General features: G+C 65.5%; 51 protein-coding genes and 2 riboswitches (2 of these 53 running past the window's edge). Of the genes, 30 read left to right on the top strand and 21 right to left on the bottom strand.

Annotated elements, in window-relative coordinates; all coding sequences use genetic code 11:
* Both CURSPS6_RS08490 and CURSPS6_RS08485 read right to left on the bottom strand, forming a co-directional pair.
* Positions 1 to 1,579: the 5' portion of a BCCT family transporter gene (locus CURSPS6_RS08490; protein WP_082470380.1), read on the bottom strand. Its footprint begins 161 nt before the window's first position; 1,579 of the gene's 1,740 nt are visible here — the first part of the coding sequence; its start codon is at positions 1,577 to 1,579; the stop codon falls past the left edge of the window.
* A 229-nt stretch (positions 1,580 to 1,808) separates the two neighbouring features.
* Entirely contained in the window at positions 1,809 to 2,411 is a 603-nt protein-coding gene (locus CURSPS6_RS08485; protein ID WP_030015533.1) for a helix-turn-helix domain-containing protein, read from the bottom strand.
* Positions 2,412 to 2,510: 99 nt separating this feature from the next.
* On the opposite strand from CURSPS6_RS08485, the gene CURSPS6_RS08480 reads away from it, so the two are divergent.
* Together CURSPS6_RS08480 and CURSPS6_RS08475 are read left to right on the top strand one after the other, a co-directional pair.
* Positions 2,511 to 3,218 (top strand): AzlC family ABC transporter permease, encoded by a 708-nt coding sequence (locus tag CURSPS6_RS08480; protein WP_051687761.1) that lies wholly within the window; start codon positions 2,511 to 2,513, stop codon positions 3,216 to 3,218.
* Positions 3,215 to 3,556, top strand: a complete 342-nt coding sequence (locus tag CURSPS6_RS08475) for an AzlD domain-containing protein (RefSeq protein ID WP_030015531.1) — start codon at positions 3,215 to 3,217, stop codon at positions 3,554 to 3,556. The genes CURSPS6_RS08480 and CURSPS6_RS08475 overlap by 4 nt, the downstream gene beginning before the upstream one ends.
* A gap of 15 nt (positions 3,557 to 3,571) precedes the next feature.
* On the opposite strand, the gene CURSPS6_RS08470 is transcribed toward CURSPS6_RS08475, so the two are convergent.
* On the bottom strand, positions 3,572 to 5,722 hold the full coding sequence (locus CURSPS6_RS08470) for an AMP-binding protein (RefSeq protein ID WP_030015530.1): 2,151 nt from the start codon (positions 5,720 to 5,722) through the stop codon (positions 3,572 to 3,574).
* Positions 5,723 to 5,728: 6 nt separating this feature from the next.
* A riboswitch (SAM riboswitch) is annotated at positions 5,729 to 5,849 on the bottom strand.
* A gap of 285 nt (positions 5,850 to 6,134) precedes the next feature.
* Here CURSPS6_RS08470 and CURSPS6_RS08465 point away from each other — a divergent pair.
* From CURSPS6_RS08465 to CURSPS6_RS08445, 5 genes are all read left to right on the top strand, one after another.
* Positions 6,135 to 7,358, top strand: coding sequence for a thiolase family protein (locus CURSPS6_RS08465; RefSeq protein ID WP_030015529.1), 1,224 nt, complete (start codon positions 6,135 to 6,137; stop codon positions 7,356 to 7,358).
* A 4-nt stretch (positions 7,359 to 7,362) separates the two neighbouring features.
* Entirely contained in the window at positions 7,363 to 8,136 is a 774-nt protein-coding gene (locus CURSPS6_RS08460) for an enoyl-CoA hydratase/isomerase family protein (protein ID WP_030015527.1), read from the top strand.
* Entirely contained in the window at positions 8,133 to 9,005 is an 873-nt protein-coding gene (locus CURSPS6_RS08455) for a 3-hydroxyacyl-CoA dehydrogenase family protein (RefSeq protein WP_030015526.1), read from the top strand. The genes CURSPS6_RS08460 and CURSPS6_RS08455 overlap by 4 nt, the downstream gene beginning before the upstream one ends.
* Before the next feature lie 284 nt (positions 9,006 to 9,289).
* Positions 9,290 to 9,496 carry a type II toxin-antitoxin system HicA family toxin gene (locus tag CURSPS6_RS08450; protein WP_030015524.1) on the top strand — a complete coding sequence of 69 codons (207 nt, stop codon included), beginning with the start codon at positions 9,290 to 9,292 and terminating at the stop codon, positions 9,494 to 9,496.
* Positions 9,497 to 9,499: 3 nt separating this feature from the next.
* The gene (locus CURSPS6_RS08445) at positions 9,500 to 9,895 is read left to right on the top strand and encodes a sigma factor-like helix-turn-helix DNA-binding protein (protein WP_030015522.1); all 396 of its coding nucleotides are present in this window, start codon (positions 9,500 to 9,502) and stop codon (positions 9,893 to 9,895) included.
* 118 nt (positions 9,896 to 10,013) lie between these two features.
* Here the strand turns inward: CURSPS6_RS08445 and CURSPS6_RS08440 are convergent, their stop codons facing one another.
* Positions 10,014 to 10,976, bottom strand: a complete 963-nt coding sequence (locus CURSPS6_RS08440) for a hypothetical protein (RefSeq protein ID WP_235503703.1) — start codon at positions 10,974 to 10,976, stop codon at positions 10,014 to 10,016.
* A 241-nt stretch (positions 10,977 to 11,217) separates the two neighbouring features.
* Between CURSPS6_RS08440 and CURSPS6_RS08435 the strand changes: the two genes are divergently transcribed.
* On the top strand, positions 11,218 to 12,450 hold the full coding sequence (locus CURSPS6_RS08435; protein WP_030015520.1) for an NAD(P)/FAD-dependent oxidoreductase: 1,233 nt from the start codon (positions 11,218 to 11,220) through the stop codon (positions 12,448 to 12,450).
* On the opposite strand, the gene CURSPS6_RS08430 is transcribed toward CURSPS6_RS08435, so the two are convergent.
* The 4 genes from CURSPS6_RS08430 to CURSPS6_RS08415 all read right to left on the bottom strand — a co-directional run bounded on the left by CURSPS6_RS08430 (position 12,447) and on the right by CURSPS6_RS08415 (position 15,294).
* Positions 12,447 to 13,202, bottom strand: a complete 756-nt coding sequence (locus tag CURSPS6_RS08430) for a pyrimidine reductase family protein (protein ID WP_051687760.1) — start codon at positions 13,200 to 13,202, stop codon at positions 12,447 to 12,449. The two genes, CURSPS6_RS08435 and CURSPS6_RS08430, sit on opposite strands and share 4 nt — an antisense overlap.
* Positions 13,203 to 13,209: 7 nt before the next feature.
* The gene (gene folP / locus CURSPS6_RS08425) at positions 13,210 to 14,091 is read right to left on the bottom strand and encodes a dihydropteroate synthase (RefSeq protein WP_035810338.1); all 882 of its coding nucleotides are present in this window, start codon (positions 14,089 to 14,091) and stop codon (positions 13,210 to 13,212) included.
* Positions 14,092 to 14,179: 88 nt separating this feature from the next.
* Complete coding sequence (locus tag CURSPS6_RS08420) at positions 14,180 to 14,746, bottom strand: hypothetical protein (protein WP_030015514.1); 567 nt, start codon at positions 14,744 to 14,746, stop codon at positions 14,180 to 14,182.
* A gap of 86 nt (positions 14,747 to 14,832) precedes the next feature.
* Positions 14,833 to 15,294, bottom strand: coding sequence for a hotdog fold thioesterase (locus CURSPS6_RS08415; protein ID WP_030015513.1), 462 nt, complete (start codon positions 15,292 to 15,294; stop codon positions 14,833 to 14,835).
* Positions 15,295 to 15,414: 120 nt separating this feature from the next.
* Here CURSPS6_RS08415 and paaZ point away from each other — a divergent pair, with 120 nt between their 5' ends.
* Complete coding sequence (paaZ, locus tag CURSPS6_RS08410; protein ID WP_235503702.1) at positions 15,415 to 17,517, top strand: phenylacetic acid degradation bifunctional protein PaaZ; 2,103 nt, start codon at positions 15,415 to 15,417, stop codon at positions 17,515 to 17,517.
* A 62-nt stretch (positions 17,518 to 17,579) separates the two neighbouring features.
* Here paaZ and CURSPS6_RS08405 read toward each other — a convergent pair whose 3' ends face one another.
* The 3 genes from CURSPS6_RS08405 to paaI form a co-directional block, all read right to left on the bottom strand.
* Positions 17,580 to 18,239 (bottom strand): TetR/AcrR family transcriptional regulator, encoded by a 660-nt coding sequence (locus CURSPS6_RS08405; RefSeq protein ID WP_235503701.1) that lies wholly within the window; start codon positions 18,237 to 18,239, stop codon positions 17,580 to 17,582.
* 115 nt (positions 18,240 to 18,354) lie between these two features.
* On the bottom strand, positions 18,355 to 19,695 hold the full coding sequence (locus CURSPS6_RS08400; RefSeq protein WP_030015509.1) for a phenylacetate--CoA ligase family protein: 1,341 nt from the start codon (positions 19,693 to 19,695) through the stop codon (positions 18,355 to 18,357).
* Between the two features lie 5 nt (positions 19,696 to 19,700).
* Positions 19,701 to 20,111, bottom strand: coding sequence for a hydroxyphenylacetyl-CoA thioesterase PaaI (gene paaI, locus CURSPS6_RS08395; RefSeq protein ID WP_030015508.1), 411 nt, complete (start codon positions 20,109 to 20,111; stop codon positions 19,701 to 19,703).
* Positions 20,112 to 20,258: 147 nt separating this feature from the next.
* Between paaI and paaA the strand changes: the two genes are divergently transcribed.
* The 9 genes from paaA (at position 20,259) to CURSPS6_RS08350 (ending at position 29,531) form a co-directional block, all read left to right on the top strand.
* Positions 20,259 to 21,275 (top strand): 1,2-phenylacetyl-CoA epoxidase subunit PaaA, encoded by a 1,017-nt coding sequence (gene paaA / locus CURSPS6_RS08390; RefSeq protein ID WP_030015507.1) that lies wholly within the window; start codon positions 20,259 to 20,261, stop codon positions 21,273 to 21,275.
* A complete protein-coding gene (gene paaB / locus CURSPS6_RS08385; protein ID WP_030015506.1) occupies positions 21,272 to 21,580 on the top strand; it encodes a 1,2-phenylacetyl-CoA epoxidase subunit PaaB in 309 nt (102 codons plus the stop codon). Before paaA ends, paaB begins: the two co-directional genes overlap by 4 nt.
* The gene (gene paaC, locus CURSPS6_RS08380; RefSeq protein ID WP_030015505.1) at positions 21,577 to 22,413 is read left to right on the top strand and encodes a 1,2-phenylacetyl-CoA epoxidase subunit PaaC; all 837 of its coding nucleotides are present in this window, start codon (positions 21,577 to 21,579) and stop codon (positions 22,411 to 22,413) included. The genes paaB and paaC overlap by 4 nt, the downstream gene beginning before the upstream one ends.
* 62 nt (positions 22,414 to 22,475) lie before the next feature.
* Complete coding sequence (gene paaD, locus CURSPS6_RS08375) at positions 22,476 to 22,997, top strand: 1,2-phenylacetyl-CoA epoxidase subunit PaaD (protein WP_035810892.1); 522 nt, start codon at positions 22,476 to 22,478, stop codon at positions 22,995 to 22,997.
* A 1-nt stretch (position 22,998) separates the two neighbouring features.
* Positions 22,999 to 24,201: a 1,2-phenylacetyl-CoA epoxidase subunit PaaE gene (gene paaE, locus CURSPS6_RS08370; protein WP_030015502.1), complete on the top strand. Its 1,203-nt coding sequence runs from the start codon at positions 22,999 to 23,001 to the stop codon at positions 24,199 to 24,201.
* A gap of 27 nt (positions 24,202 to 24,228) precedes the next feature.
* Positions 24,229 to 24,999, top strand: coding sequence for an enoyl-CoA hydratase/isomerase family protein (locus CURSPS6_RS08365; protein ID WP_030015501.1), 771 nt, complete (start codon positions 24,229 to 24,231; stop codon positions 24,997 to 24,999).
* Positions 25,000 to 25,094: 95 nt separating this feature from the next.
* Positions 25,095 to 25,218, top strand: a riboswitch (SAM riboswitch).
* A gap of 118 nt (positions 25,219 to 25,336) precedes the next feature.
* On the top strand, positions 25,337 to 26,824 hold the full coding sequence (locus CURSPS6_RS08360; protein WP_082470376.1) for an LLM class flavin-dependent oxidoreductase: 1,488 nt from the start codon (positions 25,337 to 25,339) through the stop codon (positions 26,822 to 26,824).
* A 170-nt stretch (positions 26,825 to 26,994) separates the two neighbouring features.
* Positions 26,995 to 27,645 (top strand): TetR/AcrR family transcriptional regulator, encoded by a 651-nt coding sequence (locus CURSPS6_RS08355; protein WP_030015498.1) that lies wholly within the window; start codon positions 26,995 to 26,997, stop codon positions 27,643 to 27,645.
* Between the two features lie 152 nt (positions 27,646 to 27,797).
* Positions 27,798 to 29,531: a DHA2 family efflux MFS transporter permease subunit gene (locus tag CURSPS6_RS08350; RefSeq protein ID WP_235503740.1), complete on the top strand. Its 1,734-nt coding sequence runs from the start codon at positions 27,798 to 27,800 to the stop codon at positions 29,529 to 29,531.
* A 140-nt stretch (positions 29,532 to 29,671) separates the two neighbouring features.
* On the opposite strand, the gene CURSPS6_RS08345 is transcribed toward CURSPS6_RS08350, so the two are convergent.
* Positions 29,672 to 30,367: a heme oxygenase (biliverdin-producing) gene (locus CURSPS6_RS08345; protein WP_051687758.1), complete on the bottom strand. Its 696-nt coding sequence runs from the start codon at positions 30,365 to 30,367 to the stop codon at positions 29,672 to 29,674.
* Between the two features lie 207 nt (positions 30,368 to 30,574).
* Between CURSPS6_RS08345 and CURSPS6_RS12880 the strand changes: the two genes are divergently transcribed.
* The 7 genes from CURSPS6_RS12880 to CURSPS6_RS08310 all read left to right on the top strand — a co-directional run bounded on the left by CURSPS6_RS12880 (position 30,575) and on the right by CURSPS6_RS08310 (position 37,594).
* Positions 30,575 to 32,389, top strand: coding sequence for an HtaA domain-containing protein (locus CURSPS6_RS12880; protein WP_030015493.1), 1,815 nt, complete (start codon positions 30,575 to 30,577; stop codon positions 32,387 to 32,389).
* 82 nt (positions 32,390 to 32,471) lie between these two features.
* Positions 32,472 to 33,218, top strand: coding sequence for an HtaA domain-containing protein (locus CURSPS6_RS08335; RefSeq protein ID WP_030015492.1), 747 nt, complete (start codon positions 32,472 to 32,474; stop codon positions 33,216 to 33,218).
* 150 nt (positions 33,219 to 33,368) lie between these two features.
* Positions 33,369 to 34,568 (top strand): heme/hemin ABC transporter substrate-binding protein, encoded by a 1,200-nt coding sequence (locus CURSPS6_RS08330; RefSeq protein ID WP_082470247.1) that lies wholly within the window; start codon positions 33,369 to 33,371, stop codon positions 34,566 to 34,568.
* Between the two features lie 20 nt (positions 34,569 to 34,588).
* Entirely contained in the window at positions 34,589 to 35,653 is a 1,065-nt protein-coding gene (locus tag CURSPS6_RS08325) for a FecCD family ABC transporter permease (protein WP_030015489.1), read from the top strand.
* The gene (locus tag CURSPS6_RS08320) at positions 35,641 to 36,483 is read left to right on the top strand and encodes a heme ABC transporter ATP-binding protein (RefSeq protein WP_235503700.1); all 843 of its coding nucleotides are present in this window, start codon (positions 35,641 to 35,643) and stop codon (positions 36,481 to 36,483) included. Before CURSPS6_RS08325 ends, CURSPS6_RS08320 begins: the two co-directional genes overlap by 13 nt.
* Positions 36,480 to 36,839 (top strand): type II toxin-antitoxin system VapB family antitoxin, encoded by a 360-nt coding sequence (locus tag CURSPS6_RS08315; RefSeq protein ID WP_030015487.1) that lies wholly within the window; start codon positions 36,480 to 36,482, stop codon positions 36,837 to 36,839. The genes CURSPS6_RS08320 and CURSPS6_RS08315 overlap by 4 nt, the downstream gene beginning before the upstream one ends.
* 74 nt (positions 36,840 to 36,913) lie before the next feature.
* Positions 36,914 to 37,594 carry a TetR/AcrR family transcriptional regulator gene (locus CURSPS6_RS08310; protein WP_030015486.1) on the top strand — a complete coding sequence of 227 codons (681 nt, stop codon included), beginning with the start codon at positions 36,914 to 36,916 and terminating at the stop codon, positions 37,592 to 37,594.
* A gap of 96 nt (positions 37,595 to 37,690) precedes the next feature.
* On the opposite strand, the gene CURSPS6_RS08305 is transcribed toward CURSPS6_RS08310, so the two are convergent.
* Entirely contained in the window at positions 37,691 to 38,506 is an 816-nt protein-coding gene (locus CURSPS6_RS08305) for a hydroxymethylpyrimidine/phosphomethylpyrimidine kinase (RefSeq protein ID WP_030015485.1), read from the bottom strand.
* Positions 38,507 to 38,644: 138 nt separating this feature from the next.
* On the opposite strand from CURSPS6_RS08305, the gene CURSPS6_RS08300 reads away from it, so the two are divergent.
* Positions 38,645 to 39,409, top strand: coding sequence for a queuosine precursor transporter (locus CURSPS6_RS08300; protein WP_030015483.1), 765 nt, complete (start codon positions 38,645 to 38,647; stop codon positions 39,407 to 39,409).
* On the opposite strand, the gene CURSPS6_RS08295 is transcribed toward CURSPS6_RS08300, so the two are convergent.
* Complete coding sequence (locus tag CURSPS6_RS08295) at positions 39,406 to 40,272, bottom strand: MBL fold metallo-hydrolase (RefSeq protein ID WP_082470243.1); 867 nt, start codon at positions 40,270 to 40,272, stop codon at positions 39,406 to 39,408. The two genes, CURSPS6_RS08300 and CURSPS6_RS08295, sit on opposite strands and share 4 nt — an antisense overlap.
* A 157-nt stretch (positions 40,273 to 40,429) precedes the next feature.
* Between CURSPS6_RS08295 and CURSPS6_RS08290 the strand changes: the two genes are divergently transcribed.
* From CURSPS6_RS08290 to CURSPS6_RS08280, 3 genes are all read left to right on the top strand, one after another.
* Complete coding sequence (locus CURSPS6_RS08290) at positions 40,430 to 41,836, top strand: amino acid permease (protein ID WP_030015481.1); 1,407 nt, start codon at positions 40,430 to 40,432, stop codon at positions 41,834 to 41,836.
* Positions 41,837 to 41,999: 163 nt separating this feature from the next.
* Positions 42,000 to 44,426 (top strand): GH25 family lysozyme, encoded by a 2,427-nt coding sequence (locus CURSPS6_RS08285; protein WP_051687755.1) that lies wholly within the window; start codon positions 42,000 to 42,002, stop codon positions 44,424 to 44,426.
* A 91-nt stretch (positions 44,427 to 44,517) separates the two neighbouring features.
* Positions 44,518 to 44,985 carry an acyl-CoA thioesterase gene (locus CURSPS6_RS08280; protein WP_030015478.1) on the top strand — a complete coding sequence of 156 codons (468 nt, stop codon included), beginning with the start codon at positions 44,518 to 44,520 and terminating at the stop codon, positions 44,983 to 44,985.
* A 71-nt stretch (positions 44,986 to 45,056) separates the two neighbouring features.
* On the opposite strand, the gene CURSPS6_RS08275 is transcribed toward CURSPS6_RS08280, so the two are convergent.
* Both CURSPS6_RS08275 and CURSPS6_RS08270 read right to left on the bottom strand, forming a co-directional pair.
* Complete coding sequence (locus CURSPS6_RS08275) at positions 45,057 to 47,201, bottom strand: glucose PTS transporter subunit IIA (protein WP_030015477.1); 2,145 nt, start codon at positions 47,199 to 47,201, stop codon at positions 45,057 to 45,059.
* Positions 47,202 to 47,531: 330 nt separating this feature from the next.
* Positions 47,532 to 50,009 carry an HAD-IC family P-type ATPase gene (locus tag CURSPS6_RS08270; protein WP_035810330.1) on the bottom strand — a complete coding sequence of 826 codons (2,478 nt, stop codon included), beginning with the start codon at positions 50,007 to 50,009 and terminating at the stop codon, positions 47,532 to 47,534.
* 140 nt (positions 50,010 to 50,149) lie between these two features.
* Between CURSPS6_RS08270 and CURSPS6_RS12640 the strand changes: the two genes are divergently transcribed.
* Entirely contained in the window at positions 50,150 to 51,400 is a 1,251-nt protein-coding gene (locus tag CURSPS6_RS12640; RefSeq protein ID WP_051687754.1) for a hypothetical protein, read from the top strand.
* Between the two features lie 49 nt (positions 51,401 to 51,449).
* Here the strand turns inward: CURSPS6_RS12640 and purL are convergent, their stop codons facing one another.
* The 5 genes from purL to CURSPS6_RS08240 form a co-directional block, all read right to left on the bottom strand.
* Positions 51,450 to 53,753 (bottom strand): phosphoribosylformylglycinamidine synthase subunit PurL, encoded by a 2,304-nt coding sequence (gene purL / locus CURSPS6_RS08260; protein WP_030015474.1) that lies wholly within the window; start codon positions 53,751 to 53,753, stop codon positions 51,450 to 51,452.
* Positions 53,754 to 53,786: 33 nt separating this feature from the next.
* On the bottom strand, positions 53,787 to 54,596 hold the full coding sequence (gene purQ, locus CURSPS6_RS08255) for a phosphoribosylformylglycinamidine synthase subunit PurQ (RefSeq protein ID WP_030015473.1): 810 nt from the start codon (positions 54,594 to 54,596) through the stop codon (positions 53,787 to 53,789).
* 2 nt (positions 54,597 to 54,598) lie between these two features.
* On the bottom strand, positions 54,599 to 54,850 hold the full coding sequence (gene purS / locus CURSPS6_RS08250) for a phosphoribosylformylglycinamidine synthase subunit PurS (protein WP_030015472.1): 252 nt from the start codon (positions 54,848 to 54,850) through the stop codon (positions 54,599 to 54,601).
* Positions 54,851 to 55,037: 187 nt separating this feature from the next.
* Positions 55,038 to 56,219, bottom strand: a complete 1,182-nt coding sequence (locus CURSPS6_RS08245) for a polysaccharide deacetylase family protein (protein ID WP_030015469.1) — start codon at positions 56,217 to 56,219, stop codon at positions 55,038 to 55,040.
* Between the two features lie 194 nt (positions 56,220 to 56,413).
* Positions 56,414 to 56,484, bottom strand: the 3' portion of a protein-coding gene (locus CURSPS6_RS08240) for a hypothetical protein (protein WP_030015468.1). The gene runs 889 nt beyond the window's last position; 71 of the gene's 960 nt are visible here — the last part of the coding sequence; the start codon falls outside the window, past its right edge; it ends in the stop codon at positions 56,414 to 56,416.

Below are 56,484 nucleotides of genomic sequence, written 5' to 3'. Positions count from 1 at the left end.
TGCCCAACGCCGCGACGACGAGGGCGAAGGGAAGGGCGGAGATCATCGCGGCCTGTTGGAGGGCGTCGAGGCCACCCACCAGGAACAAGACGATCGCGCTCATGCCCGTCACGGCACCCCAGGTGGTGAGGATCGGCCGGCTCGGCTCCAAGGTGCCGCGCGAGGTCAACATGCTCAGCACAAAGGTGTTCGCGTCGGCCCCGGAGACGAAGAACAAGACGACCAGGATGATCGCGATGACCGAGGTGACGCCGACAAGGGGCATGTGGGCCAGGGTCTCGAAGAAGGCAGAGTTGAGGTCGCTCGAGGCGGCCTTGCCGATGCCCCCGTCGCCATCCATATCGAATTTGATCGCGGTGCCGCCGAAGATCGTGAACCAGGCGAAGAACACGAGGCTCGGGACCCCGAGGACCCCCAGCACAAACTGACGGATCGTGCGACCGCGGGAAATTTTCGCGAGGAAGACGCCCACGAAGGCGCCCCAACTGAGCCACCACGCCATCATGAAGTAGGTCCATGACTGGAACCACTGCACGTCGTCGTCGGAGACCGGCGTCGTGAGGCTGACCTTGAAGAAGTCATTGAGGTATTGGCCCACGGAGCGAACGAAGATGTTCCCGAGGAATCCCGTGGGCCCGATGATCAGGACATAGGCCGCCAGCAGGATGGATAGCACCGAGGTGATCTGGCTGATGTATTTGATGCCCCTGTTGACCCCGGAGAGGGCGGACAGCGTGAAGACCACCGTGATGCCGACGATGATCACGATCTGCACGAAGAGATCGTTGGGAATTCCGAACACGCGATTCAGGCCCTCTGAGATCTGCGAAGCGCCCAGACCGAGGGATGCCGTGGTGCCGAAGAGCGTCGCGATGACCGCCAGGATATCGACGACGTGGCCCGCCCAGCCGTCCATTGCCTGACCGAAGAGCGGCCGCAGCATGGGTGAGATCAAACCGTTGTTACCCCGCCGGTGCGTCGAGTAGGCGATCGCCAGGCCGAAGATGCCGAAGACCGCCCAGGCGTGGGGGCCCCAGTCGAAGTAGGAGAACTGGAGGGCGCGGACCGCGGCGTCGTAGGTGCCGGCCTCCGCCAGGCCGTGCGGTGGCGAGGTGAAGTGAATGATCGGCTCGGCCACGCCATAGCTGATCAGGCCGATGCCCATCACGGCCGAGAGGATCATGGCCAACCAGGCCCAGGTCGAGTATTCCGGCCGGTCCTCGTCCTTGCCCAGCCGGATCCCACCGAATCGGCTGAAGGCCAGGTAGACCAGGAGCAGGATGCAGCCGAGGGTCACCAGCAGGTAGGTCCAGCCGATGCTTCCTGCGGCCCAGTTCATCACGGAGGCCATCGAGTTGCCGAGTGATGTGGGGGAGATCCCGGCCCACAGGACGAATACCGCGACGAGGCTTAAAGAACCCCAAAAGACAACGCCGGGCTGATTGCGCAATGCGTGGGCGCGGCGCTGAGTGGGGGTCCCATCGGGGCCGGGAGCACTTCCGCCTCCCGAGGGAGAGTCCGTGTGATCGGCGCGTTTCGTCGCCGTCGGAGGCACGGTGGAGGTGGGAACGCTGTTCATGAGGGTCCATTTCCAGAGGCTCTCGAAGGCCGGACGAATGATCACTGGGGGTCGTGCGAATGTCCGTCGTCGCCGGCTAGGTCGGGACGCCATGCTCCGAGAAGGGGTGGACGTCCAAGATTAGCGGAAATGGGCCGTTCGATCCGTTAGATGACGAGGGCCCCCGGCCTTTGTGGGCCAACAGTTGGAGATTGCCCGCGGATCGGGTATCTCGCAACCATTCGGCGTTTTAACTATCGATCACTTCGATCACCATCGTGCCGGGTTCCAGCGCTTCGAAGCTGTGCTCGAGGTCGCCGGCGTGCGTGAGGAAGTCTCCGGCCTCCAGGACCACCGACTCGCCGTCGCAGACCACTCGTGCCTTACCGGAGGTCAGCAAGAGGTGTTCGACCGTTCCGGGCGGGTGAGGCCTGGACTCTCGGGCCGGGCCCGGTTCGGCCGTGATGACGTAGACGTCGCGACGCATCCCCGCGTTTCCCGGGGACAAGAGCGCCGCGGAGTACGAGGCCGAGGATGAGGGCAGCTGCGGCAAATCCTTGAAGCGCACTCGAGAAACCCGCGCCCGCGGAGGCTCGAGGAGCTGGGCGATTTGAACGCCGTAGGCCGTGGCGAGGGCCCACATGGTCTCGATGCTGGGGTTTCCGGTGCCTGTCTCCAATTGGGACAGCGTGGACTTGCTGACGCCCGCCCTCTTGGCCGCTTCGCTCAGGCTCAGCCCGAGGCGGGCGCGCTCGCGTTGCAGGGCCTTGGCCATGCGGAGTTTGTGGGTCTCGGGCTGGTGCTCTCCGTGGTCCTCGAGGGGGCCGTGGGTCGGAGCGTAATCGGCATCCATGCCGTTCATTATATTGGATGATTGTCCTGCTTGACGAACGATTCGCGAGGCGGCACCATAAAGTACATGCGTTCGATATATAGAACGGTCGCCAGTAGGGTGCCTGAATCCATCACCCCGGCTCAGCTCCGGGACGCGGTCGCGATCGCCCTGACCATCGCCGCCGTCGGCATCTCTTACGGAACCCTGTCGCAGGCATCGGGATTCGCGATGTGGCAGACCGTCACGCTCGCTGCCCTCGCCACCGGCGGCGCTGCGGAGCTGACGTTCATCGGCGTGATCGCGGCGGGCGGCGCTCCGATTTTCGCCGTGTTGGGCGGGCTGCTGGTCAATTCCCGCAATTTCGCCTTCGGGCTCAGCGCGGGCGAGTACGTGCCCCGGGGGTGGCGCCGGTTTCTGGCGTCGCACCTCGTCAACGACGAGACCATCGCTTTCGCGCGGGCGGTGCGAGGGCGCACGGCCCGGTGGCAGAACTTCGTGCTCATGGCTTTCATGCTCTGGCCCTGCTGGGTCGGAGGCGCGGCCCTCGGCCAGTTCCTGGGGTCGGTGATCGACGCCGACGCCCTCGGCTTGGACGTCGCCTTCCCGATCATCCTCTTCAGCCTGGTCGTGAGGGATCTGAAGAATCCGCTGATGGCCATCATGGCCGGCGGGGGCGCGCTGCTGGCGGTGGCCGCGACGCCCGTGCTGCCCATGGGGTTGGGATCGGTCGCCTCCCTGGCGATCCTGATTCCCGCGGCCGCATTTCTCTGGACGAAGTCCCGGTTGCGCCGGGACCGCACGACGACGGACGGTGACTCGGCATGAACGCGATCCCATTTCTCCTGGCCATGTCCGGTTTGGTGATCGGAACCTACCTTCTGCGCTACCTCGGGGTGCACCTGGGGAGCATGGCCGGGGGCACCTCCGGAGAGGTGGAGAGCCAAAGTGCCGCGCGGATGTGGATGGACCGGGCGACCGTGGTGCTGATCTGCGCGGTCGCCGCGACCACGCTCTTCTACGAGGGGCAGGACTTTGCCGGCCCCTCGCGGGTGATCGGGGCCGGCGTCGGAATCGTCGGGGCGATCTGCAAGGTCCCCATGCTCGTGTGCGTGATCCTCGGGATGGCCGTGTGCGCGATCCTCCGGTGGTACGGGGTCCGCTGAGGAGCAATCGACGACTCAGCGTCGGCCGGCCAGCACCTCGGCGATATCGTCCAACGCCTCCTCGTTCTGCAGAGAGGACCGATCCCCGAGCGAGCGGCCCTGATACAGCTCGCCGAGCAGGCGCCGGGTGATCTTCCCCGAGCGGGTCTTGGGGATATCGCGGACCACCACCACGTCCTTCGGCTTGGCGATCGGCCCGATCTGCTGCGTGACATGCGCGCGGAGCTCCTCGCGGAGCGATTCCTCGGCCACGTCGAGGCCCGCCGGAACCGTGACGAAGGCGATCGCGGCGTGGCCGGTGAGTGGGTCTTCGACCGGGCAGACGCCCGCTTCCACCACGCCCGCGTGGGTCACCAGCGCGGACTCGATCTCGATCGTGGACAGGCGATGCCCCGAGATGTTGATGACGTCGTCGATGCGTCCCAAGATCGAGACGTCGCCTTCCTCGTCGATGCGCGCGCCGTCGCCCGCGAGGAACCAGCCGCGCTCGCCGTAGTGCTTCCAGTACGAATCGAGGTATCGCTGGGGATCGCCCCAGACCGTGCGGGCCATCGACGGCCCGATCTTGTCGACCACGATGAATCCTTGGGTTCCGGGCGGCACGTCGTCGCCCTTCTCGTCCACCACGCGCGTCGAGATTCCCGGAACAGCGCGCGTCGCGCATCCGGGCTTCGAGCGAGCGTGCGGCGCATCCTCGGGAAAGGTTCCGGCCGGGGCGAACTGCGGGTCGTGAGGCCTCGGGGAGCAGACCGTCGCGCCGGTCTCGGACTGCCACCAGGTGTCCACGAAGGGCGCTTCGTCGCGGCCGACGTTACGCCGCAGCCAGTTCCAGGCTTCCGGATTAATGGATTCGCCCACCGAGCCGAGGAGCTTGATCGAGGCGAGGTTGTAGGTCGCGGGAAGCCCGTTCGGGAACGCCCCCATGAGGGAACGGATCAACGTGGGCGCGGTGTAGTAATTGGTCACGCCGTAGCGTTCGATGATCTCGAAGTGCCGGCCGAAATGCGGGGTATTCGGGGTGCCCTCGTAGATCACCTCGGAGACACCGTTCAGCAGCGGGCCGTAGATCTCATACGTGTGGGCGGTGACCCACGCGAGATCGGCGGTGCACCAGTGGACCGTGGAGTCGACCTTGGCGGGATCGTTGACGGCCGCCAGCTCATCGGGGCGAAGCTGGTTCTCCTCGTCCAGGGTCTCGGGGAGGAGATCGAAGAGGAGGGCGTGCGTGTAGGCCGTTTGGGTTAGGTACCCGCCGGTCGTGTGGACGAGCCCCTTGGGGCGGCCGGTGGTTCCCGAGGTGTAAATGATGAACAGCGGGGTCTCGGCGTCGAAGAACTCGGGTTCGTGGACCGGGGAGGCGTCCGCCAACAGATCGTGCCACCACACATCGCGGCCCGGGGTCCACGGGACGGCCTGTTCGTCTTTCGAGCGGTAGCCCTTGTCGCCGGGGGCCAGCGGGACGCCGGCCGGGGTCGTCCGCCCGGGGCGTGAGGTCCGGCGGACCACGACGACGTGTTCGATCGCGTTGTCCCCGGCGCACGCGGCGTCGGCATTTTGCTTGACGGGAACCACGGACCCGCGCCGATTCTGGCCGTCCGTGGTGACCAGGACCTTGGCGCCGGTGTCCTCGACGCGGAAGCGCAAAGCCTCGGCCGAAAATCCCCCGAAGACCAGGGAGTGCACGGCCCCGATGCGGGCGCAGGCCAGGGTCATGATCACGGTTTCGGGGATGACGGGGAGATAGATGACCACGCGGTCGCCCTTCACCACGCCCAGGTTCGCGAGCGCGTTGGCCGCCCGGGAGACCTCCGTCAGCAGCCGGTCGTAGGTGTAGACCTCGCGGTCGCCGGGCTCGCCTTCGAAATACAGGGCCACGTGCTGCCCTCGCCCGGCCTCGACGTGGCGGTCGACGCAGTTGTACGCGGCGTTGAGCCGGCCGCCTTCGAACCACGCGATGTCCGGCACGGAATATTCGGGCAGGCCGTCGGCATCGGTCCCCGTCCGGCGGGGCTTATCGAAGCGGTGGGCCGTGTGCCACGGCTCGGCCCAGGTGAGACGGCCGGCCTGCCGCTCCCAAAACGACACCCGCGCCTCGTCGGTCTCCAGGGCCGGGTTGGGCGTGGGGTGGAACGGGTCGGAATACGCGAAGTCGGCGGGAAGGGCCATGAGATCACTCCATCGATGCCTGGCGTTAGCACCACGTGCACCCACGAGCGCCGGGGAGGTAAACCGCGCGTGGGGAAGGTTGCTGCGACGTCGTCGAGCCAGATCTCTCGGTCGCTCTGGATGGTTTGCCCATCCAGTAAATCTCCTGCCTTCGTGGCCTTCCACTTCGCGGGATCGTATTGCGGGACATGACCCGGCCGGCGTCAAAGTCTGTAACGAGGATGGCGAGGAGGCGTCGCCATCGGGCCGGAATGCCGACATGGAATTGACCCACATCACACCGAATGGAATATTAGTGAACGAATGGTCGGTAATTCACCGCGGGAGGGTGGCATCCTCCGGCGGCGCGAATCCGACACGAACGCCCCGGAGCGCAACCCCGGTCCGTTCGACGACTCGACAAGGAGCTCACATGACACCCCTGACCCCGGCCTTCCTCGTCGGCGGCGCCCGCACGCCCGTCGGCAGGTACGGCGGCGCCCTGTCCGGCGTACGCCCGGACGACCTGGCCGCCCTGTGCGTCAAGAGCGTGGTCGACGCTGCCGGCATCGACCCGGCCGATGTGGACGAGGTGATCCTCGGCAACGCTAACGGCGCGGGTGAGGAAAATCGGAACGTCGCGCGCATGGCCTGGCTCCTGGCCGGATTCCCCGATACCGTCCCCGGCATGACCGTCAATCGCCTGTGTGCCTCGGGGATGTCGGCGATCACGATTGCCTCGCAGATGGTCGCCTCCGGCGCGGCGGATCTCGTGGTCGCCGGTGGCGTCGAATCGATGTCCCGTGCGCCGTGGGTCATGGAGAAACCCGCGAAGCCTTTCGCGCGGCCGGGAGAGGTCTTCGACACCTCGATCGGGTGGCGATTCGTGAACTCGCGATTCCTCGATGGTCCGCTCTCCCGGGACGGAAAGACCACCTACTCCATGCCGGAAACCGCGGAAGAGGTGGCCCGCGTGGACGGCATCACCCGCGAGGAGGCCGACGAATTCGCCGCCGAATCCCAGGCCAAGGCGTCGGCCGCGATCGAGGCCGGACACTTCGACCAAGAGATCATTCCGGTCGAGGTCACCGGGCGGAAGGGAGCGGTCACGGTCGTCTCGACCGACGAAGGCCCGCGCCCCGGAACCACGGTCGAGGCCCTGTCGCAGCTGCGTCCCGTGGTCAAGGGCGGGTCCGTGGTGACCGCCGGAAACTCCTCCGCGCTCAACGACGGCGCCTCGGCGATACTCGTGGCCAGCGAGCGGGCCGTGGCCCGGTACGGGCTCGAGGCCCGGGCGCGCGTCGTGGGTGGCGCCTCGGCCGGTGTTCCACCCGAGATCATGGGCATCGGTCCGGTCCCCGCGAGCCGCAAGGTCCTGGACCGCGCCGGGTGGTCGATCGACGACCTCGGCGCCGTCGAACTCAACGAGGCCTTCGCGACCCAGTCCCTCGCGTCGATCCGCCGCTTGGGGCTCGACCCCGGGATCGTCAATCGCGACGGCGGTGCGATCGCCCTCGGCCACCCCCTGGGATCCTCCGGATCCCGCATTTCGATCACCCTGCTCAACCGCATGGAACGCGAGGGCGCGCAACGCGGGCTGGCGACCATGTGCATCGGCGTCGGACAGGGCGCCGCACTCCTCCTCGAAAGGGCATGACCTCATGGAATTGACCGGTGACTTCACCGCCATCACAACCCAGGAGCGCCCGGACCGGCTCCACGTTCGTCTCGATCGTCCGGAGGTTCGCAACGCGATCGACGCGACCATGATCGAGGAGCTGCACCGCGTGTGCGACCACCTCGAGGCCGAACCCAAGATCCTGATCCTCTCCGGGACGGAGGCCGGGGGTAAAGGCATCTTCGCCTCCGGGGCGGATATCTCCCAGCTGCGGGAACGACGCCGCGACGACGCCCTGCGCGGCATCAACTCCCGGCTCTTCGACCGCCTGGCCCACCTGCCCATGCCGATCATCGCGGCGGTGGACGGATACGCCCTGGGAGGCGGTGCGGAACTCGCCTGGGCCGCCGACTTCAGGATCGGCACCCCGAATGTCATCATCGGCCAACCGGAGACCGGGCTCGGCATCGTCGCTGCCGCCGGGGCCATGTGGCGCCTTCGGGAATTGGCCGGAGAACCGCTGGCCAAGGAGCTGCTCTTCGCTGGCCGCACCCTGAACGCGGACGAGGCCCTGGACGCCCGGCTCATCACGGAAATCCACGAGCCCGACGCACTGATCGATGCGGCCCACGCGCTCGCGGACCGCATCGCCCGGCAGGATCCGCTGGCCACCCGCATCGCGAAGGGCGTGTTCCATGCCCCGCGGGAGGCCCACCCCTATATCGACGAGCTCGCCCAAGCCGTGCTCTTCGAATCAGACGCCAAATTCGACCGTATGCAGTCCTTCCTGGACCGCCGAAAGGAGCGACGCTCATGACGTCCACGACCACCATTCAGGGAGCCGTCCCGGACGCCGTCGGAGTGCTCGGCGGAGGCCGCATGGGCGCGGGAATCGCCCACGCCTTCCTCATTGCCGGGGCACGCGTGTGCGTCGTCGAGGTCAACGACGACGCCGCGGAGGCCGCCCGCGGCCGCATCGAAAAGGATGTCGCCGCGTCGGTCCAGCGAGGGAAGATTGGCGGGAGCGCCGAAGACTGGCTCGAGCGCTTGAAGACCACGACCGACGCCGCGGCCTTCGCCGATTGCGGGCTGGTCGTCGAGGCCGTTCCGGAGGTCTGGGACCTGAAGGTCGAGTCCCTGCGCCGCGCCGAGGGTCAACTTTCCCAGGACGCGTGGCTCGCGACCAACACCTCGTCGATGTCGGTCAACGGCCTCGCGGCGGAGCTGAAACGCCCCGAAAGGTTCTGCGGCCTGCACTTCTTCAACCCGGTGCCGGCCTCCAAGCTCGTCGAGGTCGTGCTGGGGGAGCAGACCTCCCAGGAGATGAAGGAGCAGGCCCAGCAATGGGTCGCCGGCCTGGGAAAGACGCCGGTGAGCGTCCAGGATGCCCCCGGTTTCGCGTCCTCCCGCCTGGGCATCGCCCTGTCCATGGAGGCCATTCGGATGGTCGAGGAAGGCGTTGCGGCCCCCGAGGATATCGACCACGCCATGACCCTGGGCTATAAGCACCCGGTGGGACCGCTCGCGCTGACGGACATCGTGGGCCTCGACGTTCGCCTCGGAATCGCCGAATACCTGGAGTCTCAGCTCGGCCCCCGGTTCACTCCGCCGCAGTTGATGCGGGACATGGTGGAGCGTGGGGAGTTGGGGAAGAAGACGGGGAAGGGCTTCTATACCTACGAATAGGCCCGATGTGCAGGGGCAAGGATATGGCACCGAAGCTGCTGCGGCCTGTCGGGACTACGCCAAGGAAAACATTGATACTGACACCCTGGTCGCGATTATTCCTCCCGAGAAACGGGTCACGACCGCCGAGCGGATCGAGACCAGCCCCAAGGCAAAACACCCGAACTGCGTGAGGGCCTGCCCCCTCGTTCCTGTTCCCGATGGACAGGTCTGCGCCCACTGTCAGAAAGCCGCTGCATACCCTCCATTGCCAGTAACTGGCAAGGGCGGGTATCCTGTAGCTCGTGGTTAAGCCGATGAAGTATAAGGAGCTAGCCAAGCGCTTGCGAGCCGCCGGTTTCTCGGCAACCAGTGGAAAGGGCGATCACGAGATTTGGCGCTATCCGGGAATTGACCGCCCCGTCGTCGTGACGCGTACGAGAGAGGTCTCACCGGCGATCGTGCGAAACGCCCTGCAGGCCATCGAGAAGAAGCAGCAGAAGGAGAGCTGAACTATGTGGGAAGACGAAGTTCTGGTCACCGCCCGGCGCTGGGTTCACGGTTGGGAACTGATCTTGGGGGAAAACGACGCCACGCAGGTTCGAACACTTGCACATGCTGAATCCCAGGTGCGTGATTACCTAGACACCATTGACCCCGATGTTGACCACTCAAACGTTAAGGTCTTTCTCGTGCCCGAAGAAGGAGCCGAAGAGATTCGGCTGGCACAGGAAGCGCGAGTGGAGGCGGAGCAAGCCGCGGCGCGAGCGGCGGAACAAATTCGGGGCGTCGTGACCAACCTGCGGACCGTGCGCGGATATTCCCTCTCGGATACGGCGGCATTGCTCGGGGTGACCAGAGCAAGAGTCTCTCAGCTGGAACGGAGCGCGAAAGCCAAGGCGGACGCGTAAAAACTGTCCGCCGCTACCAAGCGCTAGTCTCCCAGGTCAGAAATGAGTTGTGACGAGGCGTCAAGAGATCTTGAAGAAGGTCCGCAAGGTAGTCCCGAGCACTCAATGTCCGTTGGGACTACTGGTACGTCACCACCCACGGCTTGGGGTCGATCTGGTAGGTCTGCTCCGGCGTCGCCATCGGGGTGTCTTCGTCGTAGAAGTTCTTCCAGGACATGTAGATGCCGCCGGGGAGCCCTTCCTGGAGGGCCTCCCAGGTCTCCTTCTTGAGGTCCGGGGTGCCGTGCCCGTCGGCGTGCAACGTGAGGGACAGCTCCGGGTGTGTGGTGTTCAGGGTTTCGCGTTGCTGAATCATGGACCCCGCGAATTGGTGGAGCACCACGGCCTTTTGCGGGAGCTTTTCCCGGCGGGTCAGGTCGGCGACGTAGTCCATGGATTCGTTCAGCTCGGCGGCGCTGACCGATCCGATCTGCTCCAGGGGGCGTTGGCCCGGGGCGAGGCGCCACTCGGCGTCGTAGCCGACGCCGACGTTCGGGTCCTTCAACACGTCCTCGTACTCCTTCACCTGGCTCGTGAAGTCCTGGGCGCCCGGCTGGAAGTCGAGGATCACGTAGACGCCGTTCTTTTTGGCCTCATCCAGGAGAGGTCTGAGGGTGTCCAGCGGCAATTCGTTGGAATAGTCGCCGTCTGGCCCGGGGACGGCGTCGGCCACCGTCGCGATGATCTCGAAAGCGGGGATCACGGGTTCCTTGCTCAGCGGTTCGTATTCCTTGGCCAGGTTCTTGGCGCGTTGAACGGACTCCGCGGGGCCTTGCTCTCCCAAGGCGCCAAGGGAGGGGTTGCCCGGCGAGCCGTAGAGGGCCACCATGCGGCGGTCGGGGAACATTCGGGTGCCACCGCCGATGAGCTCGGCGGGCTTGGCGCTCGCCTCGTCCCCCGACGACGCCGAGGCCGAGGCGCTCGGTGTCGACCGCGCGGAGTCGTCGTGGGAATTGGCCGAGCAGCCGCTCAAGATCAGGGCCGAGAGGGCGAGGGTGGCACAGCAAAAACGGGTGGGCAGTCTCCTGCTCATGATGGGCATGGTTCGGTCCTCCGAAGGGGGAGTGTGGTGTGGTTCGTTCGAGGTTCTGCTCGATCACGATAGCCGCTGAAACGGCTCGTACCAAAGAGTACGATTCCGTGACGCCGCGGGGAGGAAGCCCTTCCAGGGGATCCTCATTTTTCACCCGCAGAGCGGCGATTCGGCCTATTCTGAAAGGACCACCGTCCGCCCAGAAACCGGCGAACGGCCGCGGAACAGGAATCACCCTCAGGAGGGGGCTATGAGTACACCGCAGAGAATCGTCATCATCGGGGGAGGCCTTGCCGGTGCGAAGACCGTCGAGGCCCTCCGCGAGCAGGAATACGAGGGTCATCTGACGCTCATCGGGGAAGAGTCGCACCTGCCCTACGAGCGCCCGCCGCTGTCCAAGGAGTACCTGGCCGGTTCGGCACCTTTCGAGGATTCCATCGTCCACACGGGTGAGTGGTTCCGGCAGCACCGGGTCGACCTGCACCTTGGATCGCGCGCGATCGCCATCGATCGGGATTCCCGGAAGGTTTCCCTCGATTCGGGGGACCACGTGACGTACGACGAGCTCGTCCTCGCGACCGGTGCGACCCCGCGCCGCAGCGATCTTCCGGGAGCCGACGCCAATGGCGTGCACTACCTGCGCACCCCGGAAGACTCCGACGCGATCCGGGAATCCCTCGGAGCCGGTCGACACCTCGCGATCATCGGCGGGGGATGGATCGGACTGGAAGTCGCCGCGAACGCGCGGGCGGCCGGCGCCGAGGTCACGCTCGTGGAACGCAGTCGCATTCCCCTGGCCCGAACCCTGGGCGATCAGATGGGTCAGGTCTTCCTGGATCGGCACCGCGAGGAAGGCGTCGACGTTCTCACCGAGACCGAGGTATCCGAGATCATGACCGAGGGAGGGCGGGTCTCGGGCCTTCGATTGGTCGGCGGCCGGGAGCTTCCGGCGGACCTCGTCGTGATCGGCCTGGGCGCGATTCCCAACGTCGAACTCGCCGAAGCCGCCGGGCTCGACCTCGCGCAGGGTGGTGTGGCCGTGGACGCGGCCCTCACCACCTCCGACCCCCATATCTACGCGGTGGGCGACGTCGCGGCCCATCAGCATCCCGTCTTGGGTCGCCGGCTTCGCGTGGAGCACTGGGCCAACGCCCTCAATCAGCCGAAAGCGCTCGCCCCGACGTTACTGGGCGAGCGGACCGAATACGCCGAATTACCGTATTTCTTCTCGGACCAGTACGACCTGGGCATGGAGTACCTGGGTTCCGTGCCCGGAGAGCACGTCAACGACGTCGTGGTGCGCGGCGATGTGTCCGAGCGAAAGTTCCTGGCCTTCTGGCTCGATTCCGCGGACGCGATGCTCGCGGTCATGGCGGTCAACGTGTGGGATATGGACGAACAGATTAAACCGCTGCTGGGTCAGGGACGGCCGATCGACCGGAGGAAACTGGCCGATCCTTCCGTGCCCTTCGCCGACCTCTAACCCCGCTCGTCCCGTCGCTGATAGCGCAGGAATAGCTCGTCGCCGGAATGCAGGACGGAGGCCAGGCGCATGGTCGTGGCGACGGCGCGTTCGTGATGCGCAATGCGCCCGGATTCTCCCGCCGTCAGCGTGGGGGACAAGGTCAGGCAGAGCTCGTCGACGGCGTCCGCGGCCACGAAGTCCCCGAAGAGGGAAGGACCGCCTTCGCCGTGGATCTTGTGGAGCCCGCGTTGGTGCATGGCCTCGACCACGCGGGCTGGCTCGACGTCCCGACGACCCGCGGTCACGACGTCGGCGACCGCGGCGAGGGCATCGCGGCGGTCGTGCGGTGCGTCTTCGGTGGTGAATACCAGGGGGCGGACCGGGGCCTCGGCGAAGAGCGGGGAGCCGGGGTCAAGGTCTAGGGACCGGGTAACCAGGGCGAAGACCGGTTGGTCGGGCAGGCCCCGCTCTCGGCGCCACGCGACGGCCTCGTCCTCGAGGATCATCGCGCCGTAGCCCTCGTGCCGCACGGTTCCGGCCGCGACCAGGACGGCGTCGGCCGGTCGCCGCAGCAGGCCCAGAAGGCGCTGATCCGCGGCGTCTCCCAGCCCGCCGGAGGCGCCGTCGAGGGTCGACGCGCCGTCCAGAGAGGCCACGAAGTTCATGCGCAACCAGGGGCGGTCTTCGGGGAAGGCATAGGCCGAAAGGAGCGCGGCGTCGTCCAGGTCGTGGGTGTTTTCCGAGGTGAAGCGGCGGATGGGTGCGGTCACGATGGCCTCAAACGTTGTGCGTCGGGTGGGTGTTGTGTTCCAGTCGGGCGGGTTCGCGCAGGCCGAGGATCGCCTCGGTCATGCGCACCGCGTCGATGGTCTCGGCAACGTCGTGCATGCGGACGATCCGCGCCCCGGCGAGGACGCACGCGGTCATGGCCGCGAGCGAGCCCGCCAGGCGCTGTCCTGTCGGACGGTCGATTGATTCGCCGATGAAATCCTTATTCGAGACGGCCACCAGCAGCGGCGGGCCGAGGTCGGTCAGTTCCGCGAGACGGCGGGTCAGCTCCAGGGAATGAAGGGTGTTTTTGTCGAGGTCGTGGCCTGGGTCGATGATCAGCCGTTCGGTGGGGATCCCGGCGCCTTCGGCGGCCCGCATCTGACGCATCAGGCAGGTCCGCACCTCGTCGACGACGTCGTCGTAGTGCGCCGCGGGCTTTTCCTCGCGGGGGCGGCCTGCGCTGTGGCAGAGCACCGCGTGGGCCCCGCCGTCGGCGATCACGCCCGCCATGTCGGGGTCCCGAAGGCCGCTGGTGTCGTTAATGACGCTGGCTCCCGCCTCGATGGCGGCGCGGGCGACGTCGGCCCGGTACGTATCAACAGAGATGACCGCCTCGGGACGGGCCTCGGCGACCGTACGAACCACGGGTATCACGCGGTCGATCTCCTCGGATGTGCAGACCGCCGGGCCGCGCCCGAAGGGAACGCCTCCGATGTCCACCCAGTCGGCCCCGAGATCGATGGCCCGCAGGGCGCTGCGGACGGCGCTGTCGAGGGCGAAGGTGCTTCCGCGATCGTGGAAGGAATCCGGGGTGCGGTTCACGACTGCCATGACCGAGACCCGATTCTTCAGATCCGACCCCTTGGGGCCGAGGCCCGCGAGCTGCATGACACACACCTTTCCCTCAGCGGCGTCTCGCGCTCGAACGCCTCGAACCAAGGTAGCACCGGTGCCCGCGATCTTCCGCGGGTGTCCCTTAGAACCTGCGGGCGGGAAATCCGCCGCGCTCGTGACCCAGCCGGATTCTCTCCATCAGCTCGACCAAATCCTTCTTGGAGAGGCGCAAGCTCGACGGCATGGTCAGATAACCGGGGTCCCGTTGCGGAAGAAGGGTCCGAGGTTGCCCTGGGATCAGAAAGACGCGCGCGTCGGTCGAAGTATTCTCGCCATTCGAGGTGCGATACAGAACCACCTTGTCGACGGAACCCCAAGGGGCTCGAATCTCGTCCCGGCGCTCTCCCCGACGGCGCGAATCGACGAAAAATCCGGCGCGCTCCAGGACCACGCGCTGGGCCTTGACGAGCGGACTCATCGAGGCCCACGCGCCCAGGAGGCAGAGCAGAAAGAGCAGGCCGCATCCCCACAATGTGAAGGAGGCCAGGCCGTCCTTGCCGTAGGCTTCCAGGGCCAAGCCGAGGCTCAAGGCGGCGAGAAGCAGGATTCCGAGGGTCGCGAAGACCGCCTTGCCGGAGCTGGTCTTGATGACGGTTCGTCCGGTCGCGAGAAATTCCTGCCAGTGCTGTTCGGTGCGTGCAGCGCCCATGGGTGGCGTTCCTTCGTGGCTAGGGGTCTTGCGTCACAGCCTACAGAGAAGCCGCGTCGCCGGGCCCGTGGACGATCCCCGCGCCATCAATCGAAGAAGCCCTCGGGGGCGTCCTTCAGGAAATTGCTGATCCGAACCGTGCAGAGCCTGCGGCCGGTCTCGATGTGGGTGATGACGACCTCGTGGCTCGTCATGGTCCGGCCCAGCTTGATGGGTGTGGCGACCGCGCGGACCGTGCCTTCCGTAGCGGAGGAGTGGTGGGTCGCGTTGACCTCGGTGCCCACGGCGATCTTGCCGAACTGCGCGGCGTGGAGCACGGCAGCCCACGAGCCAGCGGACTCCGCCAAGGCAATCGAGGCGCCCCCGTGAAGGATGCCGTGCCCCTGGCGGTTGCCCTCGACGGGCATCTCGGCCACCACGCGCTCGGGAGTCTGTTCGATATATGCCATGTGCATCCGGTGATCGAGTTCTCCCGGGTCGATCCGCCCGATCCACCCCTCGGTGGGCTCCTGTGCGTTCCTGGGGTCGTTCGTTGAATCTCCTGACATACATCTCTCCTCATGACGTCGTGGCCGGGCCGTGGTGTGGCGCGTCACATGCTCGTGGGCTATCCTGACACAAATACTGACCGAACGTTCGGATAGCAAATCCCAGGAGGGATCCCACTCGTGACAACCTCAATCCAGTATGAACCCGTGACCCTCGACGACGCGCCCGTTTTGCCGAGCTACGTGCGGGGGCAGTGGTGGGCTCCGGAGGCTCCGGATCGGGCGGTCGGCGTGGTTGACGCGGCGACCGGGGAACCCGTCGCGCGGATGAGCACCGAGGGGCTCTCGACCGAGGACGTGATCCGGTACGGGCGCGAGGTCGGCCAGAAGAGCCTCGGCGAGCTGTCGATCCACGATCGCGCCTTGATCATCAAGCAGCTCGCGATGCACCTCAACGAGCACAAGGACGAGCTGTACGAGGTCTCCTTCCGTACGGGGGCGACCGCCAAGGACCACCTCGTCGACACTGATGGCGGCATCGGAACCATGTTCACGATCTCGTCGAAGGCGCGCCGTGAGTTGCCCAATTCCAACGTCGTGCTCGACGGCGCCGTGGAACAGCTCTCGGGCGACGGAAGTTTCCTGGGGGAGCACGTCTACACCCGGTTGCCGGGCGTGGCCGTGCAGATCAATGCCTTCAACTTTCCGGTGTGGGGGATGCTCGAGAAGTTCGCCCCGGCGTTCATCGCGGGCGTGCCGACCGTGGTTAAACCCGCGACGCCGACCGCGTACGTCACCGAAAAGTGCGTGCGGCTGATGCACGAGTCGGGTCTGCTCCCGGAGGGCTCGCTCCAGCTGCTGTCGGGCTCCGCGAGGGACCTGCTCGACCACCTGGATATGCGCGATCACGTCGCCTTTACGGGGTCGGCCGCGACCGCGAATTCTCTGCGGCGCCACCCCAACGTCATGGAGGCCGGGGTGCGATTCACCGCCGAGACCGACTCCCTCAACGCGGCGATCATGGCGCCGGACGTCACCGAGGGCTCGGCCGAATTTCAGGCGTTCATCAAATCCGTCGTCCTGGAGATCACCGCCAAGGCCGGCCAGAAGTGCACGGCGATCCGTCGCGTGATCGTTCCCGAGCCGATGCGCGAGCCCGTGGTGGCGGCCCTGGAGGCGCGGATCGCCGAACGCGGCGTCGTGGGTCCGCCTCGAGAGAAGGCGACCACCGTGGGAGCCCTGGCCTCCCCGGAGCAGCGTGACGAGGTGCTTTCGTCGGTGCGACGCCTCGTGGAGGCCGGCGGCCGGGTGCGCGTCGGCGGGCCCGATGTGATGCACACGGTCCCCTCGGAGGGCTCGTTCTTCCCCGTGACCGTCCTCGACTTCGAGGACCCGCGCACCCCGGCTATCCACGAGATCGAGGCCTTCGGGCCGGTCACATCGGTCACGGGCTATGCGGGCGAGGTCGACGAGGCGGTCGAGATCGCCGCGCTCGGTGGCGGCTCACTGGTCGCGACCGTGTGTACCCACGATCCCGAGACCGCCGCACGCTTCGCGACCGGCATCGGAGCCCACCACGGGCGCGTGCTGTTCCTGGACCGCGATGATGCCAAGACCTCCACGGGCCACGGCTCGCCGATGCCGCACCTGGTTCATGGCGGCCCCGGCCGTGCCGGCGGTGGCGAGGAGCTGGGCGGCGTCCGCGGCATCAAGCACTACATGCAGCGCACCGCGATCCAGGGTTCCCCGGACCTGCTGACCGGGATCACCGGCGCGTGGCACTGGGGCGCGTCGGCTCGGACCGTGACCCGAGAGGACGTGGAGTCCGGCGCGGGCGTGCATCCCTTCCGGAAGTCGCTGGCCGAGCTGAGGATCGGCGATCAGTTCCGGTCGGAATTGCGGACCGTGAGCTTGGCGGACATCACCGCATTCGCCGAGTCCACGGGGGATACCTTCTACGCGCACACGAACGAAGAGGCGGCCGAGGCCAATCCCTTCTTCCCGAGGCGCGTGGCCCACGGCTACCTGTTGGTCTCCTGGGCGGCCGGGCTGTTCGTGGATCCGGCCCCGGGTCCGGTCTTGGCCAATTACGGCCTGGAAAATCTGCGGTTCATCACGCCGGTGACCTACGACGACTCGTTCCGGGTCACGCTCACGGCCAAGCGCATCACCCCGCGCGTGACCGACGACTACGGCGAGGTGGCCTGGGATGCTCGGCTGACCAACCAGGATGACGAGATCGTCGCGACCTATGACGTCCTGACCCTGGTCGCTAAGCAGTAATCCCGGAGGGCGAATTCGACTCAGGGGCGGCACCGATCACGGTGCCGCCCCTGAGTCGCGTCTTAGCGTCGCAGGCCGTCCAGGATCATCTTGACCGCCGTATCCGAGAGTTCCTCGACGGTTCCTTGCCCTTCCGGGTGGTACCAGTCGACGATCGAATTGATCATGCCGAGCATCAGGCGCGGGGCGGACTTGCCGGAGATATCCGTCCGCAAGCTGCCTTCGTCCTGGGCCTGCCGGACGAGCTTTTCGACGGCCCGGGTGATGCGGCGGCGGCGCTCGAGGGCCGCCAGCTCGACCTCGGAGTTGCCCCGAAGCCGCAACAGGAGCGTCACGTAGGGCATCTGTTCCACGAGTACGCGGACCGTCCCGCGGATCACGCCCTCGAGCTTGTCGACGCCGTCCGCGTCGGTGGCCAGGACCCCGTCGATGGATTGCTCCAGGGAGTCCAGTGCCCGCAAGAGGGCTTCCTCGAGGATCTCCTCCTTGGAATTCACGTGGTGGTAGATCGCCGACTTGGAGATGCCCAGGTGCTGGGAGAGCGTGCCCATCGAGGTCGTGTCGTAGCCGAACTTGTTGAAGACCTGGACGCACACCGCGATGAGCTTGTCGCGGTCGTATCCGGGACGCCCGCGGCGCGCCCCACTTGGCGGCGTGGTCCCGGGGTGATCCGTCTCGGCGGGGGCGGGCGTGGTCGGCATGGCGTACTCGGCTTTCGTCAAAGGGTCCGTGTTGAGGGTACCCGAGGGTCTGATTCGCGCGGGATAGCGCCCATCACACACGACGACGCCCCGGCCCGAGAGCGTCACCGGGCCGGGGCGTCGTCGATACCTCGGGTTACTGCTTGTTGCGGTGGTCGTAAATGCGTCGGATCTTTCCGGAAGATCGCGCGAGCGTGCCGGGTTCGGCGATGTCGATCATCGCGGTCGAGCCGATCTTGGTCTTGATCTCCATCAGGAGTTTTTTGCCGTCCTCGATCGCGTCCGGGCGGCTGGCCTCTTCGCGGCGTTCGATGTGAATCGTCATCTGATCCATGCGATCCGGGCGGGTGATCTCCAGGGTGAAATGTGGCGCCAGAGTAGGCATCTGGAGGGCCAGCTCCTCGATCTGCGAGGGGAAGAGGTTCACCCCGCGCAAGATGATCATGTCGTCGGACCTGCCGGTGATGCGGCCCATGCGACGGTGACCGGGACGGGTCGTGCCGGGCAGCAGGCGGGTGAGGTCGTGGGTCCGGTAACGGATGATGGGCAGGGCCTCCTTGGTGAGGGAGGTGAAGACCAACTCGCCGGGTTCGCCGAGGTCGCAGATGCGGTCGTCGAACGGGTCGATGATCTCCGGCCGGAAGTGGTCTTCCCAGATGTGGGACCCGTCGTGCGACTCCTCGGATTCGCCGGCCACGCCGGGTCCCATGACCTCGGAGAGGCCGTAGATGTCGCACGCGGTGATGTCGAAGGTCCGCTCGATCTCGCGGCGCATCTCGTCGGTCCACGGCTCGGCGCCCAGAACCGCGTGCTTGAGGGAGGTCTCGCGCGGGTCCAGCCCGGCCGCTCGGAAGCCGTCCGCGATCGCGAGGAGGTACGTCGGGGTCGCGAGGATCGCCTCGGGCTCGAAGTCCTGGATCAGCTGGACCTGCTTCTCGGTCTGCCCGCCGGACATCGGAATCACGGCGCAGCCCAGCTTCTCGGCGCCGTAGTGGGCCCCGAGCCCGCCCGTGAAGAGGCCGTAGCCGTAGGCGTTGTGGATCTTCTCGCCGGGCTTGACCCCGGAAAAACGCAGGCACCGCGCGACGAGACGGCCCCAGGTATTCAGGTCGTTATCGGTGTATCCGACCACCGTGGGTAGCCCGGTGGTCCCGGAGGAAGCGTGGATGCGTCGGACCTCGCTCATGGGCACGGCGAAGGACTTGAACGGATACGCCTTGCGCAGGAATTCCTTGTCGGTATAGGGAAATTTCTGGAGGTCATCCAGCTTCTGGAAGTCGCGCGGGTGGACGCCGTGCTCGTCGTAGAGCTCGCGGTAGGCCGGTACGTTTTCGTACGCGTGGTGAATCGTCCACTTGAGGCGGGCGAACTGGAGCGCCTCGATCTCCTCGCGGTTCATGAGCTCTTCCGGATCTGGCCGACCGGGATCCTCGGAAGCGACGGGGGCGTAGGGGTTCTCGATGGAACAGGTGGTCATGGGATTCACGCTTTCTGACGGTGGGGGATGGTCCGGCTGCGACCGCGGAAGAGGGCCAGGACGGCGCCATCGTCGGCGGTGACGGTGATGTCGTAGATTCCGCTCCTTCCCATGCGGGCAACCTCTCGTGCCTCGGCGGTCAGTTCCTGGCCGAGCGAGCCGGAGCTGATGAAGTTGATGTCCACCCCTTGGGCCACGGTGATCGTGCTTCCGTCGCCCTCGGGATCGTTGCAGGCCATGGCAAAGCACGTGTCTGCCAGGGAGAACACCATGCCTCCGTGGGCGATGCCGAAACCATTGAGCATCTCCTCCCTCAAGGTCATGCTGATGACCGCGTGGCCGTCATCGGCCCGATGGACGCGGATCCCCAGCCACTGAGCCGTGCGGTCGTTGGTTAGCACCGGATGTTGCGGCATGTTGTGCTCCTCACAATATATGACCGAATGGTCAGTAGGGAATCGTTAATGGGCACCCTCTGTCAAATGGGGATGTTGTGTTGACGGCCACATGTCCTGCCGATATCCTGAACGAACGTTCGGTAATTATTCATTTGGAGGGACGTCATGACCACCACAGACGACGCCGTCGCCCAGGGACAGGAACACTTCGACGCCCTGATCGCGGAGGATTCCCGCGTGGAACCCCGCGATTGGATGCCCGCGGACTATCGCAAGACGCTGACCCGCCAGGTCTCGCAGCACGCCCACTCCGAAATCATCGGTATGCAGCCCGAGGCCAATTGGATCACCCGGGCCCCGAGCCTCAAGCGCAAGTCGATCCTCATGGCCAAGGTTCAAGACGAGGCGGGTCACGGCCTGTACCTCTATTCCGCGGCGGAGACCCTCGGGACGCCGCGCTCCGAGCTCAACGAGCAATTGCTCAGTGGCCGCGCCAAGTACTCCTCGATCTTTAATTACCCCGCCCGGACCTGGGCGGATATGGGTGCCATCGGGTGGCTCGTGGACGGCGCGGCGATCTGCAATCAGGTGCCCTTGTGCCGGGCCTCCTACGGTCCCTACGGCCGCGCGATGGTCCGCATCTGCAAGGAAGAATCCTTCCATCAGCGGCAGGGCTGGGAGATTCTCTACGAGCTCTCCCACGGGACCGAGGCCCAGAAGAAGATGGCTCAGGAGGCCGTCAATCGTTTCTACGGGCCGGCCCTGCAAATGTTCGGGCCCCCGGACGGAGACTCGCCGAACTCGCAACAGTCGATGGCCTGGAATATCAAGCGTTTTTCTAATGACGAGCTCCGCCAGCGTTTCGTGGACATGATCGTCCCGCAGGCCGAGGCCCTGGGGCTGAGCCTGCCGGATCCCGATCTGGCGTGGAACGAGGAGCGCGGCCACTACGACTACGGCGAGCTCGACTGGGAGGAGTTCATGTCCGTCATCAAGGGCCGCGGCCCCTGCAGCGTCCAGCGCATGAAGCGCCGGCGCGAAGCGCACGAGAACGGCGCCTGGGTGCGCGAGGCGGCCGCCGCCTACGCCGAGCGCCAGGCGATGGCCTCGGCCACGCATCAGAACGAATCATCCACCGACCGGCCGCGCCCCGCGGCCCAACTGATCGGAGCGACCGCATGAGCGAGAACACCGAAAACCACCAAGCTCACGCGTGGCCGCTCTGGGAGGTCTTCGTTCGATCCTCCCGCGGGTTGTCTCACGTTCATGCGGGCTCCCTGCACGCCCCGGACGCGACCATGGCCGTGCGCAACGCTCGGGATCTATACACCCGCCGCAACGAAGGAACGAGCGTGTGGGTCGTCGAGGCCGATGCCATCACGGCGTCGGATCCGGATTCCAAGGGCGGCTATTTCGAGTCGGCACAGGGCAAGGCTTACCGCCACGCGACGTATTACACCAAGTCCGAAGGGGTGAAACACCTGTGAGTGCCTTTGCTTCCCACGAGTCGGCCACCAAGATCAGCGCCGGAGAATCCATCAGCGCCGAAGAGATCGCCTCGTCCGGGGCCACGGCGCCCGAACCCGTGGCTGAGTACGCCCTGCGCTTGGGCGACGACGCCCTCATGCTCTCCCAGCGTCTCGGTTGGTGGATCGCCCGCGCTCCGGAACTCGAGGAGGACATCGCGATGTCCAACATCGCGCTGGACCTCATGGGACATGCCCGATTCCTGCTGACCTATGCCGGTTCGGCCTGGGGAAAGAGCGAGGACGACCTCGCGTATTTCCGAACGGAAGAGGAGTTCCGGTCCTGCCGCCTGGTCGAGCAGGAAAACGGTGACTTCGGGCAGACGATCGCGCGCCAGCTGATCTTCTCGATGTACCAGTACCACCTGTACACCGCGTTGCAGCGGTCGACCGACTCGACGCTCGCGGCCATCGCGGATAAGGCCGTCAAGGAGGTCGAATACCACGTCGACCATGCCTCGCAGTGGATCCTTCGTCTGGGCTTGGGCACCGACGAATCCAAGCGACGCGTCGGGGAAGGGCTGACGTACATGTGGCCCTACATCGAAGAACTCTTCACGGACGACGATCTCCTCGACCGGCTCGACGGCGTGGCGGTTCGCCCCTCGAGCCTCAAAGAACCGACCATGCGTTCGATCGAGGCCGTCCTGGCCGAGGCCGAGCTGGATGTTCCGGAGGTCGCCCAAGCGCGGCTTTCCCCCGAGCTGCGCGACGGAGCGTACTCCGAGTACCGCGGATACATCCTGGCGGAGATGCAGTCGCTGGCCAGGCAACACCCCGGCGCAACCTGGTGATGACCGTGAACACCACCGTCCACACCGCCCCGGACCGCGACGCCGCCGGCCTCGCCCGGCCGCTGCCGCTGGGCCCGTCCCGCCGCCCCGAGGCGCCCGCGGACGCCGCCCTGTGGGACCTCGCGGCGACCGTGTGCGATCCCGAGATCCCGGTCTTGACCCTTTCCGACTTGGGGGTCCTGCGGGACGCCTACGTCGAGGGGGCGGAGGCCGTCGTCGTGATCACCCCGACCTATTCCGGATGCCCCGCGATGGACACCATGGCCGACGACGTCGTGGCCGTCGCGACCGCCGCGGGTTACGGATCGGTGCGCGTGGAAAAAGTCCTGCGACCCGCGTGGACCACGGACTGGATGAGCCCTGCGGGCCGCGACAAGCTCGCCGAATACGGCATCGCGCCACCGAGCGGAAACACCGCCCCGGGCCATAACGGTGGTCCGGTCCGGCTGACTCTCTCGGTCAAATGCCCCCACTGCGGGTCCCTCAAGACCCGCGAGATGACCCGCTTCGGATCGACCTCGTGCAAGGCCCTCTGGGTCTGTTCCGAGTGCCTCGAGCCCTTCGACTACTTCAAGGTTCACTGACATGAGCAATGCCCCCACCGCCCAGACCCCGGCACCCACCGACGGCGACGCCGTCCCGAGCGGACGCCGCCGGGCCACCTTCAACCGCCTGCCCGTGACCGGGGTGCGCAAGCTGACCCAGGAATCCGTCGAGGTCACCTTCGGCGTTCCGACGGACCTGGTGGAGGATTACGACTACCTGCCCGGGCAATACGTGGCACTGCGGGCCGAGATCGACGGCCGCGAGGTGCGCCGGTCGTACTCGATCTGTGCCGAACCCCGACCGGGGGAGATCCGCGTCGCGATCAAGAAGGACATGGGCGGAACGTTTTCCACCTGGGCCAATGAGCAGCTGACGGTCGGCGACGAGCTCGAGGTCATGAACCCGCAGGGTGCGTTCACCTCCAAGTCCACGCGCCTGACCTCGATGAACCACCCGGAACAGGTGGCCCGTCAAGAGGTGAGCAAGGCGCCGAATGCGCACGTCGTGGCCGTCGCCGCCGGCTCGGGCATCACCCCGATCATGGCGATCGCGCGCTCGCTCCTCGCGGCCTCGCCGAGCACGACCTTCGACCTGGTGTACGCGAACCGTTCCGCCATGGACGTGATGTTCGCCGAGGAGCTAGGGGACCTCAAAGACAAGTACCCGGCCCGCTTCGCGGTTCACCACGTACTCTCGCGGGAGCAACGGATTTCCCCGTTGATGTCCGGCAGGATCGACCCCGAGAAGCTCGAGGAACTGTTGGATCGCGTGATCCAGGTCGACACGGTCGACGAATGGTTCCTGTGCGGGCCGTTCGAGCTGGTTCAGCTGTGCCGGGACGCCCTGGGGGAGCGGAAGGTCTCCGAGGACTCGGTCCGCTTCGAGCTCTTCACGACCGGAAGGCCCGAGAAGCCCGCCGGTCAGAGCGGTCGAGAGGTCAAGGCCGACCCCGCGGGCAAGAATTTCCAGATCACCTTCACCCTCGACGGCAATACCGGAACCGTGGACACGCCCCAAGACGCCCAGGAGACCGTGCTCAACGCGGCCCTGCGCGTGCGCCCGGACGTCCCGTTCGCGTGCGCCGGGGGCGTCTGCGGAACGTGCCGCGCGAAAGTCGTCCGCGGCGACTTCACGATGGAGGAGAACTTCGCCCTCGAAAAAGACGAGGTCGAGGCCGGTTATGTGCTGACCTGCCAAACCCGACCCACCGGCGATGGCCTCGAAGTCGACTACGACGCCTAAACCACCACGCTTCCGGAAGGATCCCCCGTGATCGACCTGACCATTTCGAACGATATTGCCGAGGTGGTGCTGAACGCACCCGCCAAGCTCAATGCCCTGAACGCGGACGATCTCGGGGAACTGTCCGAGGCATACCTGAAGGCCGAACGCGCCGACGTGCGGGCGCTGGTGCTTCGCGGCGAGGGCAGGGGTTTCTGCGCGGGCCGAGATATTTCCGCCGTGGACCCCGCTCACGACGACGTCGACGCCTACCTCGGCCAGCGCGCTATGTCGCTTTTTCGCCAGATGGCTGCCTTTCCGGCGCCGACCTTCGCCGCGGTTCATGGGGCCTGCCTCGGGGTCGGCCTAGGCTTGGCAATCGCGACCGACGTCGTCTACGTCGCCGAGAACGCCAAGGTCGGATCGCCCTTCGCGAACCTCGGCGCGACCCTCGATTCGGGCGGGCACGCCCTGTTCTACGAGCGCCTCGGCGCGCACCGAACCCTCGATCTGATCTACACCGGCGAGATGATGAGCGGCGCCGAAGCCGTCACCGCCGGGCTGTTCTCACGGTCGGTGGGCCCCGACGAGTTGCTCGACTTCACGATGGAGCGGGTGAACCGCGTGGCTCGCGGCGCGACCCAGGCGTACATGGCCTCGAAGGCGCTGGTGGCTCAGCTGCGCGACGGAAAGGCCGGGCTGTGGGAGTCGATGGCCGCCGAATCCGGCGAGCAGGCGAGGCTGTGCTCGACCGAGGACTACGCCGAAGGCTTCACGGCCTTCCAAGAGAAACGCCCCCCGCGCTTCCGCGGAGCGTAGGAGACTCTGAGGCCGGTTGTCACACGGCGCAACGTCGGTAACAGTCCCACATCTTCTGGTTGAGGCCTTCACACGCCCCTAAGCTGGACCGCGAAGATCAAGAGACCCAACGCAAAGCTCTGGCTGGTTGGGCGGCAACCCTCTCCCGTAGCGGGGTGCCCCAGATGATGATCGGGCTCCGTCGGCCTTACAACTCAGGCGGCACAGCAAGTACGGCGCGTTAATCGGCGCCACCGTGTGAATGTTTGCGTCGATCCATCCCGACACCGGGGAGTTGGGCGCAAGGCTCGGGCACGCGGAGACCATGGAGACGATCCAGGCACCGAAAGGACTCCCGATGTCGGATAAGAAGCGCATCGCAATCAACGCCTTCGATATGACGTGCGTGGGCCACCAGAGCTTCGACCTTTGGCGGCACCCGCGCTCGCGGGCCACCGAGTACAACACCCTGGAGTATTGGACGGACCTCGCCAAGACCCTCGAGAAGGGGCTCTTCGATGGCGTGTTCCTGGCCGATGTCGTGGGCATCTACGACATCTATCGCAACTCCGCGGCGCCCTCCATCCGGGGCGGCGCGCAGGTTCCGGTCAACGACCCTTTCATGCAGATTTCCGCGATGGCGGCCGTAACCGAGCACCTCGGCTTCGGCGTCACGAGCGCCGTGACCTACGAGCAGCCCTACACCCTGGCCCGGAAGTTCGCGACGCTCGATCACCTCACCAAGGGCCGCGTCGGTTTCAACGTGGTTACCTCGTATCTTCCGTCCGCCGCGGAGAACCAGGGGCTTCCGCGGCAGATCGTACACGATACCCGCTACGAGATCGCCGAGGAGTTCCTCGACGTTTGCTACAAGCTGTGGGAGGGCTCGTGGGAGGACGACGCCGTCGTCGCCGACCGTGAGGCCGGCGTGTACGCGGACCCCGCCAAGGTCCATCCGATTCAGCATCAGGGGAAGTACTTTTCGGTTCCGGGCGCGTCCCTGACGGCCCCGTCGCCGCAGCGAACCCCCGTGATCTTCCAGGCCGGCGCCTCATCTCGGGGGCAGGCCTTCGCCGGCCGCCACGCGGAGGCCGTGTTCGTGGGCGGCCTGCGGCCCGACCTGACGCGTTTCATGACCGATAAGATCCGCGACGAGGCCGAAGCCGCCGGCCGCGACCGTGACGACGTCAAAATCTTTGCGATGCTGTCCGTGATCGTCGACGAAACTGACGAGAAGGCCCAGGCCAAGTACGAGGATTACCTCCAGTACGTGTCCACCGAAACCTCGCAGGCGATCATCGGCGGTTGGTCCGGGCTAGACCTCTCCCAGTTCGACGAGGACGAGGTCTTGAACTACGTCAAGACCGACTCGATCCAGTCGTTCCTGACCCCCTTCACGCTCCAGTCCAAGGACAAGGAGTGGACGCGCGAGGAGATCGCCAAGCACTGCGCGATCGGCGGCATGGGCGACGTGATCGTCGGGGGCCCGGAAAAGGTGGCCGACGAGCTGGAACGCTGGATCGACGAGGGCGGTTTGGACGGCATCAACCTCGCCTACCACGTCACGCCGGGCTCCTTCGAGGACTTCGTCGAGTTCGTGGTCCCCGAGTTGCAGAAGCGCGGGCGCTACCGCACCTCCTACGAAGGGTCGACCTTCCGCGAGAACCTCTTCGGCGAGGGCCGGACGGAGATCGACCAGGCACACCCCGCCGCCACGTATCGCGGCGCGTACGAGGGCATGCCCTCGACCGCCGATACCGAGGCACGAGACCTCACCCAAGAGGCGGATGCTCCCGCGGGCGGACAGTCACTGCGTCCCGCGGAGAAGGCCGTGGCCGGCTCCTAGCGGCCCGGGCCTTCGCTGTACGAACGGCCGGTGCCCACCCGATCCCAGGGTGGGCACCGGCCGTTCGTCGTCTCTTCCGGGAGCCTATGTATAGCTACCCAAACTAAATGAGACGAATCGCACAAGTTCTGCAGTTGTGCACTTTTTGCAGAACTGCATAAGATGCATGGGTGCAAACATCTGAACCATCCCTCAGGGAACGACGCCGGGTGCGGACGTGGAACGCTATCCATGCCGCCGCCCGAAGGCTCGCGACCGAACGCGGGGTTAAGCAGACCACCGCGGAGCTGATTGCCGAAGAGGCGGGCGTCTCGCCGCGCACCTTCTTCAATTACTTCGCGACCAAGGAGGACGCCGTCATGGGGCTGCGTCCTCCGGAGATGACCGAGGAGATCCTCTCCTCGATCCCGGCGGACAGCTCGGACGGTCTCCTCGCACAGGCCGCCCAGTTGCTCTCCCGCGTGGTGTATGACTCGTTTGCCGGGGATGTCGAGGATGTCTCGCGGGAACTGGTCAACGACCATGAAGAGATTCGTCAGCGGATGAAAATTCACCTGTTGCGCTGCGAGCAAGAGCTCAAGGATTTCCTGCTCGGCCTGGACTGGCCGACGTATCAAGCCTCGGGCGAGTTTGTGCCGCGGGCGGATCCGGAATCCGAGCCCGAGCCAGAACAAGAGGAACGCATCCGCGCCGTCGTGCTGATGTCGACGGCCGTGCTCCGTTACCTCGAATTCGGGGCGCGTTCCACCCGTGAGGAATTGCCCGCCGCCATCAAGAGCACCGTTACTTTGTTTTCCACTATCGTCAAGGAGCCTCGTTGAGTACCACTTATTCCCCGCGTCACGCCATTGGGCGTGGCTCGAACGACGCAGGGAGTGCGACCTCGGGTCCCGCGTCATCCGACGTCGGTGCGCAGCACTCGGCGCACTCCGCGGCCAAGGGCGGCTACGGCCAGCCCACCCCCAATACCAACATTCCCCTGCTGTTCATCGGCCTGATGATCATCATGCTCATGTCCTCGCTGAACCAGACGGTGCTCTCGCCGTCGCTGCCGACCATCGTCGGCGAGCTCAACGGCGTGGAGCACATGAGCTGGGTTATTACGGCGTTCATCATGGTCTCGACGATCATGATGCCGGCCTACGGCAAGCTCGGCGACCTGTGGGGGCGTAAGCCCCTCCTGATCTTCGCGATCTTGGCCTTCATGGCCGGTTCGGTGACCGGCGCGCTCGCCCAAGACATGACCACCCTGATCATCTCCCGTGGCCTGCAGGGCCTCGGCGGTGGTGGCCTCATGATTCTGTCGCAGTCCGTCATCGCCGACGTGATTCCCGCTCGTGAGCGCGGTAAATACATGGGCGCCCTGATGGGTGTCTTTGCCTTCTCCTCCGTGGCGGGCCCGTTGCTCGGCGGCTGGCTGACCGAGGGCCCCGGCTGGCGCTGGGCCTTCTGGATGAATATCCCCCTCGGCATCATCGCTTTGTGCGCTGCCGCTTTCCTGATTCCCCACACCAACAAGTCCCGTCAGCAGGAACGCCGCAAGGTCGACGTGCTGGGCATGATGTTCCTCGGCGCGGCAACCGCCTGCTTGGTTCTCGCCATGACCTGGGGCGGCAACCAGTATGACTGGGGTTCCCCGACGATCATCGGCCTGTTGATCGCCGTGGTCGTGTGCGTGGCCATCTTCATCCCGATCGAGGCCAAGGTCACCGAGCCGGTCATGCCGCTCGCGTTGTTCAAGGACCGCAACTTTAACCTCGCGACGATCGCCAACCTGTGCATGGGTATCGGCATGTTCGGTGCCGTCGGCTACATGCCGACCTACATGCAGATGGTTCTGGGCGTGGATGCGACCCAGGCGGGTCTGCTCATGATCCCCATGATGGGCATGCTGCTGATCACGTCCGTTTCGGTCGGATTCATCGTGTCCAAGATCGGCCGTTACAAGGCCTTCACCGTGGTGGGATCCCTGTTGCTGGCCCTCGGCCTGTTCCTGCTGTCCCACCTCGAGGTCGACACCCCGGCGTACATCATCTGCATCTGCCTGGCCGTCATCGGTCTGGGCTTGGGTATGTCGATGCAGTTGCTGACCCTGATCGTTCAGAACGCCTTCCCGATCAGCATGGTCGGTACCGCGACGGCGGCCAACAACTTCTTCCGTCAGGTCGGCGCCACCATGGGTTCGGCGCTGGTCGGTGGCCTGTTCACCTCGCGTCTGAAGGATTACCTCGCCGAGCGCATGCCTCCGCAGGCCATGAAGGCCACGGGTGGCGGGTCCAACTCGCTGACCCCGGCGCTGGTCAACGGCCTGCCGGAGCCGATCAAGGGGATCGTCGTGGGGTCGTATAACGATGCCCTCGTCCCGATCTTCCTGTGGATCGCTCCGCTCGGGATCTTGGCGGCCATCGTGCTGCTGTGTGTCCGTGAGAAGGCCCTCGCGACCAGCGTGACCGAGTCCGGTAAGACCGAGGACATTAAGACGGAAGAGCATGAATCGGAGTCGAAGGATTCCGAGGGTGCTTCCGGTCAGGCGCGGCAGGACGCCGTATCCGAAACGGATTCGGCGGAGCAGTCCGAGGAGCGCCACGGACGTCACCGTGCGCCCGTCGCTCCGGAGGGTGAGTCCGACGCCGACTCGCATCCGCGCACCGGGGAGATTCCTCTTCCCGAGACCGGACCGATGTTCACTACCCGCACCAACAAGTAGAACCGCGACGCCAGCGAGGCCCTGGCGTTCCGGGTAGCTACGACGCCGCCCACTGCCCCCCCCCTCAAGGGGAGGCAGTGGGCGGCGTTTTTCGTTAACGACCGGCGGCGCCGGCGTTCCGATTCAGCCCGTGGGCGAGGTCAGCTCGCGGCGCTGGGGCTGGTGACCTTTTCCAGGTCGGCGAAGACCTCGGCGTTGAGGTCGAAGCCCGCGATGGCTTCCTCGAGGAAAGCGTCGCGCTGCTCCTGCGTGAACGGGGCTTCGTCGAGCAGAACCCGGTACTGGTCCTTGAAGACTTTGGGCTTCGGCAGCTCCGGGAAGCGGTACATGCTCAGGCCTTCGCTGGGGACCTCGTAGTGGCGGGCCATGAGGGCCGCCACGGCTTGTCCGCCGGAGAGGTCGCCGAGATAACGCAGGTAGTGATGCGCCAAGAAGCGTTCGGGGGTGTCGACGGTCGCTCGAATGCGATCCGCGTAGCGCGCCGTCGAGGGCAGGGGCTCGGTCTCGTGGTCCTCGCCCGCCAGCTGCCTCAGGTCGGCGCGGATGGAGTCCAGGCGGTCGAGCCCCGGGTGGTCGAAGGCCTGCGTGAGGGGGTGGCCCGCCCGGCGGAATTCGGCCGCGACGGTTTCCAAGGCCTCGTAGATGAACTCGTACTGTGCCAGCAGGCGCGTGTAGGCGGCGGCGTTGAGGTCGCCTTTCATGAGGTCGGTCATGAACGAGGAGTGTTCCGCGGCGGAGTGCCGCTCGGCCGTCGTCGCTCGAACGATCTGCGAGAAGGTCTCGGGTGCGGGTGAGGTCGTTGCGGTGGCGTTGTCGGGCAGGGGCGAAGTGCTCATGGCGGGTGCTCCAAAGTGGTCGGGGCCTTGAGGGCGGATGGCGCGAATGTTGGTGACATCATGTCACCAAATGCGTCACGGAACAATGTTTCAGATCTTGATTAAGAAATAAGGCTTGCCTTATCTTATTGTCACGAGGATGAGCGTGGATAGCCCACGCCGCCGTCACTCGTCCTTCAGGAACATCATCACTTTTGTGGGGGAAACATGAGTAGTTCATCTCCGTCGAGGCGTTCGCAAGCGGTCCTGGCGGCCGCCGTCATCGGCCTGTCCGGTGTCGCGGCTTTACCGGCGACCGCGTATTCCGTCGAGCCAACCGCGCAGTCCGGCGTCGTCGCCGGCTCGAACGAGCAGGTCCTTGAGAACGTGACCATGGACTGGGGCGTCAAGGCCTCTCTGGTCAGGTACGTCGAAGGAAAATTCGGGGGCGGATCCGTCACCGTCAACGGCGTCGAGCGGAAGGACGGCAAGTTCATCTGGTCTCAGGGGACGGGTCACTTTGCCGACGGTAAGGGAGAGGTCAGCCTGAAAGGGTCGATCCGTTTCAGGGCGCACGGAAGCTCGTTCGACATCACCATCACGGACCCCACCCTGGAATTTAATGGGTCCAAGGGGTCCTTGTCCGCCGTGGTCGACGCGGTGGGCGCCAAAGGCAAGATGCAACACCTGGGCCGCGTGACCATCTTTACCGTCAAGACCGACTCGCTGAAGACCGACGGCGGCGTGCTGAGCCTGACCAACGCTCAGACCAACCTCACGGCCGAGGGCCAGAAGGCCTTCGGGCCCCCATATTCGGTCCGCCAGATTTTCGACCCGGTGACGCTCGAGGGCAAGCTTCAGCCAAAGTCCGAGACGACCGAGCCGGCTCCGGCTCCTGCTCCGGCACCCGCTCCGGCACCAACCCCGGCGCCCGCGCCGTCCATACCGCCGGCTCCCTCGGAGTCGTCGAGCAGAGTCGTGTCCTCCAGCACGCTGGACTGGGGCGTCAAGGCATCGTTCCGCACATACATTCGCGGCGCCATCGCCAGGGGTAGCTGGACGGTCTCTGGGGTTGAGGACCACGACGGAATCTTCTCGTGGAAGAAGTCCACCGGAAACTACAACCCCTCGACCAAGACGGGGCTGGTCTCCTACCAAGGGCAGATCCACTTCACCGGCCATCACGGGACCCTGGACCTGAAGATCGAGAACCTGCGGCTTCAGATCAAGGATGGCAAGGGGACTCTCCTCGCGGATGCCGTCTCGAACGACACGGAGGGAACTCCGCACCAATACCCGAATGTCGAGTTGGCGACGGTCGATCTCTCCGAGGCCACCATGAGCGGGGACGATTTCTCCGTGACCGATGCCGCCGTGGAGCTCGCCGAGGGCGGCTCGAAGGTCTTCGGAGGCTTCTACCAGGCCGGTACGGTCTTGGATTCCCTGAACTTCACCGCTCACCTCGAGCCCGCGCCGGCCCCGAAGCCCGCACCGGCTCCCGTGACGCCCGCTCCGAAGCCGAACCCGGAGACTCCGGCGCCGAACCCGGCTCCGAAGCCGAACCCGGAGACCCCCGCTCCGAAGCCGAACCCGGAGACTCCGAAGCCCAACCCGGCTCCGGCGCCGAACCCGGAGACCCCCGCTCCGAACCCGAATCCCGTGACCCCGGAACCGGTCAAGGATCAGGCTCCTTCGCCCAAGCCCGTGGAGGATCCGAAGCCGGCCCCGGCCCCGAGCAACGAGTCTCCGTCGGCGCCCTCGAACGACGCGAAGCCCGACCAGAAGGATCAGAAGCCCGCCCCCGGATCAGAAGGCCCCGGCCCCGTCCGAGACGACCCCTGCGCCGACTCCCAGCGAAGCTCCTCGGCCCTCGGATCGCTCCGAGGCGCCCAAGGCCTCCGAGAACACTCAGGCTCAGCCTTCGCCGGATGCGCGGCCCCAGGTGCACTCCACCAACCCCGGCCACGCGAACATGCAGTGCTTCCCGGTGGTGCCCGCGCATCAGGGGGCATCTTCCTCGGGCCAGGCGAAGGCCAGCCATGAGTCGAGTGCCACGGGATCGTCTGGCGCCTCGGCGTCATCGAGCGCAGCAGCGCCGTCGAGCGGAACCGCACAGGACAACCAGTTGGGGGCCACGACCGTCGAGCACGGCAACGTCTCCGCGGCGAACCTCACCTGGGGTGTGAAGTCCTCGTTCCGTAACTACATCGCCGGAGGCATCGCCAAGGGCCACTGGGATCTCGATGGCACCGCGTACTCCAACGGGAACTTCACGTGGAGCAACGGCTTCGGAAATTACGAGAACGGTCAGGGCAGCGTGAGCTTCCCCGGTTCGCTGAGGTTCACGGGCCATCACGGGCTTCTCGACCTCAAGATCTCCGGGGTGAAGCTGGTCTTCGCCAACGGCCAGGGCAAGCTTATGGCCACCGTGACCTCCAACAACATGGACGGCGTGGCCCAGCAGTTCGGCGAGATCGAGTTCGCGACGGTCGACATCTCGAGCCTCACCGTGGAGGGCGGGAAGATCTCCCTCAACGGGGCCGCCGTCACCTTGAGCAAGGCAGGGTCGCTGGCCTTCGCGGAGAACTACCCCGAAGGCCAGTCGATGGACCCGATCTCGTTCACCGCCGATCTGTCCGACAAGGCTGGCGCCGCTGAGGTCTCCACCCAGTCCTCCGTGACCGCCCGGGAAGTCGGTGCGTCCACCCCGGCGCAGGGCTCCGGATGCGAGCATGCTGCGGCTCCGGCGAAGCTGGCCGAAACCGGTGTGTCCTCTCCTGGCACGATCGTCGCCTTCGGCGTGGCGATCTTGGCGCTGGGATCGGGCGCGGTGGTGGCCATCCGACGTCGTTCGGGCAGCCACAGCGCCTAGGTGATTCGGGGAGACGGTTCGGCTGAGCGGATCTCGGCCGCCGTCTGCCTGAATACCCGAGCAATCATCGATGGCAGAGCGTCACCGGGGAGTTCGTATTTGACGGGCTCCCCGGTGACGCGTCCTACCGAAAGACCGGTTCGAATCTCCATGAACATCTCTTGTCGTCGGAAGATCTCCGATCATCACGCGGCTCATCCGTGGTCGATTCCGACCCTCGTGGCACTCCTCTTCACCCTCGTCCTCGTGCTGGCCGCCTGCGGCCAGGGCAACGGGGCACCGTCGCAGGCACGGCCTTCGAGCAGCGCATCCCACGCCTCGACCCCGCTCGAGGAGCAAGAAAAGGCGCTGGTCGCCAGCGCAGTATCCGACCCCAAGGCCATCACGGGGCCGGCGACCGCGGCCTCAGTTCCCGAGGTCAGGCCGATCAGCGACCCCCAGACACCTCAACTGCCCGTGGACCTGACGGACTACCAGGGCACTCAGGTCACCGTGAAGGACACCTCGCGCCTGTTGGCCCTGGATCTCTACGGAACCCTGGCGGAAACCGTCATCGGCTTGGGGCAGGGGGAGAAACTCGTGGGCCGGGTGACTTCCTCGACCGAAAGCAGCCTCGCCGGCCTCCCGCTGGTCACGGAGAGCGGTCACGACCTCAACGTCGAAAAGATCCTGGAACTGCGCCCGACCACGGTCCTCATGGACACGACTAACGGCCCCCTCGAGGTGACCGAGCAGTTGCGTTCGGCGGGTATCACCGTGGTGCATTTCAGCCCCGACCGGTCCATCGACCAGGTGGTGCCCCAGATCGAGAAGGTCGCCCAGGCCTTGGGTGTCCCCGAGTCGGGCAAGCGTCTCGCGGAAAGGGTCTCGCACGAGTTGGACTCGGTGCGCCAGACCATCCATTCGGTGGTTCCGAAAGACCCCGAAAAGAAAGTCGCGATGGCCTTTCTCTACGTCCGAGGCAACGGGGGCGTGTTTTTCATCCTGGGCCAGGGTTCCGGTGCCGACGGTCTGATCCAGGCCCTGGACGGCATCGACGTCGCCGGCAAGGAGCACGTCCAAGACGTCAAGCCGGCGACGAGCGAGGCCCTGGTCAAGCTCAATCCCGATCTCATCCTGGCCATGACCAAAGGCCTTGAATCGACGGGCGGCCTCGACGGATTCCTCGCCCGCCCGGGCGTCGCCGAGACCACCGCCGGCAGCAAGAAACGCGTCGTCGATATGGCCGACGGGCAGATCCTTTCCTTCGGCCCCAACACCCCCGCGGTCCTGTTGTCCTTGGCCCAGGCGATCTACGCTCCCGCGGCTTCGGGGCAGACGCCCGACCACGCCGCTTCGGCCTCTCCGTGAACCGCGTGGTGAGGAGGGGCGTGTCATCCGGCGCGGGCGGCGTCCGATCCCGACGGCGTCTGGCCCTCGTCCTGGGCGCGCTGGGACTGGGGGTCATCGTGATCTCGTTGATCTCCGCGGCCACGGGCCAGTTCGAGATTCCCGTCTCGCAGGTCGTCGGCGCCGTGCTGCGCAAGATCGGCTGGTCGACCGGCGGTACGGTGGACCAGCTGGCCGATGCGACGCTGTGGAACATTCGCTTCCCCCGGGTTGCCCTGGGGCTTCTCGTGGGGGCTTCCCTGGGAGCGTCGGGGGTCGTGATGCAGGCCGTCTTCGGCAATCCCCTGGCGGAACCCGGCGTCATCGGGATCTCGGCCGGGGCCGCGGTGGGGGCCTGCCTTGCCATCGTGACGGGAATTCACGTGGCGGGCATCTTCACGGTGCCTTTGGCCGCCTTCATCGCGGCCCTCGTGACCACGGCGCTGGTCTATGGGCTGTCCCGCAAGGATGGCCGATCCGGGGTCGTCTCCATGATCCTGACCGGCATCGCCGTGACCGCGGTGGCCAACGCCCTGATCGCCATGCTGGTCTTCATGGCGGACAGCACCGGCCGTGATCAGATCGTGTTTTGGCAGATGGGTTCCCTGAACGGGGCGACGTGGCTGGCCGTCGGGACGTCGGTCCCCGCGACGCTCATCGGCCTGATCGGTTGCCTGTCGATCGCACGGCGTCTCAACCTCCTGGCGTTGGGAGAATTGGCCGCGACGCACTCGGGTATCAACGTCGAACGCCTCCGGATGGCGGCCATCGCGTACACGGCGTTGCTCACGGGAACGGCCGTCGCTCACGCGGGCATCATCGCCTTCGTCGGGTTGATCGTTCCGCACGTGTTACGCCTCATTCTGGGTCCGTCCAACAGGGTGCTGGTTCCCGCTTCGGTGCTGGGAGGGGCGCTGCTGATCGGCGGGGCCGACCTTGCCGCACGGACCCTCGTTGCCTTCGCCGACCTGCCGATCGGGATCTTCACGGCGCTCGCCGGCGGGCCGACGTTCTTTATCCTGTTGCGACGCAGAAACCGCGGCGGAGGTGAATCGTGGAACTCGTAAAGATCGAACACGTTACCCACGACGTCGGCGACCGCCGGATCCTTCACGACGTCTCGCTTCGCGTGGAGTCCGGGGAGCTGGTGGTCATGATCGGGCCTAACGGGGCCGGGAAGTCGACGATGCTCTCGGTGATGGCCGGAGACCTCCGGCCGTCCAGGGGCTCGGTGACGTTCGACGGCAGCGCGGTCGGCCGCTGGTCCGTGCCCGACCTCGCGCGGCGCCGTAGCGTGCTGTTGCAGAAATCCTCGGTCAGTTTTCCCTACGCCGTGCGCGAGGTCGTCGAGATGGGGCGCACGCCGTGGCGGGGCCGGCCCGAGAGTTCGGAGGACGAGGCCTCGATCCTGGATGCCATGAACGTCACGGACGTGGCGAGGCTCGCCGCCCGAGACATCACGACCCTCTCCGGTGGGGAGGCGGCTCGCGCGCACCTCGCGCGAGTCGTGGCCCAGCGGGCGCCGCTGATGATGCTGGACGAGCCCACGGCGGCCCTGGACATCCTGCACCAGGAGCACGTGATGCGCACGTGTCGTCGCCTGACCGAAGCCGGGGCCGGGATCATCGTGGTCCTGCACGACCTGGACCTGGCGGCCGCGTACGCGGACCGCATCCTCCTCTTCTCCGAGGGGCGTCTGACGGCCGACGGCCCGCCGGAGGAGGTGATGGTCCCGGATCGCCTGAGCGAGGTGTACGGGTGGCCGATCGACGTGATCCGTCACCCGGGGACGGGCCGGCTGGTGGTTCTGCCGGTCCGCGAGGCGGAGGCGGCCCGGGGTGTAAACGTGACGAATGACTCTTTCGATGACCGAGGGGGTTTATCATGGACGTCATGATCTTCAAGGCGGTGGGTGAATCTCGGCCATATCCCGAGCACTCATTTACGAGTCAGCGCGAATGGGGGACCCTCGCCCCGACCCAGGTGAGACTCGACCGATTGATCACGACCCAACGAATGCTGGACCTCTCGACCCTCTTTGGCGAGGACAGCACCTTCTATGGGGATCTTTTTCCTCACGTCGTTCACTGGAACGGGCAGCTCTACCTGGAAGACGGAGTGCATCGCGCGTTGCGCACCGCGCTGCAACACCGTCCCATCATGTACGCGCGGATTCTGGACTTGGACGAATGCACGTCCGCGATCGTGCCCGCCGGGCGGGACGCGGAGGCCGGGGCCGAGATCGAGAGCTGAACGCCCCCTGGCAGAAGTCTGAGACGTTTCGCATATGGTCACCATTTGGTGACACCCCTGCGTATACTGTCATTATGCCTCGTATTTCCGCCGCCTCAAACGCCGCTCAGCGGGAGAACACCCAGAACGCGATACTCAAGTCCTTTGGGGAACTCCTCTACACCCGCGGTCTCACCGGCCTGACCATGACCCACGTCGCCAAGAACGCGGGGATCGGCCGGACCGCCGTGTACAACTACTTTGCCGATATGGGCGAACTCCTCGTGGCATACGCTCTGGACGAGACCGAGCGGTTCATCAACGATCTGCGGACCGAACTGACGAGCGTCGTGAACCCCATCGACCAGCTGGCCGTGTACGTGCGCATGCAGATTGAGGATATGTCCCGCCGGCACCTCCCTCCGGGGCCCGCCATGCGGTCGGTCCTGTCGCCCGAGTCCTTCGAGAAGCTCGGCGATCACGTCGGCGAACTTCAGGCGGTTCTCACGCGCATTCTCAGGGCGTGCATTGATCAGGGGTACCTCGCCCAGTCGGACATCACGGAACTGGCGCAATTGGTGCACGGCTCGCTGAGCTCGGCAGCCGACCGCGGCAAGAACGAAGACGAAGACGAGCGGAACCGTAGGATCCAGCACACCACAACCTTCATCCAGCTCGGCTTGGGCGCCACGTTCGACGCCGAGGGCAGGCCGGTTGCGGCGTATCGTCAGGATCTTCTCGAGGCCGAGGCGAGCCTTCGGTCGGTCGCCTCCTGACCATAGTTTTTCCTCCGTCCAGCTGATTCGGCGGAAGACGACGCAAGACCCCACCACGATCCCGCGTGGTGGGGTCTTGCGCTGGGGGGGGCAGGACTAGGAGACCTGATTGACCTGACGCAGCGCGTCGAACGGCGCGTGGGAGGTGATGCGCTGGTCAATCCCTTCGCTCACGAAGCGCTTGGCATTCCGCGCGGCCTCGAGCGGGGTGCGCCCCTTGGCCAGTTCCGCGGTGACCGCGGCGGCCAGCGAACATCCGGCCCCCGCCACGGCCACCTCGCCGATCTTGGGTGCCGAGAGCACCTCGAGGGTCGTTCCGTCGTAGAAGACGTCGATCGCGTCCGGCCCGTCGAGCCGCACACCGCCCTTGGCCAAAACGGCCGCACCCGATACCTCGTGGATGCGGCGGGCGGCTTCCTTGAGATCCTCGACGGTCGAGATCTCGTCCATGCCCGAGAGCGAGAGAGACTCGAAGTGGTTGGGGGTGACGAAGTCGGCCAGCGGAAGGATCTCGGCCTTGAGGGCTTCGTCCGTGTCGAGGGCCGCTCCGGGCTCCTGGCCTTTGCAGATCAGCACGGGGTCCAGAACGATGTTCTTCGGCGTGGCCTCGCGGAGGGCCTGCGCCACGGTGCGGATGGTTTCCGGGGAACCGAGCATGCCGATTTTGACGGCGTCCAGGTCATACACCGCGGTGTTGACCTCCAGCTGATTCTTGAGGGTCTGCTGGTCGATCGGCGTGACGCGGTGCCCCCAGTCGTTCTGGGGATCGAAGGCGACGATGCACGTCAGGCTGAGGCAGCCGGAGACGTCTAGCGCCTGAAAGGTCTTGATGTCGGCGAGGGCTCCGGCGCCTCCGGTGGCTTCCGAGCCCGCGATCGTCATCGCGACGGGATGTTCATTAGTGGTAGTCATGTTTCCATTATCCAACCGCCAGGTAAGATTTTCACGGCTCGGGTGGCAGACGGGCCTGGCGAGTTGAATCCGCCCCATGAACAGTCGAACCACGGACCCCGGCATTCCCGGGCCGCGTTAATACAGATTGGTGATCCCATGAACTCCACCCCGTCCGGTCGGGATAGTCTCCCGGCGTCCCACGATGCTCCGTCCCCCGAGCTCCCTGGGACGCCCGGCGCCCCGAGGTACGCGCGTCGGCCACGAACTTATTTCGACCTCCTGCTCGCCCTCTACTGTGTGCTGCTGATCCTCTCCAATATCGGCGCGACTAAGGGAGTGGCCTTCGGCCCGATCCTGACCGACGGCGGATTTTTCCTGTTTCCGCTCGCCTACGTGCTCGGCGACGTCGTGACCGAGGTCTACGGCTTCAAGGCCGCGCGACGGGCGATCATCGCGAGTTTCCTCGCGGGGGCGTTCGCGTCGCTGAGCTTCTGGGTCACGATCATGTTGCCCTCGGCGGACTTCTACGAGAACCAGTCCGCCTTCGAAGCGGTGCTGGGGCCGGTGCCGCGGATCATTGGCGGATCGCTCCTGGGCTTCCTCGTGGGCCAGCTGCTCAACGCGTGGGTCATGGCGCTGCTCAAGAAGTGGACCGGCGAACGGCACATGTGGGTTCGGCTCATCGGCTCAACGCTCGTCGGAGAGTTCTTCGACACCCTGATTTTCTGCACGATCGCCGCGCCGATCCTGGGCATCGAACAGTTCGGCGACTTCGCCAACTACGTGATCGTCGGATACGTCTACAAGTGCCTGATCGAGGTCGTTCTCCTGCCGATCACCTACCCTGTCATCGGGTGGTTCAAGCGCCACGAGCCGACCTTCCCGGCGGGTCCCTCCTTCGAAGGGGCCGTGTCCCGCTAGTCGGTGAAGCCGGCGATCTCCCCGATGTCCATCAGGTACGCGAGCTGCGCTTTGAGGGTCTTCTGGGCCGGGCCGCGCACCTGCTCGGGAACGTGGGCGTAGATGTCGCCGGCCAGCGCCGAGGCCGACGGGCCCAGGTCGTCGTTGGCGGCTTTGAGGCGTCGTCGGAGGTCGTGGATGCGGGTGAGGCGGTGGTCGAGGAGCCGGTCGCAGGCCTCCTCGAGAAACTCCCCGTGCGGCCCGTGGCCCGGCAGAACGGTAAAACCGGGCTCGTCTTTGAAGACTCGGAGCGTGTCCAGGTAGTCCTCGAGGTCGCCGTCGGGGTAATCCAGCATCGTGGTGCCGCGCCCGAGGATCGTGTCGCCGGTCATGATGACGCCGTCGTCGAAAACGCTCAGCGCGATCGAGTCCGAGGTGTGCCCCGGGGCGTGCCACACGCTGATCTCGACGCCCACGTCATTGATGACCTCTTCGTCCTCCAACGGGAGGGCACCGTGGCACTGGTCTTGGTCCCAAGCGCGAACGCGCGCTCCGGTGAGCTCGCGGAGGGCCGCGACGTTGCCGGTGTGGTCCTCGTGGTGATGGGTCACCACGATCAGCGCGACGTCGACCGCGTCGGCGATGCGCCGCGCGTGAGGGGCCGCCTCGGGGCCGGGGTCGAGCACGACCGCCCGGGGTTTTGGCTCACCCGGCATGGGAGGGAAGTGGTCGCCCAATTCGCCGATGACGTACGTATTGGTGCCTTCCAGCGTCATGGCGCTGGGGTTCTCCACCGTGAGGTACGCCGTATGCCGGCTGGTCCGGATCCACTCGTGAGAATCCGGGTGAGACGGTGTGGTTTCAAAGCTCGACGAAGCACTCATGAGTCCAGTTCACCACATACGGGTCGGCGCAGGTCTTTTGTACCAGGTGAGACGGTGTGTTTCCCTCCCCGTGAGACGCGGTGTGCACGAGGGCGCCGGTTCGAGAGATAATTGCCCCCGATCCACTCGCATTCTGGAGAAGGGGCTGCACGGCTCTATGGCGAAGAATTCCATATCAGGCGGTCTGGCGCGCTCGCTGTCGCACGAGCAGATGACCATGATCGCCCTCGGCTCCGCGCTGGGCACGGGGCTGTTCCTCGGCTCGGGGGCCGCCATCGGCATCGCCGGACCCGGCGTGATCATTTGTTACGCCATCGGGTCGCTCATCGCGGCCATCATCGCCTGCGCGGCGGGTGAAATGGCCGTGAAGTACCCCGTCGTGGGCGGATTCGGGACCATGGCCGGGCGGTACCTGGGCGCGTTCGGCGGTTTTATCACCCGATGGGCATATTGGGCCACCACTGTCTGTGTGGCCGGCGCGGAACTCGTGGCCGTCGCCACGTACCTCAAATTCTGGTGGCCGCAGCTGCCCATGTGGGTGGGGATCGTCGTCTTCGCGGTCGTGATCATTCTGTTGAATGCCTACAGCGTGAAGTCCTTCGGGCTCGTCGAATTCTTTCTCTCGGGCATCAAGGTCATCGCGGTCATCGCCTTCATTCTCATCGGCCTCATCATCGTGTTCTTCGGGCTGCCGAGCCACCCCGCCGAGGGCCTGAGCCACCTTTCCGAGAACGGGTTCCTGCCCAACGGCCCCAGCTCGATATGGCTGGGCATGGCCGCGGTGATGTTCTCCTTCGGCGGCGTCGAGCTCATCTCGATCTCTGCGGCCGAGGCCAAGGACCCGGTCCGCTCGGTGCGTAGCGCGGGCAAGGCGACCATCTGGCGCCTCGCCACGTTCTACGTCCTGGCCCTCTTCGTGGTCATGGCGATCATGCCGTGGTCGGCCGCTTCCTCGACGGGGGACCTTTCCTCGAGTCCGTTTGTGATGGTCTTCTCCGACGTCGGCATCCCGGCCGCCGCGGCGGTCATCAACTTCATCGTTCTGGTCGCGGCCCTGTCCGCGGCCAACGCCAACGTGTACGCCGGAACGCGGCTCATGCACTCACTCTCCCACCAGGGCATGGCCCCGCGCTCATTGCAGCGCACCAATCGGCGCGGCAGCCCGACGCGGTCCCTCGCCGTCTCGTGCCTCGGAATCCTCATCGTGATCGTTCTGGCCCTGGTGACCGAGAACGTGTTCCTGATCATGATGTCCGTGATCACCACCTTCATCCTGGTGGTGTGGATGCTGATCTTGGTCTCGTATATCCGGTATCGGCAGAAAGACGGCGCGACGTCCGAATTCCGGCTGCTCGGTGGCGTGCCGACGGCAATCCTCGGAATTCTCGGGCTGCTGGCGATCGTCCTCGCCGTATTCTCCAGCCCGGATATGCGGCTACCGGGCATCGTGGCCCTGTGCTGCTACGCGTTTTTGACGCTGGTGTACTTCGCCGTCGTCCGGCGTCACGTCGGCACCGATGCGGAGGCCTTCGAGGAAGCGGAGCTCGCCCGGCGCGAGGGCTAGCGCCGTGGGCTTTTATGCCCAGAATTCATAGCTGACCTGCGAGAATGCGGCTACTGTGAGTGCGGGGAATACTCCCCGCACTCACTCGTTTGCGCCATCCGGCGGTCCTGTGTGACCGGTCGGCATCTTTGGGCGCCCTGTTGAAGGTAGGGAAATAACCTCCATGCGTTCTGCCCACCCGGCCTCTGCGCCTTCCCCTCGGTTCCGCCGTCGCCGCATTGCCATCGCTTCGCTCGCATGCATCAGTCTTCTCGGTCTCCAGGCCCCGTCCTTCGCCGAGACCCAACCGTCGACCGCGGCCACGCCGCAGTCCTCATCCGCACCGGTGGGGGAGCCGACGACGACCCCAGCGAGTGCCTCGCCGAGCGCGACCCCGAGTGCGACGCCCACGGTCGCCGGGTCCTCGACGTCGGCCTTGGGTGCGGTGACCAACGGACACGAAAATGCTCAGGTCGCCAAGCTCGTCCCCGAGTCGGACGTTCTCAAGGCTCCGTCCCTCGGGACGACCCCGCCGCGCACCGGGGGAAGCAACCCCGGCGCCACTATGGGGCAGGGCACGAAGCCCCTGGAATCGACCGACCATCTTTCGCCGGCGTCGGTGAAATCCGCCGCACAGGATCTGGAAAAGGCCAAGTCGGGGCAGAACGTCGAGCCGAATAAGGCGTCGGCCGTCGATAATCCGGGCGAGCAGGCCGAAACCGGCGGGACGGCCGCCACGTCCGGCGTGCAGGGCATGGACGTCTCCGGATGGCAGTCGAACGTCAACTGGTACTCCGAATACGCCAACGGTGCACGGTTTGCCTCGGTCAAAACGACCGAGGGCATCGGCTACGTCTCGCCGACTTTCTCTTCTCAGTACAACGGTGCGGGAAATGCGGGCATGTACCGCGGCGGATACCACTTCGCTTTGCCCTCGCAGTCCTCGGGCGCGGAGCAGGCCGATTTCTTCGTCAATAACGGCGGCGGATGGTCGGCCGATGGTCGCACCCTGCCGGGGATGCTCGACATCGAGTTCAACCCGTACTCGTCGCTGGGCAATACCTGCTACAACATGTCCCCGGGCCAGATGAACGCCTGGATTTCCTCGTTCACCACTCAGTACAAGAACCGGACGGGGCGGTATCCGGCGATCTACACGAATTCCTCGTGGTGGTCGACGTGCACCGGCAACACCAGCCAGTTCAGCGCGATGCCTCTGCACATCTCGTACTATGCCTCCACGCCGGGCCCTATGCCCGCGGGGTGGTCGACGTACGACATCTGGCAGTACTCCGCGAGCGGGCCATTCTCCGGGGACTCCAATGTGTTCAACGGTGACGCGGCGGGCCTGAGAAACTATGTGACCAACGCCGGATATAAGCCCATCGGCGGCACGGGGACCCCGGTTTCCACGGATACCTACACGGCCCCCAATGGTCGCGTGGTGACCTTGCGGGCCGCGATCGGTGGACTGTGGAATACGAATCGGGCCAAATACGGGGACCCGGTCAACAACGAAACCTGCGGTTTGGTCAATGGCGGCTGTTACCAGACCTTCGCCAACGGCTACACGATCTACTGGGCGCCCAATGGAAAGGGTGCGCATACCGTCAAGACGTGGGGCGCTATCGGGCAGAAGTGGATGCAGGCCGGTTACGAGCGCGGCTACGGGTATCCGGTCAACGAAGAATCCTGTGGCTTGATCGGTGGGGGTTGTTTCCAGGCGTTTTCGAATGGTCAGACGGTGTATTGGACGCCGAATAGTAATGGCGCGCGTACCGTCAAGACGTGGGGCGCTATCGGGCAGAAGTGGATGCAGGCCGGTTACGAGCGTGGTTATGGTTATCCGGTCAATGATGAGCAGTGCAATCTGATCGGTGGGGGTTGTTTCCAGGCGTTTTCGAATGGTCAGACGGTGTATTGGACGCCGAATAGCAATGGTGCGCATTCGGTTAATACCCGGGGCGCTATTGGCCAGAAGGGGATTCAGGCGGGTTTTGAGCGCGGCTACGGGCATCCGGTCAATGATGAGCAGTGCAATCTGATCGGCGGGGGGTGTTTCCAGGCGGTTTCGAATGGTCAGACGGTGTATTGGACGCCGAATAGCAATGGTGCGCATACGGTTAATACCCGGGGCGCTATTGGCCAGAAGTGGATTCAGGCGGGTTTTGAGCGCGGCTACGGGTATCCGGTCAATGATGAGCAGTGCAATCTGATCGGCGGGGGTTGTTTCCAGGCGTTTTCGAATGGTCAGACGGTGTATTGGACGCCGAATAGCAATGGCGCGCATACGGTCAATACCCGCGGTGCCATCGGCGAAAAGTGGATGCAGGCCGGCTTTGAGCGCGGCTACGGCTATCCGTTGACCGAGGAGGTCTGCGGACTCGTCAACGGGGGCTGCTTCCAGACCTACTCGAACGGGCACACCGTGTACTGGACGCCGAACGGGACGGGGACCCACGCCGTCTACACCTGGGGCGCGATCGGCAAGGAGTGGATGCAGGCAGGTTACGAGCGCGGCTACGGCTACCCGACCACGGACCGAACGGCCTCCGGCGGGCAGTACACGCAGAAGTTCTCGAACGGTAAAACGCTGACTAAAGCGAGCTGACCGTACGCAGAGGCGGTATGGGGCGTTCGGTGCCGCGGTGCCGCGGTGCCGGGCGCCCCGCGTTCTATCCCGGCGTGACTAGGCTGGGTGTATGAGTTCTCGAGTCATCACCATCGACGTTCCCCTGCGCTGGGGGGACATGGATGCGTATCATCACGTCAACAACGTCCAGATCGCGCGGATCATGGAAGAGGCGCGCATCGCCGTCTTCGGGCCTCCGCCCGCGGCACCCGGTGCCGAAGGCGCCGAGGCCCCGATCCCGTTGTTCACGGCACTGCCCGAGGGAACGCAGGCGCTCATCGCGGAGAACCACATCAAATACCGTGCCCCCTTGCCGTACCGCCGGACCCCGGCCACGGTGCAGGTCTGGGTGGACAAGGTCACCGCCGCGAGCATCTCGATCCAGTACCGGATCCTGGATGGGGAAACCGGCCAGCGGTGCGTGGATGCTTCCACGGTTTTGGCTTTCTTCAACGCTCCGGAAGGGCGCATTGTGCGCGTTTCGGCCGACCAGCGACGACTGCTGGCAGAAAACGCGGAACAGGACCCCGACGCCTGAGCCGTGACACGCAACGACGACGGCCCGGCACCTCCTCAAGGAGGCGCCGGGCCGTCGTCGTTGGTGAAGACCTATCGGGTGACGATGGTGATCACCGGGTCACCGAGGCTCAGCGAGCCGGAACCCGTGCCCGTGACCGACTCATACTTGCGAGTGTTGGTGACCAGCACCGGGGTGATCGCATCGAATCCGGCCTCGTCGATCACCGCGCGATCGAAGGTCAGCAGCTTCTGGCCTGCCTCGACGCGGTCGCCCTTGGAAACCTCCGAAGCGAATCCGCGTCCGTTGAGGTTAACCGTGTCGATGCCGACGTGAATCAGCAACTCGACGCCGGTGTCCAAGCGAATTCCGACGGCGTGGTGCGAGGCGGGGGTCGCGATGATCGTGCCGGATGCGGGAGCGACCACCGTCTGAGCGGTCGGACGAACCGCGATGCCGTCGCCCAGCTTGCCACCCGCGAAGATCGGATCCGGCACCTCGGAGAGCGGAACCACGGTTCCCTCCAGCGGTAGTCCCACGGTCAGTTCGGTTCCGGGCGCGGGGGCCGCCTGTGCCTGCTTCGGTGCCGCGGTGGCCACCGCGGCACCGCCGCCGGCGGCATGGCTTCCCGCATCGGACGTCGCGGTGTCGGAGGTGGTTGCCCCGGCCGTCGCGGTACGCGCCTGGGTCTTGTCCTCGGTCGGCACCTCGTCGGGGGCCACCGTCTGCTTGACCAGGTCAGCCTCGCGCTGGGCCTTCGAGCGGAAGCCGAAGATCATCACGCCGGCCAGACCACCGAAGAAGGCGACGGCCAGGCCGATCGCAAACAGGGGGATGGGCTGCATCGCGGGGATGGACAGGAGCGAGGTAAACGCGAAAGCGTAGGACTTGACGCCGAGGGACGAGATCAAACCGCCGGCAATCATGGCCGGAATCAGAATGATCGGAAAGACCCGCTTGTACCGGAGAATCACGCCGTAGAGCGATGGTTCGGAGATGCCGCCCAACAGCCCCGATATGGCGGCGCCGGTGGCGACCTGACGCAGTTCCTTATCCCTGGTGGCGCGGATGGCCACACCCGTCACGACGCCGAAGACGGCGAAGTTGTAGGCCGCCATCGGCGACTGGATGAAGTCGTAGCCGAGGGTCGACAGGTTGGAGATCATCACGGCGTTCAGCGGCCAGTGCAGGCCCAGCGGAACCATGAAGAGGTAGGCGCCCGCGACGACCACGCCGACGATCGCGGGGTTGATGTCGTTGAGCCACTGGAAGATGTTGGAGATCCCCAGACCAAGGTTGACCCCGATCGGGCCGATGACCATCGCGGTCAGGGGCACCATGATGAGGATCGAGATCATGGGCACGAAGACCATGTGCAGCATGTTCGGGATGATCTTCTTCAGGAGCCGCTCCAACGGAGCGAGCACCGCGACCGCGAAGAGCGGCGGGAACACCTGTCCGGTGTAGTTGAACAGGTACAGAGGTACGCCCCAGCCGCCGATGTGGAACAGGGTGATGTGGTCGGCCCCGTCGGCCATGGTGGCCAGGCCCCGGAAGGCGTCGGTCATGAGGGCCGCGGGGATCGCGGCGCCGACCCACATGTTGGCGCCGAGCCGCTTGGCCGCGGTGGCGCCGATGAAGATCGGCATGAAGTTCAGGACGGACAGCGCGGCCCCGAGGAGAATGAACCAGAACGGGAATTGAGCGCGCCAGTCGTTGAGCATGGCCGTGTTGGCGGCGTCGTCGCCGACCTTGGGCCCGTTGACGAGGTCGACGTTGACGACCTGGCCGGCGAAGTTCGTGTACTGACCGAAGACCCCCAGCTGCTGGAGCAGCACGATCAGCGTCAGGATCATCGAGGAGCCGAGCAGGGCCCACAGGACCGGGCGGAAGGAGTCGGAGAGGACGTCGAACATCCGCGTGATGAGGCCGCCCTTGGAGCCCTTGGCCTCGCCGGACCCGGAAGAGCGCGACTCGCCGACCTCCTTGTCCATCCCGGGGAGCTTGGCCATCTCCTCGTAGACGTTGGCCACCTCATTGCCGATGACGACCTGGGTTTGGCCGGACTGTTCGATGACCGACAGGACGCCGTCGGTCTTCTCGATCAACGGTTTGTCGATCTTGGACTTGTCGTCGATCGTGACCCGGAGGCGCGTTGCGCAGTGGGTGAAGTACGAGACGTTCTCCGCACCACCCAGTCCCTCTAGGACGGATCGCGCCGTCTTCTGATAATCCACGGTGACTCCTCAGATGCATGAACCGGCCCGCGGGCCGGGCTCGGGACACAAAAAAAGACCCGAGTCGCGATGCTTCCTCGGGAGTTGCCTCGTCAACGAGGGACTACCGGCGCCGTGACCGGGCGGCGGCGCCGTACCGGGATGCGCTGTGAAGCCACCGGACATGCCGGTGACGCGACTCAGGTCTTGCCTGCTGTGTCAGTAACAACCCTGATGGTGCGGCGGACTCGCCGAACCGCTGAGAATACTACCTGCACGTTATAACCTATGCAACGTTCCCAGTCAGACTGGGGTCTACGCGCGGGTTGTTTGTTATAACCTGCGGGGGCATTAGACCTCTCCGGAAGCCACGCCGGCGCGGAACGCCTCCGGCTGGTGGCGCCGCATCCACCTCCGGTGAACCCAGAAATTGATTTCGATGAGTCCGCTGCCGATCACCGCCAGGACCAGGGCGGCGATCAACAGGTGCGGTCCGGGAAGCGTGAACTGGTGGTAGGCGAGCGAGATCGGAATCAGCAGGACCAGGACCAGGGCCACGTACATCGCGATCAGCAGGCCCCACCGTGCCGCCGAGAGCGGTCGCGAGCCCACGCAGAGTATCCAGAGGCCCACGAGGACCAACACGATGAAGTTGGCCGTCTGGACCTCTTCGGTGGGCGGTTGTCCGGTCGGATCGAGGAATTTTGCGTAGAAATTGATCCCGACGATGCAGAGGGTCACCGCGACGGCGCTCGGCGCCGCGAAGTGCAGGGCCCGCCGCAGGAAGCCACCCACGTAACGCCGATTATTGGGCAACATGGTCAGCACGAATGAGGGACCGCCGATGATCAGCAGGTCGGCGGTCGAATATTGGCGGGGGAGGAACGGGAAGGTCCAGGCCAACAGGCCGAGGACGAGCCCCATCATGATCGCGAAGCTCGTCTTGGTCAGGAACAGGTTGGTGACCCGTTCGATATTGGCGATGATCTTGCGGCCCTCCGCCAGCACGGAGGGGAGTCGCGAGAACTTTCCGTCGAGCAAGACGAGCCGGGACACGGCCTTGGTCGCGGGGGCGGCGTTGCCCATCGCGATGCCGAGGTCCGCGTGTTTGAGGGCCAGGGCATCGTTGATGCCGTCACCGGTCATGGCGACCACGCGGCCGCGCGCCTGCAGCCCCAAGACCATGTTTTTCTTCTGGTAGGGCGAGACCCTGCCGAAGACGTGGTGCGTGAGGGCCGCCTCGGTCAGTTCGTCCCCTTCGTCTGGAAGCGCGGACGCATCGACGGCGTGACCGGCCACCTCCATCCCGGCCTGCCTGGCCGCCGCGGCGACCGTGGCGGGGTTGTCGCCGGAGAATACCTTGAGGTCGATTCCCTGCTCGACGAAATAGGCGAGCGTCTCGGCGGCGTCGGAGCGAACCTGCTCCCGGAAGGTCAGCAGGGCGACGGGAATGCACCGCTCGGGGAGCTTCTGGACCGGTCGCGAGTCGTCGTCTCTGACGAGCGACGCCGCGGATGCCAGGACCATGGTGCGCAGCCCCTGGCCGGCGAGTTCCGATGCGCGGTCGAGCATTGCGCCTCCAGGGAGCAGGACCTCGGGCGCCCCGAGAATCCACGCGCCCGAGTCGGCAAATTCGATGCCGGAGAATCGATTCGCGGAAGAGAATGCGAGGGTCCCGGTGGGTGCGTCCGCCGGGACGGACTCGAACGCCGGTGCGAGGGCCGCGGCCGTGGGATTCGCGTGAGGGTCGTGGCCGAAATAGGCGAGGGCCCCGCGGGCGGCGTCGCCGAAGGGGGCATCGCCCTCGAGGGGGTGAACCTCGTGGAAGGTGACGCCGCCTTCGGTGAGGGTCCCGGTTTTGTCGAAGCATACGGTGTCCACGCGGGCGAGAACCTCGACCGCCGGCTGTTCTTGGATCAGCACCTCGTCCCTCGCGAGCTTGACGGCCGCCACGGCAAAGGAAATGGTGGTCATCAGCGCGAGGCCCTGCGGAACCATCGAGGCGACCGAGGAAACGGCCACCACGAGGGAGTCCCGCCAGGCCCCGGTCTCGAAGGCCCGGTGCCACCCGCCAACGGCTTGCATTTGCCCGTTCAGGACGATCGCGATGATCGGGATCAGGGCGATCGAGATCCACTTGACCACGCGCTCGGTGGCCGCGCGCAATTCGGAGTTGATGGGGGCGAATTGGCGGGCCTCTTTGGCCAGCCTCGAGGCGTGGGAGCGCTCGCCGACGGCCGTCACACGGACACGCCCCGAACCGCCCACGACCGAGGCCGCGGAATAGACCTTGTCGCCCGGGTGCTTGACCACCGGATCGTTCTCGCCCGTCAGCATGGATTCGTCCAGGTCCAGGCCGTCGGCGGTGAGGACCACGGCGTCGGCGGGAACCTGGTCCCCGCGGGAGAGGAGCAGCACGTCGTCCAGCACGATGTCCTCGAGCGTGATCTGAGCGATCTCTCCGTCCCGCAGGACCCTTGCGGGGTCCTGGCGTAGCAGGGCGATCTTGTCGAGCTGCCGCTTGGCGGAGAATTCCTGCACGAATCCGATGATGATATTTGCCAGCGCCGCCAGGGAGAACAGCAGATCGAGCCAACGACCCAGCACGATGATGACGGCCGCACATGCGCCCAGGGTCAGGTTGAAGAGCGTGAACAGGTGGGTTCTGACGATGGCCCAGACGCTGCGCGAGGTGGTGTTGGGTTGGTGATTCGTCAGGCCGCGTGCGGTTCTCTCCGCGACCTCTTCCGAGCTGAGACCGGAGCGGGCGAGCTGTGCGTCGTCACCGCGCGAAAGCTGGGGCGTCGCGTCCTTGGTCCGGGCCGGCATCGGTCTCCTTGGGGTGATGGGTCTGCTGAATCCAGCTTACGGTGGCGAGACGGATGCGCGGGGTAGAGCGGAGTCGACCATGTCATGCGGAATCGTCCGCACGAAATGTTTGTGTAATCCCCATCACCCCCTAAAGTGATGTGGATTACCCTTACAGGGTGGACATCGGTGGTTCGGCCACCTCCGCGATCGAATGGATACCCATGGATACCCTCTACGCGGCCGTGGTCCTTCTGGCCTGCGTCGCCGTTGGCGAACTCGTCTCCTCGGCCACCCGAGCCAGAATCCCTTCTCTGCTTATTGCCATCATCGCGATGGCGACGCTGACCCAAACCGGGGTCTTCCCCGCCGATATCGCCGAAGCGTCGCTGTTCTTGGGCATCGGGGCCGTGCTTCAGCCGGCGATCCTCGTGCACATGGGGACCCTGTTGCCCATTTCATCGCTCAAGCAACAGTGGAGGCCCATCGTCATCTCCGTTGCCGGGATGGCCTGCGCGACCGGTCTGATCTTGCTGGTCGTCGGCCTCACCTTCGGCTACGGAACCGCCGTCGCGGGGACGGGACCGCTCGTGGGCGGCATCGTCTCGACGCTGCTGACCTCGGAAGGCCTGACGACCGCAGGGCTCACGACGCTCGCCACGATTCCGACCCTCGTGCTGATGGTTCAGAGCCTGCCCGCGATGCCCCTGACGGCCTACTTTTTGAAGAAACACGCGAAGTCGCTGATCGACTCCGGGGACGTCGCGGTGGACCACGACCCCGATACCGGCGCGATCAAGCTTTCCCCGGAGGCTCAGGCCGAAGCGGACCGCAAAACACTGGTGACCTTGCCCAAGGCCGTGCAGGAAAGCCAGATGGTCCTGCTCTTCATGGTCGTCGCCGGCGGTGGGCTGTCCATGTACCTCCAGGGACTCACGGGTGTCTCGTACAGCATCTGGGGTCTCGCCTTGGGCATCGGGTGCGTGTGGCTAGGGATCCTGCCCAAAGCGTCGCTCGAGAAGGCCAACGGATTTTCCCTCGGAATGGTCGCGATCATCGTGATCGTGGCCGTGCCGATGATGCAGGCGTCGCTGTCGGCGATCGTGAGCGCGATCGGCGTGGTGGTGGTCATCCTCGTGGTCGGCATGATCGGGATCATGGTGGGAGGAGGCATCGCGAGCAAGCTCCTGAAATGGGATCTGAACCTCGGGATGCCCGTGGCGCTGACCGCCATGTTCGGCTTTCCCGCCGACTATCTGATCACCAGGGAAGTCTCCCGCTCGTCCTCGGAGGATCCCGAGTTGCAACGGGTCGTTCTGGACAGGCTTCTGCCGCCCATGTTGATCGGCGGGTTCACGAGCGTGAGCGCGGGATCCGTGGTGATCGCGACGATCCTCGTGAAAACGCTGTAGCGGTCCTCGCGCGGGCGAGGACCGCTACAGCGGTGCGGGCGGGTCGGTCCTAGCCGAAGTGCTTCGGTAGCGTGCCCGACCACGCCTCACGCAGCTCGTGCAGGCCGATGCTTGCCAGGCCCTGCAGATCCAAGGCATCGTTCACGGCGTCCACGACGCCGATCCGGGCGAAGGCGTAACCGCGGGCGGTGCACATGTCTTTGAATCGGACCTCCTCCGTGCGCGGCACCGAGCAGATGGCCCGGCCCTGAGTCTCGGAGAAGAGCAACGTAAAGTCGTCGACGCCGTCCCGCTCGGCGACCTCACCCAGGCCGATGCGGGCCCCGACGCCGAACCGCAGGCAGGAATCCGCCAGGGCCGCGGCCAGGCCGCCCTGCGAGAGGTCGTGCGCGGCGTCGATCATGCCGTCGCGGGACATGTTCACGAGGATATCGCCGAGCAGCTTTTCTCGCGCAAGATCGACCCGGGGCGGGCGGCCGCCGAGGTGGCCTTTCATGCGTGCCCACTCGGAGCCGTCGAGCTCGTCGGCTGTGGTGCCCAGCAGATAGATCGCGTTGCCGTCTTCCGAGGGTGCCCAGCCGGAGGGGGTCCGCCGTCCGACGTCATCGAGGACGCCCATCATCGCCACCACGGGGGTCGGGTTAATGGCCCGGCCGCCCGTCTGGTTGTACAGGGAGACGTTGCCGCCGGTCACGGGCACGCCGAGTTCCATGCAACCGTCCGAGAGGCCCCGAACGGCCTCGGCGAACTGCCACATGATCTCGGGGTCTTCGGGGGAACCGAAGTTCAGGCAGTCGGAGACCGCCACGGGTCGTGCGCCCGCCGTCGAGACGTTGCGGTAGGCCTCCGCGAGGGACGCACGAGCGCCCTCATAGGGATCCAGGTATGCGTAGCGCGGGTTGGCGTCGGTCGAGAGAGCCACGCCCAGGCCGGTCTCTTCGTCCACGCGGATCACGCCGGCGTCGTCGGGCTGGGACAGCGCGGTGTTGCCCTGGACGTAGCGGTCGTACTGGTCCGTGACCCATTCTTTAGAGCACAGGTTCGGGGTAGCCATGAGGTCGAGGATGGCCTGGCCGAGTCGCTCCCCGGAGGGGCGATCCGCATCCGCGGGAGAGCCGGTGAAGTGGTCTTCTTGGGTGGCATCCTGCCAGGAGGGTCGCTCGAAGGGGCGCTCATACGTCGGGCCTTCGTGGGCCACGGTGCGCGGGTCGACGTCGACGATGACCTCACCGTTCCACTCGATCACGAGCCGCCCGGAATCGGTGACCTCGCCCAGGACCGAGTATTCGACGTCCCACTTCTGCATGATTTCTTCGAATCGGGCCATGTTCTGGGGCGTCACCACGGCCATCATGCGTTCCTGTGATTCCGACATGAGAATCTCGCCGGGGGTCAGCGTGCTGTCGCGCAAGAGGACCTTGGTGAGGTCCACGTGCATGCCGCCTTCGCCGTTCGAGGCCAGCTCGGAGGTGGCGCAGGAAATCCCGGCCGCACCCAGGTCTTGGATGCCTTCGACGACCGAGCCCTTGAACAGTTCGAGGCAGCACTCGATGAGGACCTTTTCCGCGAAGGGGTCACCCACCTGCACCGCGGGCCGCTTCGAGGGCTTGGCGTCGTCGAAGGACTCCGAGGCCAGAACGGACGCACCACCGATGCCGTCGCCGCCGGTGCGGGCGCCGAAGAGGATCACCTGATTGCCGACGCCCGAGGCATTGGCCAACCGGATGTCTTCGTGCCGCATGACGCCGACGGCCAAGGCGTTAACCAGGGGATTTGCCTGGTAGCAGGGGTCAAACTCGACCTCGCCACCGATATTCGGCAGGCCGAGGGAGTTGCCGTATCCGCCCACACCGGCGACGACGCCGTTGACCACGCGTTGGGTGTCGGGGTGGTCGATCGCGCCGAAGCGCAACGGGTCCATCACGGCCACCGGCCGCGCGCCCATCGAAATGATGTCTCGGACGATTCCGCCGACGCCGGTCGCGGCGCCCTGGTACGGCTCGACGTAGGAAGGATGGTTGTGGGACTCGATCTTGAAGGTCACGGCCCAGCCATTGCCGATGTCGGTCACGCCGGCGTTCTCGCCGATCCCGACCATGAGGTCCTTTGTCATCTCCTCCGTGACCTTGGCCCCGAATTGCTTCAGGTGAACCTTGGAGGACTTGTAGGAGCAGTGCTCGGACCACATGACCGAGTACATGGCCAGCTCCGCGGCGGTGGGGCGCCGCCCGAGGATCTTCTTGACGTCCTCGAACTCGTTCTCCTTCAGGCCGAGTTCCGCCCAGGGGAGTTCGGTCTCCGGGGTGGCTGCTGCGTTGTCGACGGTGTCCAGGTTGAACTGCTGGTCATTCATGATGCGTGGAAATCCTTGGTTCGGCTCGAAAGATCAGGCGGAGGCGATCTGGTGGAGGAGGGACGAGAAAATGCTCAAGCCGTCGGCTCCGTAGCGCATGGCGACCTCGCCGTGACCCGAGGACGAGGGGCCGAAACCGGGTTCCACCGCGTGCTCCGGGTGAGGCATGAGCCCCACGACGTTGCCGCGCTGGTTGGTCACGCCGGCGATGTCCTGGCGTGAACCGTTCGGATTGCCATCCACGTAGCGGAAGGCCACGCGATTCTCCTCTTCGAGGGCCCGGAGGGTCGCGTCGTCCGCGACGTATTGACCGTCCTGATTCTTCAGGGGGACGACGATCTCCCCGCCTCGCCGAAGCCCCGCCGTCCACGGGGTCGCGGTGGTCTCGACGCGCAGGCGCTGGTCCCGGCACACGAACTTGAGATGGTCGTTCTTGATCATGGAGCCGGGCAAGAGATGCAGCTCCGTGAGGATCTGGAATCCGTTGCAGATTCCCAGCACGGGCAGCGGGGCGGAACCCGAGGTGCCCGCGGCGGTTGCGGCGTCGTAGACCTTGCTCATGAGCGGTGCCTTCGCGGCGATGGCGCCGGCGCGCAGGTAGTCGCCGTAGGAGAAGCCGCCGGGCACGACGACGGCGTCCACGTCGAGCAGGTCGGTGTCTTTGTACCAGAGCGGTACGGGTGTTCCGCCGGCCAAGCGAATCGCGCGGGCGGCGTCGCGGTCGTCGAGGGTCCCGGGGAAGGTCACGATGCCGACGCGCACGTCGGCGAGCCGCTCATCGGGAACCGAGGAGGAGAGATCGGCGATCAGGGGGGCTTCGGTGGCTGAGAGAGACTGGGACACGGTCAGTCCTCCACCACGGAGACGTTGACGACGTCCTCGATGACCGGGTTGGAGAGGATCTCTTCGCCTGCTCGACGTGCCTCATCCAGATGGCGCTCGGTGACCTCGCCCTCGACGGTCAGTTCGAACCGCTTGCCCTGGCGGACCTCGGTGAAGCCGCTGATGCCGATGTGCGGCAGTTCTCGGGCGATCGCCTTGCCCTGCGGGTCAAGAATCTCTGGCTTGGGCATGACATCAACAATGATCCGGGGCATCCGTCGCTCCTGTACGCGGGTTGGGTACGCGGTGGTGGTGTGTTCGGGCGCGCGGAAACCGGTGCCGTCTCACGTCGGACACGAAGTACCCGGACGCTCCGCGAGCTTGCTGAATCAGTTTAGCCTCTCGGGGAACGCTGCGTGGCCCCCGGCGTCACGCTGTGGACAACCCGAGACTCGCGCCGACTCATGAGCCGGAGATCGACGGCGGACGGGCGGGATCGAGGACGGCCTTCGGATCGAAGAATTCCAGCAACGCAGTCTGCTGGCCCTTGAGCGCGTACTTCAGCGAAATGCCGTCGACGTTGATGCGCGCCTCCCGCAAATAATTCGGTCGAAGCTGGCCCCACGCGGGGGTCGAGCCGTCCACGTTGAAAAACGCATTGAATCCCTGGGACTTGAGGTAATCGAATTTCGCTCCGGCGTAGTCCTCGACCTTGGCGATGTCGGCCCCGAACGGGTAGATCAACAGGTCGGTCTTGCCGATGAGCGGGGCAACCTCTCGCTGCCACTTCTCATTGTCCTCGCGGATGTGCTCGAGCGGTGAGGTCGTGAAATTGATGTGGCCCCACGAGTGGCTGGCGAATTCCCAACCGCTCTTCTTGATCGCCTCGGCGACTTCCTTCGCCTTCTTCTTGTCGGCCTCGATGTTCTTATTCTCGTCTTTATACGAGTAATCCGACGTGCGATAGCCAAGAATCCCGTTGTAGCCGGTGAGAGCGATGACGCCCTTGGCGCCGTCGTGGGAGAAATCGGGGTGCTGCTCCACGAATTCGTCGACGATCGGTAGGTGATCGTAGGCGCCGGTCAGTTTCTTGCCCGATGCATCGTGGTACTCGTTGACGACCTTGCCGTCCTTGACGATCAGGCGATCCGCGAAGCCGTCACCGTTCATGTACTCGTAATAGGAGAGGTCGTCGAAGGAGATGACCAGGGGCTTCTTGCCTTCCGGAAGGTCGAGGGCCTTGGGGGTGAGACCGCCGTCCGGCGTCGCGGTGTAGAGCTGATGCGGGCTGACCAGCACGTAATTCCGGTCGTAGACCTGTTGCAGGACGCTCTTGAACTCTTTGATCGTGACCATGTAGTCGAGGTAGCCGCCGGCCTCGGAATCACCGTCGAAAGCGCGCTTCGGATCGGCCACGAGGGAATGGAAGAACAGGTGTGACACCGCGGCGTTATCGGTCCAGGCCACCAGCTTTTCGGAAGGGCTCGCCGACGCGGAGGCGGACGCCGATGGAGAGGCCGATGCCGAGGCGCTGCCCGAGGCGCCTGACGCGGCGTCGGTGGTCTGCTTGCCGCAGGCGCTGAGGAGCACCGCTCCGAGAAGGCCCGATGCCGAAACGATGGTCGTACGACGAGAGATGGACACGGGTGAAAACTCCTCAGGATGGCAGACGTACCTTCAACCACCTCAGATTTTCACAAAATGCTTATTCTTTGGGTTCGACGTGGAATATGACTCATGAAATGTCGAAGAAGTTATCGCGTGGCGGTACTCGTACCGGTGATGTGCGTGCGTGGAGTCACCCGTGATATGACACGACACGAAATCAGGGATTTTGGTTAATCCAAAGATTCGGCCCGGCGAATGCTATCCAGCAGCCGCTCGCGCAATACCACCGATGTGGATGCGA

It is taken from the genome of Curtobacterium sp. S6, assembly GCF_000710345.2.
Taxonomy (GTDB): Bacteria; Actinomycetota; Actinomycetes; order Actinomycetales; family Micrococcaceae; genus Rothia.
Note: the sequence above shows the minus strand (reverse complement) of the source record. Positions and strands in the feature narration are given on the sequence as shown.

What these genes read in the sequence shown, in the direction of transcription:
- paaB (WP_030015506.1), top strand. Translation starts at nt 21,272, where the DNA reads ATGAGCGAGAACACCGAAAACCACCAAGCTCACGCGTGGCCGCTCTGG.
- CURSPS6_RS08360 (WP_082470376.1), top strand. Translation starts at nt 25,337, where the DNA reads ATGTCGGATAAGAAGCGCATCGCAATCAACGCCTTCGATATGACGTGC.
- CURSPS6_RS08285 (WP_051687755.1), top strand. Translation starts at nt 42,000, where the DNA reads ATGCGTTCTGCCCACCCGGCCTCTGCGCCTTCCCCTCGGTTCCGCCGT.
- CURSPS6_RS08485 (WP_030015533.1), bottom strand. Translation starts at nt 2,411, where the DNA reads ATGGATGCCGATTACGCTCCGACCCACGGCCCCCTCGAGGACCACGGA.
- CURSPS6_RS08290 (WP_030015481.1), top strand. Translation starts at nt 40,430, where the DNA reads ATGGCGAAGAATTCCATATCAGGCGGTCTGGCGCGCTCGCTGTCGCAC.
- CURSPS6_RS08330 (WP_082470247.1), top strand. Translation starts at nt 33,369, where the DNA reads ATGAACATCTCTTGTCGTCGGAAGATCTCCGATCATCACGCGGCTCAT.
- CURSPS6_RS08465 (WP_030015529.1), top strand. Translation starts at nt 6,135, where the DNA reads ATGACACCCCTGACCCCGGCCTTCCTCGTCGGCGGCGCCCGCACGCCC.
- paaA (WP_030015507.1), top strand. Translation starts at nt 20,259, where the DNA reads ATGACCACCACAGACGACGCCGTCGCCCAGGGACAGGAACACTTCGAC.
- CURSPS6_RS08470 (WP_030015530.1), bottom strand. Translation starts at nt 5,722, where the DNA reads ATGGCCCTTCCCGCCGACTTCGCGTATTCCGACCCGTTCCACCCCACG.
- purS (WP_030015472.1), bottom strand. Translation starts at nt 54,850, where the DNA reads ATGCCCCGGATCATTGTTGATGTCATGCCCAAGCCAGAGATTCTTGAC.
- purL (WP_030015474.1), bottom strand. Translation starts at nt 53,753, where the DNA reads ATGAATGACCAGCAGTTCAACCTGGACACCGTCGACAACGCAGCAGCC.
- CURSPS6_RS08445 (WP_030015522.1), top strand. Translation starts at nt 9,500, where the DNA reads ATGTGGGAAGACGAAGTTCTGGTCACCGCCCGGCGCTGGGTTCACGGT.
- folP (WP_035810338.1), bottom strand. Translation starts at nt 14,091, where the DNA reads ATGCAGCTCGCGGGCCTCGGCCCCAAGGGGTCGGATCTGAAGAATCGG.
- CURSPS6_RS08400 (WP_030015509.1), bottom strand. Translation starts at nt 19,695, where the DNA reads ATGACCACCTGTTCCATCGAGAACCCCTACGCCCCCGTCGCTTCCGAG.
- CURSPS6_RS08315 (WP_030015487.1), top strand. Translation starts at nt 36,480, where the DNA reads ATGATCTTCAAGGCGGTGGGTGAATCTCGGCCATATCCCGAGCACTCA.
- CURSPS6_RS08475 (WP_030015531.1), top strand. Translation starts at nt 3,215, where the DNA reads ATGAACGCGATCCCATTTCTCCTGGCCATGTCCGGTTTGGTGATCGGA.
- CURSPS6_RS08440 (WP_235503703.1), bottom strand. Translation starts at nt 10,976, where the DNA reads ATGCCCATCATGAGCAGGAGACTGCCCACCCGTTTTTGCTGTGCCACC.
- CURSPS6_RS08295 (WP_082470243.1), bottom strand. Translation starts at nt 40,272, where the DNA reads ATGAGTGCTTCGTCGAGCTTTGAAACCACACCGTCTCACCCGGATTCT.
- CURSPS6_RS08345 (WP_051687758.1), bottom strand. Translation starts at nt 30,367, where the DNA reads ATGAGCACTTCGCCCCTGCCCGACAACGCCACCGCAACGACCTCACCC.
- CURSPS6_RS08270 (WP_035810330.1), bottom strand. Translation starts at nt 50,009, where the DNA reads ATGCCGGCCCGGACCAAGGACGCGACGCCCCAGCTTTCGCGCGGTGAC.
- CURSPS6_RS08415 (WP_030015513.1), bottom strand. Translation starts at nt 15,294, where the DNA reads ATGTCAGGAGATTCAACGAACGACCCCAGGAACGCACAGGAGCCCACC.
- paaE (WP_030015502.1), top strand. Translation starts at nt 22,999, where the DNA reads ATGAGCAATGCCCCCACCGCCCAGACCCCGGCACCCACCGACGGCGAC.
- CURSPS6_RS08305 (WP_030015485.1), bottom strand. Translation starts at nt 38,506, where the DNA reads ATGACTACCACTAATGAACATCCCGTCGCGATGACGATCGCGGGCTCG.
- paaI (WP_030015508.1), bottom strand. Translation starts at nt 20,111, where the DNA reads ATGCCGCAACATCCGGTGCTAACCAACGACCGCACGGCTCAGTGGCTG.
- CURSPS6_RS08460 (WP_030015527.1), top strand. Translation starts at nt 7,363, where the DNA reads ATGGAATTGACCGGTGACTTCACCGCCATCACAACCCAGGAGCGCCCG.
- CURSPS6_RS08455 (WP_030015526.1), top strand. Translation starts at nt 8,133, where the DNA reads ATGACGTCCACGACCACCATTCAGGGAGCCGTCCCGGACGCCGTCGGA.
- CURSPS6_RS08420 (WP_030015514.1), bottom strand. Translation starts at nt 14,746, where the DNA reads ATGGGCGCTGCACGCACCGAACAGCACTGGCAGGAATTTCTCGCGACC.
- CURSPS6_RS08280 (WP_030015478.1), top strand. Translation starts at nt 44,518, where the DNA reads ATGAGTTCTCGAGTCATCACCATCGACGTTCCCCTGCGCTGGGGGGAC.
- CURSPS6_RS08310 (WP_030015486.1), top strand. Translation starts at nt 36,914, where the DNA reads ATGCCTCGTATTTCCGCCGCCTCAAACGCCGCTCAGCGGGAGAACACC.
- CURSPS6_RS08300 (WP_030015483.1), top strand. Translation starts at nt 38,645, where the DNA reads ATGAACTCCACCCCGTCCGGTCGGGATAGTCTCCCGGCGTCCCACGAT.
- CURSPS6_RS12880 (WP_030015493.1), top strand. Translation starts at nt 30,575, where the DNA reads ATGAGTAGTTCATCTCCGTCGAGGCGTTCGCAAGCGGTCCTGGCGGCC.
- CURSPS6_RS08435 (WP_030015520.1), top strand. Translation starts at nt 11,218, where the DNA reads ATGAGTACACCGCAGAGAATCGTCATCATCGGGGGAGGCCTTGCCGGT.